We start from the raw sequence: 53,773 nt of genomic DNA, 5'->3' as shown, positions 1-53,773 counted from the left end.
CCCCTGGGACGGCGGCTTCGTCTGGTCCACGGCCCCATCGGGCGAGCCCTGGATCGCCACCGCCGTCCAGGGCGAGGGCTGCGACATCTTCTGGCCCTGTATCGACAGCCCGCACGGCGAGCCGGGCCGGGTCGACCTGCACATCACCATCCCCTCGACCCTGTCGGCGCCGTCCAACGGACGGTTCCTGGGCAAGGTCGACCACGGCGACGGCTGGACCACCTGGAACTGGTCGGCGAAGAGCCCCAACACCTACGCCATCGCCCTGAATGTCGGCCCCTACGAGGAGGTCAGCGGCCAGTACGAAAGCCGGTTCGGCAATACGATCCCGATGAACTACTGGCATCTGAAGTCGGACGCGCCCGACAAGGTCCAGGCCCTGTTCGCCCAGTTTCCAAAGATGCTGGACTTCTTCGAGGCCAATGTCGGCCCCTTCCCCTTCGGCGACGAGAAGATGGGCGTGGTCGAGACCCCGCACCTGGGCATGGAGCACCAGACCATCAACGCCTATGGCAACGGCTACAAGATCGACGGGCGCGGCTATGACTGGCTGCTTCAGCACGAGTTCGCCCATGAATGGTTCGGCAACCAACTGACCAATCAGAACGCCGACGACATGTGGCTGCACGAGGGACTGGGCAGCTATATGCAGCCCCTCTACGCCCGCTGGCTGCTGGGCGACCGCTATATGCAGCGCGAACTGGCCAACCAGCGCGAGGGATTGATCAACAAGTTCCCGGTCGTCTCGGGCACGCCCAAGACCGAGGACGAGGTCTACAAGGGCGACGTCGGCCCGGGGAACGACATCTATTCCAAGGGCTCGCTGATCAGCCACTCGCTGCGGATGCTGATCGGGGACGTCGCCTTCCACCAGGCCCTGACCCGCCTGGTCTATGGAACCGATGATCCCCGGCCCGGCGCCTTCACGCCCCTGTACCGCTCGACGCTGGATTTCCTCCGGATCGTCAACCAGGTGACGGGCCAGGATTACGGCTGGTTCTTCCGCGGCTATCTCTACAACGCCGCCCTGCCGGTGTTGACCCGGACGCAAGACGGCGACGTGCTGCGGCTGGAATGGGCCAGCGGGAACGGCGAAACCTTCCCCATGCCGTTGGACGTCGAGATCGACGGCCGTGTCCAGACGATCGCCATGACCGACGGTCGCGGGCAGATCGCGGCCCCGGCCGGCGCCCACGTCCTGATCGATCCTCAGAACAAGGTGCTGCGCCAGATGGACGTGATCGACGCGCTGCAGGCCTATAAGGCGGAGCAGAAGGCGAAGACGCAGTAGCTCCTCACGCGCAATCTCCGTCATCGCTCCCAATCTCCGTCATCCTCGGGCTTGACCCGAGGATCGGATGATCTGCAGCTCATACAGAAGCGTTAGGCGCAGCCCGCCACTACGCCCGATCCTCGGGTCAAGCCCCGAGGATGACGGATGGGTGTTGGGAAAAACCCTAAGCCGGCGCCACCGTCACCGACTGCCGCACCATCTGGCACCGCTCCTGGGTCGTCAGGAAGGCGATGTCCGCCGCGTCGCGTCCGCAGGCGATCCGCACCAGACCCTCGACCGGCGCCAGCCGCGTCGCATCGACCAGCCACCAGCCGTTATCCAGCCAGACCTCGAAGATGGCGTGGAAGTCGGGCGGATTCAGCTGGTGTGCAAAGGCGCTGACCGCCCGCGCCGGAATGCCCGACGCCCGGCACAGCGTCATGCCCAGGTGGGTGAAGTCGCGGCACACCCCGGCCCGGTCGATGAAGGTGCGCGCCGCCGTGGTCTCGGTGTCCGACACCCCGTGCTCATAGTCCAGGTTCTCGGTGATCCAGTTCAGGATCGCCAGCACCCGCGCCCCGCCCGAGGTGTCGCCGAACTCCCGCGTGACGAACCGGCCGAACTGGTCCGAAGGGCAGTACCGGCTCGGCTGCAGATAGGGCAGGACCTCGGCCGGCAGTTCGCCCCAGTCATGCTGGGACACGCTGGGCGGCAGGCCCTTCAGCACCCCGTTCTCGACCACCGCCTCATAGGTCAGGGTCACTTCGCCCTCGACGTGGCAGCGCAGGGTCCGGGCCCCGAAATCGACGTCCTCGTCCTCATGGAACTCCACCGGCGGATCGAAGGTCAGGGTCTCTTCCAGGATGTCCTGGCCGGGCCAGTGGGCGACCTGGATCTTGTAGATGGCGTCCGTCGGCGGATCGAAACGATAGACGAGCTCGGCGCGGACGCGCAGTTTCATGAAGGGCTGCCAACTGGAAAGGGGAACCGTATCCCAACGCCATGGGACTGCGGCCGTTCCGTGTCCTGACCGTCCAGCGTGCGCATCGGCCCGCTCCTCCTACGGGACCCTGTGGCGGAAGGTCGCGGGGCGGCGTAAGAGGCCCGCCATGTCCGCTCTCGCCGCCCGCGTCTCCCCGCGCGCCTTCGCCCTGATCGTCCTGTTGATCGCCGCCTGCGTCCTGGGCCTGGCGCCCATCCTGGTGCGCCTGACCGAGACCGGTCCGGCGGCGGCGGGCTTCTGGCGGTTCGTCTTCGCCCTGCCCCTGCTGACCCTGCTGGCGTCGCGCGAGCCGGGCGGGATCGCCGCCCCGTCGAAATGGGCGCTGCTGGCCGGCCTGTTCTTCGCCCTGGACCTCAGCTTCTGGCACTACGGCATCGTCATGACCTCGGTCGCCAACGCCACGGTCCTGTGCAACCTGACGCCGGTCGTCGTCACCCTGTTCGGCTGGATCGTGCTGAAGGAGACGCCGCACCGGCTGTTCCTGCTGGCCCTGGCCCTGGCCATGGGCGGGGCCTTCGCCATGGCGGCGGGCGCCGACGGCGGACAGGGGACCAATCCGCCGCTGGGCGACATCTTCTCGCTGTCGGTGGCGGTCTGGTACTCGGGTTATTTCCTGGCGGTGAAGGCGGCGCGCGCCACGGCCGGCGCCATGCGCGTCACCTTCTGGGCCACCCTGCTGGGCGCGCCCCTGCTGCTGATCGTGGCCCTGGTCCTGGGCGAGGACATCATCCCCGCCAGCCTGTCCGGCTGGGCCGCCTGTCTGACCATGGGCGTCATGCACGTCTTCGGCCAGGGCGGCGTCGCCTGGGCCCTGGGCAAGCTGCCGGCCTCAATCACCGCCGTCACCATCCTGATCCAGCCGGTCGTCGCCGGCCTGCTCGGCTGGTGGATCTTCGGCGAGACCCTGACGCCCATACAGGCCCTGGGCGGCGCCCTGGTCCTGGGCGCCATCGTGCTGGCGCAGAGATCCCAGCGAACGAAGCCGACCGAAGGGCTCAAGCCGCGCGAAGCGCGGTAGCCCAAACAAAAACAGGCGCGGAAGCCTTGGCCCCCGCGCCTGTTCTCATGCCTTAATCGGCCGCTCGACTCAGAGGAGCTTGAGGTCGATCGCCGAAGTCTTGCCGCGCTGGTTTTCCAGCTCGTATTCGACCTTGGCGTTCTCATCGAGGCCCTGAAGGCCGGCCTTCTGAACGGCGGTGACGTGAACGAACACGTCAGAGCCGCCGCTGTCGGGCTGGATGAATCCATAGCCCTTGGTGGGGTTGAACCACTTGACCGTACCGGTCGCCATGTCTGCGTCTCCGTAAACGCGCTTTTCCAGGCGGATCCCCCTCAGGGTGACCCGACAGTCCATCTGGACAGCTCGTTCAGGCGAAGGAGCGAGACGCGGGTGTGGACCCCACGCAAAATCCGGACTGTGCTGTTGTTGTCACCCGGCTTTTCCGGTCGGTCAACAGCAAAGCGATTCGCGTCAGGGGCGATTCAACCTTAACGGCACAGGCCCCGCTCAGCCCCGTCGACATGCAGATGGTTCTCGTGGGCGGCGTTGTAGTCGGGCGTCAGCACGGTCGAGAACAGTCGGCACGCCCCGTCGCGCACCGCGTGCAGGAACCGCCCGCCCGGCTCGCCCGCCGGACCCTGGCCGCGCCAGTCCTTCAGCACGCTGACGGTCCGCCCGTCCTCCAGCCGCACCGCCGCCACGTCCAGGGCGTTGGCCCGCGCATGTTCGCTGGGCCGCTCCTGTTCGTCCTGCGAGCCATAGATGCGCCGGCATGAATAGGTTCCGTAGTTCTCGACCCGCGCCGGGGCCGAGCCCAGGATGCTGCGCGCCGCCGGCTGCAACACCTGACGGTCCCAGATGACATAGCGGACGGCCAGCGGGCACTGCATCACCACATCGGCCGGGGCCAGGGGCGTCACCGCCCCGCCGGTGATCCGCACCGCCCCGCGCACGACGCAGAAGCCGCCGTCGTCGCGATCCGCCGCCCGCTCGACCTCGATCCCCGCCTCACGCAGCACCTGCATACAGGCCTCGGTCGCCCCCTGGACCTCTTCCGGGGCCGCCGTCGGGGCGATGTCGAAGTCGGCCACCTTGGCCGCCGTCGCCCGGCCCAGCGGCTGGCTCAGGTCCAGCGGCTTCCACGGCAGGTCCTGCGGCGGCGCATAGGCGTTCAGCAGCGCGAAAGCCGCGCAGGCCAGCAGCCCGACCTCCCACAGCAGATTCCAGAAATCGGCGAAGTCGCGCTTCATGCAGCCCCAGCATGGACCGCCCATGGCCCCGCTGGCAAACGCCGCGAGGGGGCGAAGCGTTCACATCCGAGACGGAGCGCCCCCTTGAAACGACATCTTGATCACGATCCAGATTGCCCCCAGCAACTGAGTGCGTCATCAAAATACGCACCCTGGGTGAATTTTTTGCAACTCAGCGAACACCCTATTTCAAATCGCTCCTGTCCATGCAAAGCGTTGCAAAAGCGGGGGACGCGATGAAAATTCTCTATAAAGTTGTATTTACGATTGTGCTTTCTGCCACACCGGCCATAGCCGTTGCGCAGGACTGGTCTGGATCATCCATCGGATTGGACATCTCGGGCGCAGGCATGGTCCGCAGTAATGTTTCCGGCGTCGTCGTCCCCGGCCGCGCCACGGACTTCACCTATGCGGTAGCTTCACCTAATCGTTTGATCGACGTTGAACGGAGTTCGGACCCGAAAGCAGGCGCCGCCGTCAGCTATTCCCGCCTATGGGATCGCGGCGGCCTTGTGTGGGGACTGGAAGGCGAGATTGGATACGGGGGACGACACGAATTTCAAGTCGGTCCATATGAGGCCGGTGATATCATAGCGAACGGCCCTGGAACCGTAGGTTCCATCACGAAACAACTCGATACTCCAAGCGGCACGCTGAATTTGAACGCTGGCTTTACGCTAAAGGCCAGCGCCGGTTTAAAGATCGGCGACCGTGCGCTTGTATCTCTGTTCGCGGGCCCCACGATTGTACAAGCTGACGTAAAAACGACCCAATATTGGAACTACGACACACTCTATACGTCACTCCCTCCTGGCAGCGTTCATTTTCAATACAAGTATGACAATTTCTCGGAAACTAAATCCTCATCGAATAGCGAAACTTTATTTGGCGGCACAATAGGAATTGAAGGCCGTTATAAGGTCAGTGAACAATTGATGGTACGCGCCCAAAGCAGGGCTATAATTTACTCATCTATTGACATGGCCGTTGATGCAGGCGGCGGCGAAACTCGACTATCGATGGAGCCCAAAATGGTTTCGGGGTCGATTGGCCTTCTTTACCGTTTTTGATTGATGGGTTAGCGTATAGATAGGGTGCGGGGCGACACTGATTGAAGCCTCGTACCCAACACTGACATAGCGACACTCGAAGTGCGCCAAGTATCGCAGGCTGGCGCTGCTCCAAAGAGGGTCGGATTTGAGCGCCCCGCTTGCCCTCGCCCCCGTCCCGTCCCACTCTGATCGAATGGGAAAGAAAACAGACGCCTACGACGCCGAACTCGAACAGTTGCAGCTCGCTGTCGTGAAGACCCAGGCCTGGACCATCGAGCATGGGTTGCGGGTGGTCATCGTGCTGGAGGGGCGCGACACCGCCGGCAAGGACGGGGCCATCAAGCGGCTGACGGAATACATGTCCCCGCGCCAGACCCGCGTCGTCGCCCTGCCCAAGCCCAGCGACCGGGAAACCAGCCAGTGGTATTTCCAGCGCTACGTCCCGCATCTGCCGGCGGCGGGCGAGACCGTCATCTTCAACCGCTCCTGGTACAATCGCGCCGGGGTCGAGCCGGTGATGGGCTATTGCACCCCCGAGCAGTACGCCCAGTTCCTGACCGATGCGCCGCGGTTCGAGCGGATGCTGACCGACGACGGGATCATCCTGATCAAGTTCTGGCTCGACATCTCGCGCAAGGAACAGGCGAAACGGCTGAAGGAACGCCGCGTCGATCCGCTGAAACGGTTCAAGCTGTCGTCGCTGGACGCCGAGGCCGAGGCGCGGTTCGACGCCTATTCCGAGGCCCGCGACCGGATGCTGGACGAGACCGACCGCGCCTTCGCCCCCTGGACCATCATCGCCACCGACGACAAGAAGACCGCCCGGCTGAACCTGATCCGCCACATTCTGAAGATCCTCGACCACTGCGGCGAGGAGATCACGGCCCCGGACCCCGACATCGTCCTCGACGCCGACAAGGCCAAGGGCAGGCTGGCGCGCTGAGCCGCCCCCCTTCTCTTTCGTCATTCCGGGCGCAGCGCCGCGGAGGCCCGGAATGACGAAAAGGGTCTTTGCCCTCATAATGACGCTGGTCCCTCCGTATAGATTTCAACGCCCTGCTGCACGGCTGGGCCTTTCGACCTGACGCCCCTCCCGCGCGTGCTAGTCTCCTGGTCTTGCCGCCGTCGCCGGAGATTTCAGACGATTCAGACAATTTAGACTGTGTTTTTTCCTGAACGCCGCCGTCGCCGATTTCAGACTATTCAGACGATTCAGACTCTCTTTTTTCGTCCCGGCGTCTGAATCCGCCCCGGCAGGTGACGAACCGCCCTTCAGCCCCTACCTACAGCCCATGACCGTTCACGCCGCCCCGCCCCCCATCCTCGACGCCGCCGGCGTCGAGACCGACGAAGCCCTGTCGATCCTGAAGACGGCCCTGGCCGGCGCCGACGACGGCGAGCTGTTCCTGGAACGGTCCGAGAGCGAGAGCCTGGTGTTCGACGACGGCCGGCTGAAGTCCGCCGCCTATGACGCCACCGAGGGCTTCGGCCTGCGGGTCGTGGCGGGCGAGACCGCCGGCTACGCCCACGCCAACGAGATTTCCGCCGCCGCCCTGCGCCGCGCCGCCGACAGCGCGGCCCTGGCCAAGCAAGGCCACGCCGCCCGGGTCGCCGAGGGGCCGCGCGCCACCAATCAGCAGCTCTATGACGCCGTTGATCCCCTGGCCTCGCCCGCCTTCTCGGACAAGATCGCCCTGCTGGCCGAGATCGACGCCTGGGCCCGCGCCCGCGACCCGCGCGTGGTCCAGGTCTCGGCCTCACTGGTGGGCGAGCGCCGGGCCATCGAGATCCTGCGCGCCGACGAACGGGTGGTGCGCGACATCCGCCCCCTGGTCCGGCTGAACGTCTCCATCACCGTCGAACAGAACGGCAAGCGCGAGAGCGCCGGCGCCGGCGCCGGCGGCCGAGCCGGCTTCGAGGCCTGGGTCGCGCCCGAACGCTGGCAGGCCCAGGTGGACGAGGCCCTGCGCCAGGCCCTGGTCAACCTCGACGCCATCGACTGCCCGGCGGGCGAGATGGACGTGGTCCTGGGGGCCGGCTGGCCCGGCGTCCTGCTGCACGAGGCCATCGGCCACGGCTTCGAGGGCGACTTCCACCGCAAGGGCTCGTCGGTCTTCAACGGCATGATGGGCCAGCGCGTCGCCGCCCCCGGCGTCACCGTGGTGGACGACGGCTCCATCGCCGGCCGTCGCGGCTCCCTGTCGGTCGATGACGAGGGCACCCCCACCTCGCGCACCGTCCTGATCGAGGACGGGATCATGGTCGGCCTGATGCACGACCGGCTGTCGGCGCGTCAGCTGGGCGTGGCCGCCACCGGCAACGGCCGGCGCCAGTCCTTCGCCCACATGCCCATGCCGCGCATGACCAACACCTTCATGGAGGGCGGCAAGGACTCCAAGGCCGACATGATCGCCAATACCAAGCGCGGCCTCTACGCCGCCAACTTCTCGGGCGGCCAGGTGGACATCACCAACGGCAAGTTCGTCTTCCAGTGCAACGAGGCTTATCTGATCGAGGACGGGGTCATCACCGCACCCGTCCGCGGCGCCACCCTGATCGGCGACGGCGCCACGGCCCTGACGAAAATCCAGATGATCGGCGACGACTTCGCCTTCGACCCCGGCGTCGGCGTCTGCGGCAAGGCCGGTCAGGGCGTGCCCGTCGGCATCGGCCAGCCTTCGCTGAAGATGGGCGGCCTGACCGTCGGCGGCACGGCGGTCTGAGGAGGGCGGAACCCTAATCGCCGAGCGCGTGTTTCCTCGCCACACTGGAGAGGAAACACCATGCCCACCGAACGCACTGTCGAACACCCTGACGGCCGGGTCGAACGGATCACCGAGAACGATCCCGCCGCAGCCCCCGTCGTCGTCGAGAGCCGTCGCGGCGGCGGCCTGGGCGGCGTCGTCGCCCTGATCATCGGCCTGGCCCTGGTCGGGCTGATCGGCTGGTTCCTGATCAACATGAACCGCAACGACGCCGTCGAGTCGAACGCCATCGCCGGCGCCGCAGACAGCGTCGGCGGCGCGGCTGAGAACATCGGCGACGCCGCCCGCGACGCCGTCCCGGACCGCCAGGCCCCGGCCAACTGAAGACCACAGGCTCTCCGCCCCGCAGGGTGGAGAGCCTGTAACTATTACAGGCCTGTATACTTGCTAAGCCAAGTACAGTTTAATGAACGCTCTGTAATGATGTCGCCGATTTAATCCACCTTTCCGCCTTGTAACTGGAGAATAATGCGGCGGATCGGCACACCTCTCGCCAACAAACCGAGGGGAAGATCGATGACGAAGGCCTTACTTCTGGGCGGTACAGCCCTGCTCTTTACGGCGGGCGCCGCTTTCGCCGGCGACGAACCGCAGGTGGCCCAGGCGCCCGTGCCGACCGGACCGATCAGCCAGGCGCCCCTGGCCGACGCCGCCCAGCGCGGGGTGCTGGTCTTCACGCCCGCCTTCTTTCTCGCTCAACAGCCCAACACCGCACTCGACATGGTCAACCGGGTTCCCGGCTTCGACCTGGACGACGGCACCGGCGCGCGCGGCTTTGAGGGGGCGGTGGGCAATGTCCTGATCGGCAACGCCCGGCCGGCCTCCAAGAACGACACCGGCTCCAACGTGCTCAGCCGCACCCCGGCCCGGCAGGTCGAGCGGATCGAGCTGATCCGGGGCGGCGCGCCCGGCATCGACATGCAGGGGTTCTCGGTGGTGGTGAACGTCATCCTGAAGAAGGAGACCAGCCGCCAGTCGATCCTGACCTGGAACACCACCCAGTTCGAGGGATCGGGTCAGGACCTGTACGGCGGCAGCTACCAGTTCACGGCCCGCAGCGGCGACCGCAGCTGGGGCGTCACCCTGTCCGATGGCGTCAGCATGAGCGATTCCAACGGCCCCGGCCGCCTGATCCGCCGCGACGCCTCGGGCAATGTGCTGCGCGACGAGCTCACCGACACCGACGGCTACGGCGGCGGGAACTCGATCCGCGGGACCTACGCCGGCCCGCTCGCGGGCGGCAAGGTCGATCTGACCGCCCGCTACGGGATCAACGACTGGCAGGGCTACAACACCAGCCGATCCGCCACCGCCTTCCGCGAGAGCCTGGACAGCGAGGACAGCGACAGCGGCGAGTTCGGCGTGACATGGGAACGTCCCCTGAACGAGCATTTCAAGCTGGAAACCCGGCTGATGCACGAGTTCGGCAGCTGGGACGGGGTCTCGACCTACAACGTGCTGAACAACGGCGTGGACGCCCCCGAACAGGTCTTCGCCTATTCCGGCGAAAGGTCAGAGACCATCCTGCGCGCCCTGGTCCGCCACGAGCGCTCGCCGAAGCTGACGATCGAGACCGGCGGCGAGATCGCCTACAACATGCGCCAGGCCGATCAGGCCTATACCGAGGGCGGCGCGCCCATTCCCCTGCCCAGCGCCTCGGTCAAGGTCGAGGAGACGCGCGGCGAGGCCTTCTCCAAGGGAACCTGGCGGCTGCACCCCGACCTGACGCTGGAGGCCGGCCTGCGCCTGGAAGCCTCGACCATCAGCCAGTCCGGCGACGCCGACCAGGAGAAGAGCTTCTTCTTCGCCAAACCCCGCTTCATGGCCACCTGGACGCCGATGCCGAACAACCAGCTGCGCCTCCGCTTCGGACGCGAGCTGGGCCAGCTGGACTTCTCCGACTTCGCCGCCTCGGCCGACCTGGAAGAGGAGAACGTCTATGGCGGCAACGTCGATCTGGAGCCGGAGCAGCGCTGGATCTCGGAACTGACCTACGAACGCCGCTTCTGGGGCGAGGGCGTCGTCTCCATCGGCTATCGCCACGACGAGATCATCGACGCCATCGACCGGATCCCCCTGGCCGGCGGCCTGTCGGCGGTGGGCAATATCGGCGAGGGCACGCTGGACCGGCTGTCGCTGAACGTGACCCTGCCGCTGGACAAGCTGGGCGCGCCGGGCGCCCGCTTCACCTTCAAGAACGACTGGAACAAGACCGCCGTCACCGACCCGACGACGGGCGAAGAACGGCCCATCTCGGGGGTTCGAGCCACCCAGGCCAATATCGGCATCGAGCAGGACATCACGCGCTGGAAACTGCAGTGGGGCGTGAACTGGCTGCCCTATCTGGGCCAGCCCAACTATTCGCCCGACCAGGTCTCCAAATGGCGCGGCACGGACTATTTCGAGATGTTCGCCGAGTACAAGCCGAGCCCGACCCTGGCGATCCGCGCCCAGCTGAACCTGTGGGACGACTTCACGAACAGCCGGACGGTTTTCGCCGACCGCGAGACCCGCGCCGTGGCCTTCATCGAGGACAGCACGGTCGATCCCCGCACCTTCGTCTCGATCCGGGTCCGCAAGACCTTCTGAGGCGAAGGGCCAGCAAAAAGCCCCGGCGGATCGCTCCGCCGGGGCTTTTCCTTGTTTCAGGCGGTCGGGATCAGTGAACCCCGGCCATGCCCTTCTTCAGCAAGGGCGAGATCAGCAGCAGGAAGACGCCGACGCCGACGCCCGTCCAACCGATGGTGCCGAAGATCGACCCATAGGTCTGCAACGCCAGCGCGGGACTGGTGACAACCCCTGCGACCGTGTCGGTCGCCGTCGCCTTGGCGATCAGGCCGGCGACGATGTGGGCGACCGAGCTGGACAGGAACCAGATCCCCATCATCATGCCGACCACGCGCGCCACCGACAGTTTGGTGATCATCGACAGGCCGACCGGCGACAGGCACAGCTCGCCGATCGTGTGGAAGACATAGGTCAGGAACAGGAACAGCAGCGGCACCCGGAAGGCGTCATTAGCCTGGGTTCCCGCCGCCCAGGTCAGGACCAGGAAGCCCAGGCCCACGAAGACCAGGCCGAACGAGAACTTGACCGGTGTCGAGGGCTCAAGGTTCCGCTTCCCAAGCCAGACCCACAGGGCCGCGATGATCGGACCGCCGATGATGATGACGCCCGGATTGAACATCTGGGTGTAGCCGGCGTTGAACCAGTCGGGCATCTGGGTCGACTGGTCGGCGAACAGGGTCAGGGACGACCCGGCCTGTTCGAACAGGGCCCAGAACAGCACCGAGAAGAAGATCAGCAGCTGGGCGACCAGCATGCGGCTCCGTTCGGCGCCCTTCAGGCGGAAGACCGTATAGCCGACCACCGAGGCGAAGATGACGCCGGCGATCCAGGGCAAGCCCGTCTCGATGATCTCGTGGCGTTGCATCAGCAGCCAGGTCGGGATGACGGCGACCAGGCCGGCGATCCAGAAGAAGGGAACAAGGGGCACGCCCAGAATCGAACGTCCCTCGACCGGAACGGGCGGCGCGCCGCGACCCTCAAGCCAGGACTGGCCCAGGACGAAGGTCAGAAGCCCAAACAACATGCCGATGCCGGCCAGACCGAAGCCGTAAGCCCAGCCATAGTTGAAGCCGAGATAGGAACAGGCCGCCGTCGCCAGGAACGAACCCAGGTTGATGCCGACGTAGAAGATGGTGAAACCCCCGTCGCGACGGGGATCGTTCTCTTCATACAGGGCGCCGACGACGGTCGAGATGTTGGCTTTCAGGAAGCCCACGCCGACGATGATCAGGGCCAGGGCCAGGAACAGGACCGGCTCGCCGAGCGCCGTATCGCGCTCGGTTTCCAGCGTATATCCGCCTGTGGCGGTGAAGGCCGGGAAACCGGCCGCAGCGGCAGGAGCGGGCGTGGCGGCGGCGGCGGAGGGTTCGGCGCCGAGGGTGGAAACCCCTTCCGGCGTGATCGATATGGGCACGCGCTGGTCGCCGTTGACGGCGAACATCTGACGGTTCTGATCGCGGCCTTCGACCTGGATCTGATAGGTGGTGTCGCCGATGGTCAGGCTTTCACGACCGCCTGTGCCCTCGAACGCCATGGTGAAGTGGCCCATGACCAGCAGGACAGCGCCGATGATGACGGCTTTGCGCGATCCCAGATATTTGTCCGCGATCATGCCGCCGATGACCGGCATCAGATACACGAGAGCCGCATAGGCGGCGTAGATGCCCTGGGCCTCTGCCGGGCCGAACAGGAAATGCTGCGTCAGATACAGGACCAGCAGGGCCCGCATCCCGTAGAAGGAGAACCGTTCCCACATCTCGGTGAAGAACAGGATCACCAGCCCCCTCGGGTGCCCCAGGAAAGTCTTGCGAGGCGCCAGCGCCCCCCCATCCGTCGCTGTCAACGGCTCACTCCCAACTGCCGCGCCGCAACTGGGCGCGCGAAAGGCGCATACCCAGCACAGCAGGCAAATGCGAACAAGTGTTAAGGCTGTCGCGCCCCCTCCCTTCACTGTCGGACAAAGGCCACTTTGGCGCGGCTTCTGCACTGTGCGCCCTCGAGCAGCAGTCCCGGTTTCATTATGGGAAGGAGCGCCGATGTCCGTGCGACCCATCCGCAGATCCGACTACGAGGCCCTGAACAGGCTGCATCGTCAGGTCGGGTGGCCGGAGCGATCGCAGGCGGGGTGGCGCTGGCTGGAGGACAATCCGGCGCGCCGCGACATCGACGCGCCCTTCGGCTGGGTCGTCGCCGATCGGCGGGACGAACCGGTCGCCATGCTGGGCAATCTGATCCAGAGATTCTGCAAGGACGATGAAAGCCTGTACGCGGCGACGGGCTTTTCCATCATCGTGCCGCCGGAACGCACCGGCGCCAGCCGCTGTCTGATCAAGGCGATCCTGGCTCAGCCCGACCTGTTCGCCTGCTATACGCTGAACGCCAATCCCCGCGCAGCGCCGCTTTATCGGCTGTTCGGCCTCAAGCCGGGGCCGACGGAGACCCACGCCCTGAAACTGTCCTGGATGGTGGATCCGCTGACCTGTCTGAAGGGTCGACTGCTGCGGCGTCTGCTGGGCGGGATTTCGGCGGAGCAGGCCCGACGTCTCGGCGAGCCCCTGATGAACGCACGCCTGTTCCAGCCTCCACGCCTGCAATTGCCGGACGACGTCGTCGTGCTGCGCGATGTCAGGGAAAACTCGCCCTATGCCGACTTCTGGCGTGCGCTGACGGCCGAGGGGCGGCTGCTGGCGGACCGGGGCCCCGAGATCATGGCCTGGCGCCTGTCCGACCCGGACCAGACCTTGCCCCCCATACTGCTGGGGCGGATGCGCGACGGACGACTGGTGGGGACGGCGACGGCGATGATGACCAAGACCAGCCCGATCGAACCGCCGTGCCTCGACATCATCGACCTGACGGCGCTGAAGACGGACCCCGAAGCGATCGAAGTCCTGGCGGGCGTCCTGATCGACAATGCGCGGGCGCTGGGCGCGGCCAAGGTGCGGTTGCCGGTGACCAATCCGGACATCCTGGACCATCTGGGCGCCCTGACGCCCAAGGCGCGGCGTGAAGGGGGCTGGGGGCATTGTCACGCGCGCGTCGATGACCCGGTCCTGGCTGAAACCTGGGCGCCGACGCCGTTCGACGGCGACTACGCCGTCTGCGCCCGCCCCGTGCCTCAACCCCGCGCCCGGCGCGCGCCGGTCCGCGCCTCAGCGGTCCAGGGTCGGTTCTGGAAGGCCTGACCCCGACCGGCCGGCGGGAAAAATTCCGGCTTCAGGGACGCGCCTTCAGCGCGTCGCGAATCTCGACCAGCAGGGATTCGATCGGCGTGGGGGCCGAGGGCGCCGGATCGGGCTTGGCCGCCTCCTGGCGCCGCATGCTGTTGACACCCTTGACCACCAGGAAGACCACGAAGGCGACGATCAGGAACTGGATCACGGTGTTGGCGAAGGCGCCGTACTGAATCGCCACCTTCTCGACCGCCTCGGTCGCCGGGTTCTCGCGTCGCAGCACCCATTCCAGCTCGGAAAAGTCGATGCCGCCGGTCAACAGGCCGATGGGGGGCATGACGACCTGATCGACCAGGCTCTTGACGATGCCGTTGAAGGCCGCGCCGATGATCACCCCGACCGCCAGATCGACGACGTTCCCCTTGACCGCGAACTCGCGGAACTCGGACAGCAGGCTCATTCGCAAATTCTCTTGGCAGTCAGGACGTGGAGATTCAGGCGTCGCCGGACGCGTTCAGACGCTCGCGCAGTTCCTTGCCGCTCTTGAAGAAGGGCACGGCCTTGGCCGGCACCTCGACCGTCTCGCCGGTGCGCGGATTGCGACCCAGGCGCGCCGGACGGGACCGCACCGAAAAGGCGCCGAAGCCGCGCAACTCGACCCGGCCGCCCTCGGACAAGGCCCCGGTCATCTTGCCCAGGATGACATTCACCAGCCGCTCCACCTCCGCATGGGTCAGGTGGGTGTTCTCGGCCGCCAGCTTTTCGATCAGTTCAGACTTGATCATCAGGGCCCCTGCCAGCTCGCGATCGACAGGCCAGCGCTCGCCGACGATCCAGAAGCCGCACACTAACCCTCGCTCGCCGCGTGAAAAAGCCCTTATCCGCCAAGGAGGGGCGGCATTCGCATGATTTATGTCCGGTTCCGCTCATGCCGGTGCGCCAAAAAGAGAAAAGGGCGGCGGGATCGCTCCCGCCGCCCTCATCTTTTTACGCTACCGCGGAGCGCGCGGCGCTCCGCGGCTTGAGCGCCTACTCCTTGGTGCCGGCGTTCTTCAGCGCGGCGCCCAGGATGTCGCCCAGAGAAGCGCCGGAGTCGGACGAGCCGAACTGTTCGATGGCTTCCTGTTCGTCCTTCATTTCCAGCGCCTTGATCGACACCGAGACGCGGCGCGAGGCCTTGTCCACGGCGGTGATCATGGCGTCGACGCGGTCGCCGACGGCGAAGCGTTCCGGACGTTGCTCGTTGCGGTCGCGCGACAGGTCCGACTTGCGCACGAAGGCCGTGACCGGCGCGTCGTCTTCACCGAACTTGACCTCGATGCCGCCGGTCTCGATCGACGAGACGGTGACGGTGATCTGCTGGCCGCGACGATAGGTGTCGCCCTCGCCGATCGGATCGCCGCCGAGCTGCTTGATGCCCAGCGAAACGCGTTCCTTCTCGACGTCGACGTCCAGGACCTTGGCCTTGACCATCTCGCCCTTGCGGTAGCGCTGGATGGCTTCTTCACCCGAGACCGACCAGTCGAGGTCGGACAGGTGCACCATGCCGTCGATGTCGTTGTCCAGGCCGATGAACAGGCCGAACTCGGTGGCGTTCTTGACTTCGCCCTCGACGGTCGAACCGATCGGGTTGTTGGCGACGAAGGCGTCCCACGGATTGTCCTGAGCCTGCTTCAGGCCCAGCGAGATGCGGCGCTTGGAAGCGTCGACGTCCAGGACGACCACGTCCACTTCCTGAGAGGTGGAGACGATCTTGCCCGGATGGACGTTCTTCTTGGTCCAGGACATTTCCGAGACGTGCACCAGACCCTCGACCCCGGCTTCCAGCTCCACGAAGGCGCCGTAGTCGGTGATGTTGGTGATGCGGCCCGTGTACTTGGCGCCGACCGGATACTTGGCTTCCACGCCGTCCCAGGGGTCCGACTGCAGTTGCTTCATGCCCAGCGAGATACGTTGGGTGTCCGGGTTGATCTTGACGATCTGGACCTTGACGGTGTCGCCGACGGCGAGAACCTGCGACGGGTGCGAGACGCGCTTCCACGACATGTCGGTGACGTGCAGCAGGCCGTCGATGCCGCCCAGGTCCACGAACGCGCCGTAGTCGGTGATGTTCTTGACCACGCCTTCGCGGACTTCGCCCTCTTGCAGCTGGCCGACCAGCTCGGTGCGCTGTTCGGCGCGGGCTTCTTCCAGGATGGCGCGACGCGAGACGACGATGTTGCCGCGCGGACGGTCCATCTTCAGGATCTGGAACGGTTGTTCCTTGCCCATCAGCGGGCCGACGTCGCGCACCGGACGGATGTCCACCTGCGAGCCGGGCAGGAAGGCCGAGGCGCCGCCCAGGTCGACGGTGAAGCCGCCCTTGACGCGACCGACGATGGCGCCGTTGACCGGCTGGCCTTCGGCGAACACGACTTCCAGACGGGTCCAGGCTTCCTCGCGGCGGGCCTTGTCACGGCTGATGACGGCTTCGCCCAGGGCGTTCTCGACGCGCTCCAGGTAAACCTCGACGTTGTCGCCGACCTTCGGCAGCTTGGCGTCTTCGCCCTGGCCGAATTCGCGCATCGAGATGCGGCCTTCGGTCTTCAGGCCGACGTCGATGATGACGATGTCTTTTTCGATGCCGACGACGCGGCCGTGAACGACCTGGCCTTCGCCGAAGTCGCGACCCTGAAGCTGTTCGTCGAGCAGCGCCGAGAAGTCGTCGCGCGTGGGATTGAGAGTATCAGACATGAAGCTCTGGTGTTTCCGGTAGGGCTGTGGCGCGCGACCGAACGGCCCCGCGCGAGGTGGATGCCCCTCACACAGCAAAGCGCTGCGCCGAGGCGAGAGGAAAAGATAGGCAGGTCGTCAGGATGCGAGGCCGTTCAGAACGATCAAAACGCCCGCGGAAGCCGAGGATGGACGCGTTGGATTTGCAAGACCGGTCAGAGACCGTGTTTCGCGCGCGCCGCCTCGACGATACGGCGGGCCGCATCGAAGGCCGCCTCTATACCCATGTCGGTGGTATCCAGCAAGACCGCGTCTTCGGCCTGGACCATCGGCGCCGCGCCGCGACCGGCGTCGCGCTCGTCCCGGCGCTGAATGTCGGCCAGCATGTCGTCGAAGCCGATGTCGAAACCCCGCGCCGTCAACTGTTTCCAGCGGCGGTCGGCGCGGACCCGGGGCGTGGCGGTGACGAACAGTTTGGCCGGGGCGTCCGGGGCGATCACCGTGCCGATGTCGCGGCCGTCCAGCACGGCGCCCCCCGCCTGGGCCGCAAAGGCCTGTTGCAGGTCCAGCAGGGCGGCGCGCACGCCGGGATGGCCGGCGACACGGCTGGCCACCTCGCCCGCCTCGCCGGTGGTCAGGCGGGGATCGTCGGACACCTGAGCCGCGTCCAGGCCACGCGCCGCCTCGGTCGCCGCCGCCTCGTCGTCCAGTGAACCGCCGGCCTCCAGAAGTTTGACGCCCACGGCGCGGTACAGCAGGCCGGTGTCCAGATGCGGCAGGCCATAGGTCCGCGCCAGCCGCGCGGCGATGGTGCCCTTGCCCGAGGCGGCGGGGCCGTCGACGGCGATGATCAGCGACATCAGGCGGCGGAGTCCACGCGAACGGGGGCGAGGCGAAGGCCCAGGGCCTGCATCACCTTGAAAATGGTCGAAAGCTCGGGCCGCCCCTCCTCGCTGAGCGCCCGATAGAGGGCCGTGCGCGACAGGTCCGCGTCCCGCGCCATCTGGGTCATGCCCTTGGCCCGGGCGACGACGCCCAGGGCGTTGGTGATGATGCGCGGATCGCCGAGCTCGGCGGCGTCTTCGAACGAGGAGACCAGATACTCTTCCACCGCCTCGGGCGTGTTCAGGTAACGGGCGGGATCGAATTCGATCAGGGGCTCAGTCATTTCGATACTCCTCAGCCAGCCGTTTCGCCTCGACAATGTCGCGGTCCTGGCTCGACTTGTCGCCCCCAGCCAGCAGAATGACCCAGGCGTCGTTCTTCTTCGTCGCATACAGACGATAACCGGGTCCGTAGGCGATCCTCAGTTCGCTGACGCCCTCGCCCACCGGCTTCACATCGCCCCAATGACCGCCGGACAGTCGTTCGAGACGGGTCGTGATCCGAGCGACCGCCCTCTGGTCGCGAAGCCTGAGAAGCCAGCGATCGAAAACCGGCGTGAACGTCAGCCTTACGCCCATACTGTCGTCTATAGGCGACATTTAGTCAAGCGATCCGCCCGCCCAGGCCGTTCATCATCTCGACGAAGCCAGGGAAGCTGGTGGCGATCATGCCGGGTTCGTCGACCGAGACCGGCTGATCGGCGGCCAGGCCCAGGACCAGATGGCTCATGGCGATGCGGTGGTCGTGGGCGGTGTGGACGGTCCCGCCGCCCAGAACTCTGGGGGCGCCCGTGACGATGAAGCCCTCCGGCTCCTCCTCGACCTGGACGCCGCAGGCGCGCAGGCCCTCGACCATCAGCGAGATCCGGTCGCTTTCCTTGACCCGCATTTCGCCCACGCCGCGCATGACGGTGACGCCGTCGGCGAAGGCCGCCGTCGCGGCCAGGATTGGATATTCGTCGATCATCGAGGCGGCGCGCGCTTCCGGCACGACCACGCCCTTCAGGGCCGAATGACGGGCGGTGATGTCGCCGACGTCCTCGCCGCCGGCCTGACGCCGGTTCGATATGGTCAGGTCGGCGCCCATCTCGATCCAGGTGTCGAACAGGCCAGTGCGCAGGGGGTTCAGCATCACCCCCTCGACCGTCACCACCGAGCCCGGCACGATCAGACCCGCCGCCAGGGGGAAGGCGGCCGAGGACGGATCGCCCGGCACGGCGACGAAGGTTCCGGTCAGCGGCTGACCACCCTTCAGCGTGACCGTCCAGCCCTCGCCCATTTCTTCCACGCCGACCTCGGCGCCGAAGGCGCGCAGCATCCGTTCGGTGTGATCGCGACTCTTCTCCGGCTCCGTCACCGAGGTGACGCCCTGGGCGTTCAGGCCAGCCAGAAGTATGGCCGACTTCACCTGGGCCGAGGCCACCGTCTGCACATAGTTGATCGCCGTCAGCGTCCCGCCGGTCAGGGCGACCGGGAGCCGGTCCTCGGCCGCCTGCCAGTCGAACCGGGCGCCCATGTCGGCCAGCGGGCCGGTGACGCGCTTCATCGGCCGCTTCCGCAGCGAGGCGTCGCCGTCGAAGGTGGCCGTCAGCGGATAGCCGGCGGCCGCCCCCATCAGCAGCCGCACGCCGGTGCCGGCGTTGCCGCAATCGATCACCGTCAAAGGCGTTCTGAAGCCGCCCGCCCCCTCGATCCGCCATTTGCCGTCGCCGGTCCGCTGGACCTTGGCGCCGAAGGCTTCGACCGCGCGGGCGGTGGCCAGGACGTCGTCGCCTTCCAGCAAACCCTCGGCCTCGGTGACGCCGGCGGCCATGCCGCCCAGAATCATCGAGCGGTGTGACATCGACTTGTCGCCGGGCGCGCGAACCGTTCCGGCAAGGGCGTCAGAGCGTCTGGAAGTCAGTTGGGACGGCATAATCACCCGCTTCAGGCTGCGTTCGCGAAAGGGCCGCGCGGGCGGCGCGAAAGATGGCTTTTGACAGCGGCTCCTAGGGGTGGCAAGGGACCGCCCCGAATTCAACCCGTTGAAGGTTCCAAACGTGGCCAATCCCGAACTGGGCGCCAAACAGGTTTGCCCGAACTGCCAGGCTAAGTTCTACGACCTGAACCGCCGCCCCGCACACTGCCCCAAATGCGCGACCGACTTCGATCCCGAAGAGGCGCTGAAGCTGCGCAGCCGTCGCGTTCGTCCCGGCTATCCCGCCGACGACGAAGAGACCGAAGATCAGGTCAAGGACAAGAAGGCCGAGTCCGACGAGGACGAGGAAGAAGAGATCCGGGCTCCGGAGATCGACGAGGAAGGCCATGAGCCGATCCTGACGCCCGACGACGATGACGACGACGCCCCCGCTGACGCTTCCGAAGAAGCCGGCATGGGCGCCACCGACGGCGACGACGACCTGGCCGATGACGATGACGACTCCGTGCCGTTCATCGAAGACGACGACGATGACTCCATCGAGGACGAGATCGCCAAGCCGTCGCGCGACGACGACTGATCTTTCTTGTTGCGTCCGCCGCATTTCCCGCTAGGAACTGCGGCGGACGGTCGACTTCAGCTCCCTTTTGGTTTGAAATCGCTGTGTTTTTTCGCTTCCGGAACCGATGCGAAAATAAATGTCGAAACGGGCTTGATCGTAAAAAAGCTCTGACATAGGTTCCGCCGCCTCGCCGGGGGCCATCGCAAGATGAACCGGGCGGACCAGACCGCAAGGTCCGGGGCTTTAGCTCAGTTGGTAGAGCGCTTGCATGGCATGCAAGAGGTCAGCGGTTCGACTCCGCTAAGCTCCACCAGTTTCCAGAAGCCCGGCTGTGAAAACAGCCGGGCTTCGTTGCTTTCTGGAACCTGGGCCGTTCGCCGCGCGCTTGCGCCCTTATGACATCCCCCATCCAGGCCGGCCTCGAATCCCTCGACGACACCCAGATCGTTCGGGTGGCGGGCGCGAGCATCACTGTCGGCGGCCTGGTCAGCGCCCTGGTCATCCTGCTGGTCGCCCTGATCGTCGCGCGGCTGGTGACGCGCGCCCTGCGGCGGGTGCGCGAGCGTTCGGAACGCAGCCGCCAGGCCCTGTACCTGCTGGAGCGGCTGTCGGGTTACGCCGTCATCATCGTCGGGGTCATGTCGGCCCTGTCGGCGGCAGGGCTGAACCTGTCGTCGCTGGCGGTCTTCGCCGGCGCGGTGGGCATCGGCGTCGGTCTGGGCCTGCAGGGGGTGGTCAAGGAGTTCGTGTCCGGCCTGTTCCTGATCTTCGACCGGATGGTGTCGGTCGGGGACTATATCGAGATCGAGGACATCGGCATACGCGGCGCCATCATGGAGATCGGGCCGCGCGCGACGCGGGTGCGGACCAATGACAACGTCAATGTCCTGGTGCCGAACTCGCGCTTCATTGAGCAGCCGGTGACCAACTGGACGCTGAAGGGCGACACCCGGCGCATCCACATCCCCTTCGCCGTCGCCTATGGATCGGACCGGGGCAAGGTGCGCGAGGCGGTTCTGGCCTGCGCCCGGGCCAGCCCCTTCACCCTGCCCGAGACCGAGGCGCGCAAGAGCCAGGTCTGGCTGGTGGGGTTCGGCGACAAGGGGCTGGATTTCGAACTGCTGGTCTGGCCGACACGCGAGGCGGTCAAACGGCCGGCGGCCATGCACGCCGCCTACACCTGGCTGATCGCCGACGCCCTGGACGGCGCCCGGATCGAGGTGCCCTTCCCCCAGACCGACCTGCGGATCCGCAGCGCCTTCGGCCTGGAGGGCGACGACGCCCTGGGCCGGCTCGGCTATGGCCGGGGCGCCCGCCCGGCGACGGCGGCGACCGTCACGCCCCAGGCCCAGCCCTCTGTCTCCGCTTCGGGCGCCAGCAACGACGCCGCCGAGGACCTGATGATGGCCGAAGACGAGGACGGCCCCCTGGAACCGGCGCCAGGCCTGCCGCCGGGACGGACGGGGGGTTAAACCCCAGCCCCGTCACCCTCGGGCTCGTCCCGAGGGTGACGGATTTAATACTGGGCCTTGGCCCTCAGCCGGTAGGCGTGAAGCAACGGCTCGGTATAGCCGTTCGGCTGGGCCGCGCCCTCGAACACCAGGGCCCGGGCGGCCTGGTAGGCCAGGCTGGCGGCGGGATCGGGGGCCATGGGGCGATAGAGCGGGTCCCCGGCGTTCTGGGCGTCGACCTTGGCCGCCATCCGCAGGAAGGCCGCATCCACCTGATCGGGGGTGCAGACGCCGTGCAGCAGCCAGTTGGCGATATGCTGCGAACTGATCCTCAGGGTCGCCCGGTCCTCCATCAGACCGATGTCGTGGATGTCGGGCACCTTGGAACAGCCGACGCCCTGATCGATCCAGCGGACGACATAGCCGAGAATGCCCTGGGCGTTGTTGTCCAGCTCGGCTGCGACCTCGTCCTCGGACCAGTTGATCCCGTTGGTCAGAGGCGGGGTCAGCAAGGCGTCCAGACCCGGCGTCGGGCGGTTCGCCACCTCGGCCTGGACGGCGAAGACGTCCACCGCGTGATAGTGAAGCGCGTGCAGGGTGGCGGCGGTCGGCGACGGTGTCCAGGCGGTGTTGGCGCCGGTCCTGGGGTGGGCGATCTTCTGCTCCAGCATGTCGGCCATCCGGTCGGGCGCGGCCCACATGCCCTTGCCGATCTGGGCCTTGCCCGACAGGCCGCACTTCAGGCCGATGGCGACGTTGCGCGCCTCATAGGCGGTGATCCAGGCGCTGGACTTGATGTCGGCCTTTCGCACCACCGGCCCGGCCTGCATGGCGGTGTGGATCTCGTCGCCGGTGCGGTCCAGGAAGCCGGTGTTGATGAAGACGATCCGGTCCTTCACCGCATGGATGCAGGCCGCCAGATTGGCCGAGGTGCGGCGTTCCTCGTCCATCACCCCGACCTTGATCGTGTGGCGCGGCAGGGCCAGCAGGTCCTCGACCGCGTCGAACAGCCGGTCGGTGAAGCCCGCCTCATCCGGCCCGTGCATCTTCGGCTTGACGATATAGACCGATCCCGTCGCGCTGTTGCCGAAGGCCCCGAGCCCCTTGATATCGTACAGCGCGATCAGGCTGGTGACGACGGCGTCCATGATCCCCTCGGGCGCGTCCGATCCGTCGGTTAAACGGACGGCGGGGTTGGTCATGAGATGGCCGACGTTGCGCACGAACAGCAGGCTGCGGCCCTTCAGGGTCACGTCGCCGCCGTGGGGCGCGGTCCAGCGCCGGTCGGGCTCCAACGCGCGGGTCAGTGTCTCGCCGCCCTTCTTGAAGGTGGCGGCCAAGTCGCCGCGCATCAGGCCCAGCCAGTTGCGATAGGCCTCGGCCTTGTCAGCGGCGTCCACAGCCGCAACCGAGTCTTCCAGATCGACAATGGTGGTCAGGGCGGATTCCAGCACGACGTCGGCCAGCCCCGCCGGATCACCGCGGCCCACTGGATGGGACGGGTCGATCACCAGTTCGATATGCAGGCCGTTGTGCGCCAGCAGGATGGAGGCCGGCGAGGCCGGGTCTCCGGTGAAACCGACGAACTGGGCCGGATCCTGCAGGGCGGGAACCAGGGCGCCGTCGACCACCGACCAGCCGGCGACATCGGCGTGCGTCCCCTCGCCCAGGGGCGCCGCCTCATCCAGAAACGCCTTGGCGCGGGCCACGACCCGGGCGCCGCGCGCCGCGTCATAGCCGCCGCCGGTCGGCAGGTCGCCCAGCGCATCTGTGCCGTAGAGGGCGTCGTACAGGCTGCCCCACCGGGCGTTGGCGGCGTTCAGCAGAAAGCGGGCGTTCAGCACCGGCACGACCAGCTGCGGCCCGGCCATGCGGGCGATCTCGGCGTCTACGCCGCTCGTGCCGATGGAGAAGGGAGCCGGCTCCTCGACCAGATAGCCGATCTCGCGCAGGAAGGTCTGGGACGCGGCGACGTCATAGGGCTGGCCCCTGCGGGCGGCGTGCCAGGCGTCGATCCGGGCCTGAAGATCGTCGCGCCGGGCCAGCAGGGCGCGGTTCTCCGGTGCGAACCGGGCGAAGACCTCCGCCGCGCCGGACCAGAAGTCCGCCGGGTCCAGTCCCAGGCCCGGCAATACGTCCTGTTCGATCAGGGCCGCGAGCTCGGCCGCGACCTTCAATCCGGCGCGATCTTCATAGGACGTCATGGCGGCCTTTCTCCGGCGCGACGCCGGGCCTGTAACAATGCGTGATCACGCTAAGCCGAGCGTGCAGGGCTTCGCAAGGGTCACGTTGCGTCAGGCGCTTCGCTTTTCGTCTAGCGCTTGCGGCACGCGCATGGGGCGTCATGATCCGACCATGAGTCTGTTTCGCACCCTGCGCCTGTACGGCGTCCTGTTTTCCAGCCTGGGTGTGGTGATCCTGGTCGCCCTGCTGATCCCGGCCGGTGAAAGCGCTTTGACCCGGATGGCCTATGGCTGGATCGCGGGGGTCGCAGTCTTTATCGCCGCCACCCTGACCCGTATGGCCCTGGTCCAGGACGCCAACGCCATTCGCAGGCGCGCGGCGGCCCTGGACCAGACCGGCGGCGCCGTGCTGCCTCTCAGCCTGCTGGCGGCGGTGGCCAGTATCGTGGTGGTCGTCGGCGAGGCGGTGCAGGCCGGCGGCTCGCCGATCCTTGGTCTGCTGGCCCTGGGGACCGTGACCCTGTCCTGGACCTTCATCCACCTGATCTTCACCCTGCACTACGCCCACGCCTTCTATCAGCACGGCGACCACGGCAAGGACCGGGGCGGCCTGATCTTCCCCGGCGAAACCGAGCCCGACTATTGGGACTTTCTGCATTTCGCCCTGATCATCGGGGTGGCGTCCCAGACGGCAGACGTCCAGATCGCCGATCGGGGCATCCGTCGGCTGTCGACCGTGCACAGCCTGACCGCCTTTGTTTTCAACACGGTGATCCTGGCCCTGGCGGTGAATCTGGCGGTCGGATTGGTGGGCGTTTCGTAGAATTCCCGGATCGCCCGGTCAGAAAGGCTTAACCGCGTCCGTGAACGGGACCGCAAGCGACTGGGGCGTAAGGCTGTGTGTACGGACGACCTCCCGTCCGGATCGCAAGAAGCGTCTCGCCCATGCTGTTTCTTCTGAACGACGTCGTGTTCGACCTGGACGAGGCCTGTCCGGTCACGCCCGCCGACGCGCGCCGGTTCGAGAAGCTGGGCTTCGACTATGTGCTGGAACTGGGCTGCGAACTGTTCGCCGAGGATCCGCTGCTGCACCGCAACGATCCGGGCCGCGCGCGCCGTCTGGCCTGGCTGATCGCCGAGCGCAGCCCCGAGGTCAACGCCGCCCTGTTCGCCGCGCCGACAGCCGCCTGCAATCCCGACCTGGTCGAGCCGCGCTTCTGCACCCTGCCCGACGTGGTGATGAGGCAGTTGCAGGAAAAGGGCCGCCGGCTGGACGCGATCGCGGCGGATCGCGCCGTGTGGAACCGTCTGGCCGCCTGACCGTCTCCGCTCATCGTCTGAGGCGGATCCCCAGACGCCTGTTTATTCCGTGAAGCGACCGGTCAAACGGCCGCGCCAAATGTCGTCGCGCCTTCAGAACGCCGTGAACAAGGCGTGGACGACGGCCGCGGCGGCGAAGATGAAGCCGAAGCCGATCACCAGTCCGAAAGCGGGGTGCAGCCTGTGCGGGCGCTCGAATTTCGAACGGTCGAGACCGACGGCGCGGTCCTCAGGATGGATAACAGCCATCGTCATTTCCTTTCCCTATGGTCCCGGATCGATCCGGGAGAGAAGCGCCGGGCTCTGACGGCCTGATCGTCTTCTCAGACCCGACAATGACTCCAATAGCCCCTTATGGCGAGGGGTTATTTGATGTGGCGCAAATCGCGCGCAGAGAGCAGAATTCTTCGCGCGACATGCACACGGCTCTTTACGATTCCGCACAACCTTTGCGACAAATCGAAGGTCGGGGGAGACGGGACTAGTCAGTCCCGTTCGGCGGGGACGAGGAGCAGGCCATGAAGATATCCGGACTGGGCGCCGTATTGGCGGTCGCCTTAGCGGCGCTGACTCTGACGGCGACAACGGCGCGTGCGGATTGGCTGAAGGCGGAAAGCGAACGCTTCATCGTCTATAGCGAGGGCAGCGAGCGTTCGCTCAGGGAGTATGTCCAGAAGCTGGAAACCTTCGACCGGGTCATGCGCTATCGGTCAGGCTTTCCGATGAACGAGGCGCCGGCCCGCAAACTGCCCATCTATCTGGTGAACTCCAGGTCCGGTCTGCTGCGAGTGCACCCCTCCACCCCACAGAATGTGGTCGGCACCTATTTCCCGACATCCGAAGACATATTCGCGGTGGCCATCCGCGGCGAGAACGACGAAATCCTGCTCCATGAATACGTCCACCATTTCATGTTGGGCAGCATGCCGGCCGCCTATCCCGGCTGGTTCGTCGAAGGTTTCGCCGAATACTACATGACCGCCGACATCGACGGCGGCAAGATTCAGGTGGGCGGCTATAGCGAAAACCGGGCCTATTGGCTGTTCAACGGCAGTTGGATCCCACTGGAGATGCTGCTGCGGTCGCGGCCGGCGGAGATTACGCGCAGCAGCTATCGCGAAACCTATTATCCGGTCGCCTGGTTGCTGACCCATTGGTTCTTCAGCGATCCCGCGCGTCTTCAGCAGTTGAGCGCCTATCTGACCTCAGTCGGCAACGGCGGCGATCCTGTGGAGGCCATGGAGACCGCAACCGGCATGACCATGGGCGAGTTGCGCACCGCCCTGCGTCGATATCTGAACCAAAGATCGCTGGTCGTGCGGGTCATCACGGGCGACTTCCCGCCTGCGGACATAACCGTAACCCGCCTGCCCCGTTCGGCGAACGACCTGCTGCTGATCAACCAGAGACTGAAAATCGGCGTGGAGGACGAGGATCGGGCCGCCCTGGGGCAGGAGGTGGCGAGCATCGCCGCCCGCCACGGCGACGACCCGCTCGCCTTGCTGGCCGCCGGTCACGCCGGCATGCATTTCGGCGACCGCCCGGCTGGAGAACGCGCTCTGCAACGGCTGATCGAGCTAGAGCCCGACAACGTCGAGGCCTTGCAGTTCCTGGCCCAGGAACGCCTGCGTCGCGCGCGCGACGTCGAGGACGCCGCCGAGAGCATGGCGCTGAAGCGCGAGGCGAGAACCTATCTGGGCCGCGCCTATGCCGCCGCCAACAACGACTATCGGACGCTGATGCTGATCGGCGAGATGCGTAGTGGCGAGCCCGGCTATCCCAATGAGAACGACATGCTGACGCTGGGCCTCGCCTTTGACCGGGCGCCGCAACTGGCCGAGGTCCGCCTGAGCTACGCCGCCGTCTTGATCGAAACCGAAGAAAAGGAAGAGGCGGTCAGGCTGCTTAAACCCCTGGCGAATAATCCGCACGGCGACGGCGCGGCGGACATGGCGGCGCGGATGATCGCCGCGCTCGAGGGCGGGGAGCCATCGCCCACGCTGGAGGAGCCGCTTGACGGCGCGACAGCCTCCCAGCCCGAGTCTCCATCGGAAGACAGCCCTGAATCGCCTCCGGCGCCCGCCAGCGAGTGACTTTCACGCCCGGGCGCGCTAGTCGCGCGCCATGACACTGACACTGCCCGAGGAAGCGGCCAAGTCTTCAAGGACTCTCGCCGCCGAAGCGGCGAGGCGCCGGACCTTCGCCATCATCGCCCACCCGGATGCGGGCAAGACGACCCTGACCGAGCATATCCTGCTGGCCGGCGGCGCCATTCGCGCGGCCGGCGCCGTGCGGGCGCGGGGCGAGAACCGGCGGACCCGGTCCGACTGGATGAAGATCGAGAAGGAGCGCGGGATTTCCGTCAGCGCCTCGGTCATGACGTTCGAGCACGACGGCAAGATGTTCAACCTGCTCGACACGCCGGGGCACGAGGACTTCTCCGAAGACACCTATCGCACCCTGACCGCCGCCGACTGCGCCATCATGGTGCTGGACGCCGCCAAGGGGATCGAGCCGCAGACGCTGAAGCTGTTCGAGGTCTGCCGCCTGCGCGACATCCCGATCATCACCTTCATCAACAAGCTGGACCGCGAGGCCCAGGATCCGATGACCCTGCTGGACGACATCGCGTCCCGGCTGCAACTGGACCCGGCGCCCATCTGGTGGCCGGCCGAGAGCGGCAATCGTCTGCGCGGCATGGTCGAGGTCGGGACCGGCCGGTTCCAGCCCTATACCCGCAAGATCGCCGGTTCGGCCGAGGATCCCGAACACCCCGCAGCCCTGCCCCTGGACCAGGCGGCCCAGTATTTCGAGGCGGGCGAGCAGGACGCCCTGGCCGAGGCCGTCGAACTGGTCGAGGGCGGCTATCCGGCCTTTGACCGTCAGGCCTTCCTGGAGGGCCATATGACCCCGGTCCTGTGGGGTTCGGCCCTGCGCCACTTCGGCATCGACGAACTGCTGAAGGCCATCGGCGACTGGGCCCCGGCGCCCAAGGTGATGAAGGCCAGGAAGGAATCCCCGCCCGAGACCCGCAACGCCCCCGCCCCCGTCGATACGGTGGTCGAGCCCGGCGCCGACGAGGTCACCGGCTTCGTCTTCAAGGTCCAGGCCAATATGGACCCCAACCACCGCGACCGGATCGCCATGTTCCGCATGGCCTCGGGCGCCTTCAAGCGCGGCATGAAGCTGAAGGTCCAGAACACCGGCAAGTCCCTGTCGGTCAATGCCCCGATCATGTTCTTCGCCAGTGACCGCGAACTGGCCGACGACGCCTTCGCCGGCGACGTGATCGGGATCCCGAACCACGGCGTGCTGCGCGTCGGCGACAGCCTGTCGGAAAGCGGGGTGGTCCGGTTCGCCGGCCTGCCGAACTTCGCGCCGGAAATCCTGCAACGGGTGCGGGTCAAGGACCCGCTGAAGGCCAAACACCTGAAGAAGGCGCTGGAGGGCCTGGCCGAAGAGGGCGTGACCCAGCTGTTCCGCCCGGAGATCGGGGCCGACTTCATCGTCGGCGCCGTGGGCCAGCTGCAGTTCGAGGTCATGGCCGACCGCCTGGGCGAGGAATACGGCCTGGACGTCCTCTTCGAGCCGTCCCCCTACGCCGAGGCGCGCTGGGTCACTCCAGCTTCGGGGGGAACCGACGCGGACATCGAGGACTTCAGCGGCAAATACCGCCCCCAGATGGCCCGCGACATCGACCAGGCCCCGGTCTTCCTGGCCAAGTCCAGCTGGGAGACCGGCTATGTCGGCGAACGCTTTCCCAAGGTGGCCTTCACCAAGACCAAGGAGCGGGGTTAACCCCGCGCCATCGCGTCTTCGATGATCTTGGTCGCCTTGTCCGGACCCAGGCCATAGGCGACGGCGGTGCGGAACTTGCCGTCCGGGCCCATCAGATAGACGGTCAGCGAGTGGTTCATCGTGTAACCCTCGCCCTCGCCGACCTTCTCGTAATAGGCGCGATAGGCCTTGGCCGCCTGGGCGACCTGTTCCGGCGTGCCCGTCAGGCCGATGGTCCCCCTGGGGAAGCCGTCTGAGGACAGATAGTCCTTCAGCTGCCGGGGCGTGTCGCGTTCGGGGTCGATGCTGACGAAGACGATCTGGAGGTCGTCGGCCTTGTCGCCCAGCCGCTGCTGCACCGCCGCCAGTTCGGCCAGGGTGGTGGGGCAGAATTCGGGGCAGTAGGTGAAGCCGAAGAAGACCAGGCTCCATTTGCCGTTCAGCATCGTCTGATCGACGGGCGCCCCGTCCTGGTTCACCAGCTGGAAGTCGCCGCCGACCAGGGGCTGGCCAGTGGAGGAGACCTCGCCAGCCGCCGGGCCACGGCCTGACACCACCACCACGGTGACGATGGCCAGGGCGGCGGCGATGGCGATACAGGCGCCTGCGAACAGCAGGATGGAACGACGCGGCATGACGACCTCTGACGAAAACCTCAGACCCGGTCTATAGAAGGCCCGTGACCTCGACAGAAGACCGCATCGCGCCGCATGCGCCCCCGGCCCCTTCAGAGGGGAGTCTGTCCGGCGCTTCCTTGGCCGACGCCGGCCTGTCCGAAGCGGGTTGGCGCGAGGCGCCGCGGCGGGGGCGCGGCTTTTCGCTGCGGACCCTGATCGTCCTGCGCTGGCTGACGATCCTGGGCCAGAGCGTGGCCATATTGACGGCGTCGCAGGGCCTGCACTTCCCCCTGCCCTTGTGGCCCTGCCTGATCGTCATCGCCGTCAGCGCGGCGGTCAATGTCGGGGCCATGGCGCGGGTGCGGCGGCTGGAGGCCAGCCTGCCGGACGGGCGAACCACGGCCGTCCATCTGGGGTTCGACATCTTCCAGCTGGGCCTGCTGCTGGGCCTGACCGGCGGGCTGGAGAACCCCTTCTGCCTGCTGCTGGTGGCGCCGGTGACGATCGCCGCGGCGGCCCTGCCCGCCCGCCAGGCCCTTTTGCTGGGCCTGCTGGCCCTGATCGCGGTCGGGGTGCTGTTCTTCTGGTCCGAGCCCCTGCCCTGGCGCGCCCACGAGAACTTCCACCTGCCCCTGCTCTATCGGCTCGGCATGGCCATGGCCCTGGTGACCGGGGTGGTGTTCACCGCCGGCTACGCCTGGCGGGTGGCGGCCGACGCCGAGAAGCTGGAACTGGCCCTGGCCACGACCCAGGACGTGCTGCAGCGCGAGCAGAGGCTGGCGGCCCTGGGCGGGCTGGCGGCGGCGGCGGCTCACGAACTGGGCACGCCGCTGGCGACCATCCAGGTGGTGGCCAAGGAGCTTCAGCGCGCCTCGGCCCCTGACAGCGACGCGGCCGAGGACGCCGCCCTGATCCTGCAACAGGCCGAGCGGTGCCGGGGCATACTGACCCAGCTGTCGCAACAGCCCGAGGGCGACGACGCCCTGTACGCCGATGTGGCGCTGAAGGCCCTGCTGGAAGAGGTGGTGGAGCCGCACCGGGGGTTCGATCTGAACTTCGAGGTTCTGGTCAAGACCCCGCCCGGCCAGCCCGCCCCGCGCGTGCGCCGGATGCCCGAGGTGGTCCACGGCCTGTCGACCCTGGTCGAGAACGCCGCCGATTTCGCCGCCTCCACCGTGCGGGTCCAGGCCCTGGTCGACGCCGGCTGGATCGAGATCGCCATCCTGGACGACGGCCCCGGCTTCGCCGGCGACATCCTGCCCCGGCTGGGCGAGCCCTATGTGACCAGCCGCCCCCAGGGCAAGGCGCGCCTGGCCCTGGCCGCCCAGATCGCCGCCGCCACGTCCCGGCGGCGCAACACCGGGGCCGAGACGCCCATCGCCCCCAGCCAGGGCGGCATGGGTCTGGGCTTCTTCATCGCCCGCACCCTGCTGGAGCGGACCGGGGGCGTGGTCAGCGTCGGCCAGGGTCTGCCGCGGCCCGAAGTCCCCTCCGACGCCCGCAGCCCTGCGCGCGGCGCCCGCGTGGCGGTGCGGTGGGCGCGCCCGGCCCTGGAGGTGGCGGCCTGAAAGGGTCCAGTCCCGCCCAACCTGCGTATTGGGTCGAAGAGTCGCAGGGTTGAACCTTGGCCTTGACCCCGACCCGCCCCGCCCCGACTTGAACCGGCAGGAGAGACCCATGCCCGAGATAGACGCCCGTATCGCCGCCCTGCCCGACAAGTCCCTGCTGCTGCTGGACGACGACCAGGCCCTGCGCACCCGAATGGGGCGGGCGCTGGAGGCGCGCGGCTTCGAGGTGACGACCGCCGAGTCCGTCGCCGAGGCCACCCGGTTGCTGCGCGACAAGGCCCCGGCCTTCGCCGTGCTGGACATGCGGCTGGAGGACGGCAACGGCCTGAAGGTCGTCGAGGCGGTGCGCGACCGGCGCGCAGACGCCCGTATCGTCATGCTGACCGGATACGGCGCCATCGCCACGGCCGTGGCCGCAGTCAAGGCCGGGGCCGTCGACTATCTGTCCAAGCCCGCCGACGCCGACGACGTGGTCAAGGCCCTGCTGGCCACGGCCGACGAGGCGCCCGAGCCGCCGGACAATCCGATGAGCGCCGACCGGGTGCGCTGGGAACATATCCAGCGCGTCTATGAACTGTGCGACCACAATGTCTCGGAGACCGCGCGTCGCCTGGGCATGCACCGCCGCACCCTGCAACGCATCCTGGCCAAGCGCGCCCCGCGCTGAACCGGGCGGCCGCCCCGCCCCCGACCTGAGCTGATCCACGGGTGGCCGCAAAATTGCGTCACGCCGGACCAGCTTCTCGCTTTGGGACGGATCAGGCATGGCCGTGCAACACACCGATTTCGCCCTGCATCTGGCCGAGGTCCGCCCCGGCCTGTGGAACTGGCGCGTGCTGGGCGATGACGGCGAAGCGGCCGTGACCGGCGACACGACCACGAAAGAGACCGCCTACCAACAGGGCGAACTGTTCCGCCGCTACCTGTGCCGTTTCAGTGCGGAACGCGGCGCCGCTGGCCGTTCGGCCAGGCTGCGCTCGGCGCCTCGGCGCTGATCCTCAAGACGCGGGCGGGCGCCTGAAGCGGGTTGGGGGGATCGAACCCCGACATTCAGCCTGATATCGGGCGACATCGACCGTCCGCCTCAAAATCGGCGTTTCAGGGTCAGTTGAACCGTGCGTCCCAGCGGATCCTGATCATCCCGTCCATAGCCGGGCGCAGGGCGTCCGTCACCCAGGCGCGCCTTGGGGCGGGCGTCGAACAGGTTGGCGATCTCCAGCTCCACTTGAAGACCGACGCCGCGCCGCGTCCCCTCATCCCGACCGGCGATGGCGCGCTCGAACTTGCGCGTCAGCTTGAGATTGACGGCGCTGAACGGCGCAATGCGCAGATCGTCCGGGCCGTCGCGTCCGAACTCCCGCCTGAAGCGATATCCGTCCCGCCAGCGGGCGCCGATGTTGACGCCCCATCGCCCTCGCCGCGCATCGATCGACAGGCCCAGAGACTGACGCGACACGCCCCCCCCGTCGCCGGCCAGCCGGTCCAGCTCCGGCAAGGCCTCATGGATCGTCGTCCGGTTCGTCAATCGCCAGCTGTGGTTCAGCGTCACGCGCAGCACGCCCCGCCGTGCGCCCTCGCCCCCCAGCGGCACGTTGGCCGTCAGACTGCTGCTCAGGCTTTCGCTCAGCGCCGAGCGGATGTTGAGGGGCCGCTGGTCGATGCTGACCAGCCGGCCCGAGGCGTCCCGCTGGAACCGCTCCGGAAAGGCCGCCTCCAACTGGGGCGTCGGCGCCGGCAGGGCGCCGATGTCGTCCACCGCCTCCGCCCGTTCGAAATTCACGCCGCCCTGCAGCGCCAGGGCGGTGAAGGGACCGGCCGCCGCCGACAGCATCAGGTGGTCGGAGCGGGGCGGGCGAAGGCCGGGATCGCCGCCCAGGATCGGCAGCACCTCGACCGACTCCCCTCTGACGAAATCAAACACCACGACGGGTTCGCCATAATACTCGGGCTCGAAGCGCTGGAGGTCGGGGACGGTGCGCCGGGCGCTGGAAAGGCTGGCGTTGAACCTCAAGGCAGACATCGGCGTCCACGACAGGGCGGCGTTCAGCCCCTCGCCCCGGCCGGAATCGCTCTCGCTCAGGTCGGCGCCCAGGGTCATCAGCAGATCGCCCCACAGGCCGTCGTCCCCGTCGCCCGATCGCCGCGCCAGGGGCATCGACACCCCGCCGTTCAGGCCGAGCGTTCGCCCGGTCGAGGTTTGGTCCCCCTGCGGACGTTCGACGACCGAGCGGGCGCGCGACGCCTGCCCCGACAGGTTGACGTTCACCGGGCCGGCGGGCAGGTCGAGCAGGGGACGGCCCAGCGCCAGGTTGGCCGAGATCGACTGCTGTTCGGACTGGGACGGCGAAAGGCCCGACTGCTCGCCCCGCGACCACAGGCTGCTCAGCATGACCTGGGTCGACCAGCCGGCCAGTGCGCCGTTCAGCCCGCCCGTCAGGCTGAGGCCCTGATGGCTTCGCCGGCTCTCGGCCGCCTCCCCGTCGCGCACCGAGACAGTCCGGCTCTCCTGAGCCCGCGCGTTGGCTCTCAGACTGGCGGACCAGTCGCCGAACGCCCCGGTCTGGACCAGGTCGGCGGCGTAGTTTTCGGAGGCCGGCCGCAGGGTGGCCGCATCGCCCCCCGGCGCCGGATCCCGCGTCAGGTCGCGCTCGCCCGCGCGCAGGGCCGTCGTCCGGTCCGCCTTCAGGCCCAACTGGCGCGTGCGGGTCTCGATGATGGAGGACCGCCGCAGGTCCAGCGCGGCGCGCGACGTCCCGCCGGCGGTGGGGCGGTTCAGTTCGGCCCGGCCGTCGCGGCTGGCGAAACGGCGCTGCAGCACGATGTTGACCACCCGACGCGCGGGATCGCCCGCGCCGTACAGGCCCGCCGCCTCGGGCGGCAGCACCTCGATCCGCACCAGGGCGTCGGGCGGAAAGCCGGAGAAGACGCCGGGGTCGGCCATGCGCCGGCCGTTGACGACGATCATCGGCGCCTCGCCCAGAGCGTAGTCTTCGCTGAGACGCCGGATCGCCTCGCCGATGTCATAGGCGCCCAGGGCGTCGATCTGGGCCCCGTCCAGCTCCCGCTCGGGGGCGACCAGGGCGCGTCCTCGCTGGGCCAGAACCTCGACATCGTCCAGCACGACGGGCGGGATCGCGTCCGGGGCCGCCGACTGCGGCGCAAGCCCGGCGGCCGAAAAGGTCAGGAGAACGAACGCCAGACCAGCCACGTCGAGGTCCTCTTCTGCGCCGCCCGGGGTTCCCGTGCGTTGTCCGAATCGGACGCCGTCAGGGCCAAGCCTCATCAGTTGGAGAGGGAGAAGCAAGGCGCGACGAGGGACGCGCGCCTTGCTTCAAGTCGGACGTCAGCCTTTTAGGGCAGGGTGACGATGTTGACCGCTGCGCCGTTGGAGTCACGGGTCAGGGTCAGGCTGCCGGAGGCGCGGCAGATGGCGGGGCTGCCGAAATACGCACCGTCGAAGGTGGCGGTGTTGCCGGCATAGGCCATCTTATAGTTCGTGGCGTTGCACGGACCGCCACGGGTACCAACTTTGAACTGATCCAGGTTGATCTGGTTGGCGGCCGAGGCCGTCACCTTGATCGGGAATTCCAGCGAATCGCCGCAGGCGAGATTGCCGCCGTCGCCGGGGGCCTGAACGCCATCGTAGTCGTCAAAGACGATGCTTTTGCCGTCTGCGGCCACCGTACCGTAGATGCTGACGTTGCAGGTCGTTTGGATGACGCCCGGATAAGAAACGTTCTGGATCAGTTGGCCGCTGGCGGTGACGGCCTGACCGGCCTGGTTGAAACCCAGGGTCTGGGCCGAAGCGGCCGAGGCGCCGGCCATCAGGGCCAGGGAGGCGACGGCGGCCGCAGCCGCCTTGTACAGATGTGTCATGGTCGAAGTCCTTTTCTAGGGTTGATAGAAAACGCACTTTCCATTTGGAGCTCCATCGCCGTTTGGCGACAAATCAACCTTAGATTTAGATTGCGACAATCAGGCTTCATCTTGATGAAATCGAATAGACTACATTCAATACATAAAATTGGACACGACGAGGCGCCGGACTGCTGAGAAGTCCGACGCCAAAATCAATTCACAGTGAAGCTTTTCCTCAGAACGATTTCTTGACCGATACTCCTATGATCCGCGGGTCGAGGGTGAAGACGTTGGTGGCGTTGCCCAGGTCGTCGGGCCCGGTGAAGCCGTCGGTGATGGGGGTGTCGTCAAGGACGTTCTTCACATAGGCCTGGACCACCAGGTCGGAGGTCCGGTTGGTCAGGGTCATCGACAGGTTGGCGTTTCCCCAACCCTCCAGCCGGTCGTACGGCCGCAGATTATAGACCCGCATCCAGCTGTCCGCCTGGCGGTAGTAGTCGCCTCGCAGCATCAGGTCCCAGCCGGCCGGCAGCTCGATCCGGTACTGGGCGCCGATGTTGAAGGTCCAGCGTGGGGCGTTGGGCAGTTCATTGCCCGACAGGTCGGCCGAGAAGCCCCGCCCGCCGTTAGGGGCGTCGAACGGATTGTAGGACAGCGGCTCCAGAGCCTGCCATGCATCGGTCCAGCCGTCGGCGTAGTTGTACTGCGATCCCGACCCGGGCACCCAGCTATTGATCAACTGGCGGTCCGGGCAGAGCGTCCGGAGAGAAAGACTCCCCAGCAGGTTCGGGAACGTCGTACCGACCTCATCATTCCGGTTGATGAGGCGACCGACGACGTCCGCCGGGACGATGCAGGTCGAAGGGCTGCCCGGCCAGGGTTTGATGACCACCCAGTCGGGATTGCCCTGGGTGCGGTTCATGACATCGACGGATTCCTCGCCGTCGCCGATGCGCGTTCTCAGCAGTCCCACGGTGGCGTCGAGGCGAAAGTTCCGGGTCGGCGCCCAGGCGGTCTCGAACTCCGCGCCCCAGATGTGGGCGTCGAAATTCTCGTTGTGGATCGCCCGCTCGATCAGCTGGGCGACCTGATAGTCCCGGTAGTCGTAGAAGAAGCCGGTGGCGTTGAACACCAGCCTGCCGCCCGCGAGGCTGTTCTTCGTGCCGATCTCATAGGCATTGACGAACTCGGGATCGTATCGGGACGGCAGGCTGGGCACATTGACCAGATTGGGATTGTAGTCCCGGTCGCGCGGATTGCCGCCGCCGCCCTTGTAGCCCCGCGAGAAGGAGGCATAGATCAGGGTGTCGTTGGTGAACGACAGGTCCGGCTTCCAGTCGATGGCCGCCCGACCGGTCCATTCGCCCCAGTGCATCTCCTCATCCGGATAGCGGGGATAGCCACGCCCAACTAGGCCGGTGGCATCGGGTTTGTAGACGTGGGGCGTCGACGCCAGCAACTGCGTCGGCACGGGGGTGATGGTCTTGGTGTCGTCGGTGAAGCGCAGGCCCAGGGTCAGCCGCAGGTCGTCACGCACGCTCCAGTAGCCTTCGCCGAACACGGCCCAGGACTCGGTCTGGCTGATGCTGGTGCTGCGGATGTAGTTGTGGCCGTCTCCGCCCTGACCGTTGATGATGTCGTTCAGGGGCGTGTTGTCGATATAGGCGCAGGTATGAGGATCCAGCGTCCCTGCGTCGACGCCCGCCTGGCCCTGGGGCGTAAGATTGCAGTACCGGTCGAAGTTTCCTGAGCTGACGGGTGTGATTCCGTTCTGCTGGACCGCCATCATGGAAAAGATGTTCGAGAAGATCCAGTAGTTTTCTTCCGTCTTGTACCTCAACCAGTTGGCGCCGAGGTTGAAGTTGAACGGCCCATCCCAGTCGGACTGCAAGCGGAATTCCTGCGACCATTGGGTGCTTTCGGCCTGGCTCAGGTCCAGGGCCATGAAACGGTCGGTGGCGCCCAGTTGCGGATCCAGGAAGACGCCGCCGGAGGGGATCCCGCAGTCGGGCAGCGGCCCGCAGATACCCTGACCGGTCCAGGCCATGGAGTAGACCGTCCCCACCTCGGCCGAGGATTCGCCGATCCACGGCGCCCAGGTCGGGGCGACCGTCCGGGGCAGGCCATGAACCAGGCCCGGGGTCTCATACCGGTACATCTGGCCCGTGGCGTAGGTGCGGAAAAAGTCCTGGAAGCCAGAGTAGGAATCCTCCATGTACAGCGTCTGGGAATGCAGGGTTAGGCCCGGCGTCAGGTCCCATTCCAGATTGAGCTGGAAGATGTCGTTCTCGGCCTGGAACTTCGGATCGTATCCCGTCGAGATGGTGCGCAGGTCAGGTGACTGACGATTGCCCTCGACGCCGAACGGGTCGACATACAGCGGCAACAGATAGGTCCCGTCCCAACCGTTGGATGCAGAGCTGGCATATCCCCTCGGCGGGCGGCCGCCGCCGGTCCAGACCGGGTTCACGAACACGCCGGTGAAGCTGATGATGGCGGCGGTCAGCGGGAAGCCGCGACCGTCCGGCACGCCAAAAGCCTTGTCATCATAAAGCGATGACGGCGTGCAGCCGGCGGTCAGGGTCGTGCTGCTCCAGTAGGAGAAGATTGGCGTAGTTTGGGCCGTGCCGTCCGGAGCCGTCCAGGCCAGGCTCTCCGGCGTTTCCCCACGCGTGCACAGCATCTTGCCGGTGCGGGCGCGGTCATCATCCTCGCGGAACCGCTCCCACAGGAAGTTGGCGCGGAAGTTCTCGGTCGGTTCCCACAGCACGCCCACGCGCGTCGACCACAGGTCGCGGCCGTTGACGTTCTGGTCGGTGACGGTGTTGTAATCGAAGCCGTCTCGCTGGGTCACGGCGAAGGCGCCGCGGACCGCCAGGGTGTCGCCCACCGGAATGTTGATCATGCCCCTGGCGCGACGGCTGTCGTGGTTGCCGACCTCCCACTGGGCGTCCATCGAGAACTGCTCCAGTTCGGGCAGGTTGGGGAGCAGATTCACGACCCCGGCGGTGGCGTTGCGGCCGTACAGGGTGCCCTGCGGCCCGCGCAGCACCTCGAGCCGCTGGACGTCGAAATACTCCTGCTCGAACAGGCGGTTTCTGAGCAGGGCGGTGTTGTTGAACGACACGGCCACGCCCGGATCGGCGGTGGTGGCCAGCACCTTGGCCCCGATGCCGCGGATGGAGAAATTATAGCCGGTGAAATTGTCCTTGGAGAAGTTGACGTTGGGCACCACGCGCAGCAGTTCGGCCCCGCCCTCGATCTTGCGCTCGTCCAGCTGTTCGGCCGAGAAGGCCGAGACCGCCACCGGCACGTCGATGATCCGCTCTTCCATCCGCCGCGCCGTGACGACGATGTCCTCCAGCGCCGCGACGTCGGGGCGCGCCTGTTGCGGCGCCGACAGGGCGGCGGGCGCGGTCGTCTGACGCCGCCGCACCGGCTCGTCGGCGGCCGGCGCGATCACATAGGCCCCGTTCACATCGCGCCGCCAGCCCAGTCCGGTGCCGCGCAGCAAGGTGGTCAAGGCCTGTTCGACGGTGCCGGCGCCGGAGACGGCGGCGCTGCGGCGGCCGTTCAGCCGCACGCCGGCGGCGATGACCACGGCGTCGGTCTGTTCCGACAGCGCCTGGACAGCCGCGCCGAGCGGCTGGGCCGGAATGGTGATGGCGCGACCCTGTGCGGACGCGCCCGACGCCGCCTGCGCCGCAGCGGGCGTCGTCGCCAGACCCGCCGCAAGCACGGCGGCGGTCGAAGCCAGGAACAAGCCCTTCAGGCTCGAACAATGAGATTTCATGAAGTCCCCCGTGTGAAATCCCGCGTTGGAACGCGGGGCGGGCGCTTCCCTTTGGGCGCGCCTCACCTACACAGGACAGCGGACCAAGACCGGCGTTTCAGGCCGGCGCAAGATTTCACAAAAACTTCGCCTTACGCCCCCCGCTTGCGGCCGATGACCATGCGTCCGGCGGCGTCGCGTCTCACGCTCAGACCCTTGCCTTGCGCCAGGGCGGTCAGGGCGATCTCCATCTGGTCGAAGCGGAAGGCCACTGTGACCGGCAGGTCGGCCAGACTGGGATCCTCCAGGACCACGCCAGCCGGATGATAGCGGTTCAGGCTTTCCACCACCTGCCCCAGGGGCGCGTCGCGGAAGGCCGCGCGCTGGTCGCGCCAGCGCCCCGCGCTCGCCGGGTCGAAGGTCTGGACGGCGAGCGATCCGTCGGGGCGCACGGTGGCGGCCTCTCCCGGCGTCAGGATGGCGACGCTTTCGGCCGACGCGGCCCTGACCCGTCCTCGGGACACCGCGACATGGGCGCCCCGGCTGCCGCGATTCACCTCAAAGGCCGTGCCGATGACGGTGACGGTCAGATCACCGGCCGCGACCGTGAACGGACGCTGGGGCGCCGCCGCGACGTCGAAGAAGGCGTCGCCTTCCAGAAGTTCGACCTTGCGCCTGTCGTCTTCCATTCGGACGCGCAGGATCGATCGACCGCCCAGGGTCACGCGGCTGCCGTCGGAGAGGACGATGCGGCGGATTTCCGCCGGGCCAGTCGCGGTTTCCACGGTTCTGACCCAAAGCGCCGCCATGACCTGGCGATGCAGATCAGGTCCGATCATGACGGCGCCGAGCATGGCCGCGGCGACGGCCGCCGGCGCGCCCCAGCGTTTCCAGCGCCCTGAACGGGTCTCGCGACGGGGCAGCCGCCGTCGATCCGGCGTCGCCACGGGTTCCGCCGGCAAGACGGCCGCGTTCAGGGCCTCGGACCAGTCCAGATCCGCCCAAAGCCCGCGGGCTTCAGCGAAGGCGTCGGCATGCGCCGGCTGGGCCTCCAGCCACGTCGTCAGCGCCCGCCGCCGTTCGGCCGGCAGAGGCGCGCCGCTGTTCAACTCCGACAGCCAGTCGAAGGCGGCGTCCATCACCTCATCGGGCGCCTCATCGGGGAAGACGGGCGCGGTCAACGCACGCTCCTGTCCAGTTCGGCGGTCATGCGCGCCTTGAGTGTGGAGAGGGCGCGCGAAATCCGGCGGCTGATGTCCGCCTGAGACCGACCGGTCCGCTTCGAAATCTCATCGTAGGTCATGCCTTCAATCCGGCTCATAACAAGCAGGCTGCGCTCCTCTTCGGGCAGGTCAAGGATCGCCTGATTCAATCGCCTGTGCCTTTCCCTCTCCAGAAGGACACTTTCGGGGGTTCGTTCTTCCAGGATCGGAAGCAGGGGCGCCTGCGTCTCCTGATCGAGCGTGCGTTGCGCCACGGCCGCGTGGCGCATCTGGTTCAGGACCAGGTTTCGCGCCATGACCAACAGGAAGGCGCGAGGATTGCCGACCGAGCGGCGGTCCGGCAAGCCGCCGAAGCGCAGGAAGGCGGTCTGGATCGCGTCCTCCAGCCCGTCGTGATCGACGCCGAAACGCCGGCGCAAGGCCTTCAGCAGATCAGCATGATATCTGCGGTGCAGGCTGTCCATCATGCTACGCCACTCGGTGTGATCCGATCTGAAGGCTAGTCCTCGTCGAGCCGAACCCGAGCGCCGCCTTCGATAGGGACGAAGCATGAAGGTTGGATGACGCCCTGCTTCAGCGACCGCCCGGGCGCCCTCGAGAGGCGATCCCTCAGAAGCGCGTCCATCTCCGCCGAACAGAATCGGAACGCGTTGCGTCCGCAGGGCGGACGAAGCGGGGAATTCTTCGCAAAACCACTGGCGCGCTCGCGGATGAGCCGATCGGCGAGCGCTGACAAGGTATTGAAAACTGGAGCGGGCGATGGGAATCGAACCCACGACATTCAGCTTGGGAAGCTGACGTTCTACCTCTGAACTACGCCCGCGCGACGTCTTCCTTAGACGGAGGTCTGGCGCGGCTCAAGGCGGCGGGGCAAGGTCTTGTCGGGGAGGATGGGAAATGCGGCGAGGAAACGACGGCGGCGGCCTGGGCGGCCTCGGCTTCGGCTGTCTTGCAGCCACGATATTGGCGGGCGTGGCGGCGGCGGCGCTGTGGGTGATCTTCGCCTGGGGCGTCAATCAGGCCTGAGCGCCGCCGCCCTTGACAACTATTCGACGCTTTCGACGGCGACGCCGCGCGATTTCAGGATCGACTGGACGCTGTCGTCGCCGGTCAGGTGGGCGGCGCCCACAGCGATGAAGGCGGTGCCGGAGCCCTGAAGCTGGGTCTGGATCTGGTCGGCCCAGTCGGTGTTCCGGTCGACCAGCAGCGCCTTGTACAGTTCCGGGGCGTCGGTCTTCATCTCCTCGACGACGATCTTGTCCAGGGCTTTAACGTCGCCCTTGGCCCAGGCCTCGACCATGGAATCGAGCCGGACCACCGCCTGATCATAGTCCTTCAACGTCTCGCGCAGGAGCTCCAGCTGGACGTCGTCAGGCAGGGTGGCCAGCATGCCGATCTGTTCCTCGATCGTTTCCAGACCATGCACGGGCTTGCCCGCCGCGATGGCGCGCGCCTTCAAGGCCTGCTCGACGCCGGACTGGGGATCATAGCCGGCCTTCAGCAGGGGGGCGACCGACAGTGTCAGACCGACCAGCCAGGGCTTCATCGGCTCCATCTGTGCGGCGGTGAGACCGATGGTCTGGGCGGCGACGTCCAGCTGGGCCACTTCCTCGGCCGTCAGACGGCTGGACAGCGGGGTCTGGGGCGACATGCCGTATTGCTGCACCAGGGGGATGACGGCCGCCTGGTCGTCGGGATTGCTGATTTCGAACCAGATGTCCGAGGCGCTTTCGAAGGCGGCCTGGACGCGTGGGCTGTTCCAGCCGGTGGTCGGGCGCAGCACATGGACCGTGCCGAACAGATACAGGGTCGAGTCCGCATCCTTGACCACCCACAGGGCCGGTCCCTGGCCCTGAATGGCGGGCGCCGCGGCGGCGGCTGGAGCCGGGGCGGCCTGGGTCTGGGGCTGGGCCAGGGCCTGGGCCGGAGCGCCGGCGATGGCGAAGACCAGGGCCAGGCCGGCGGCGACGCCGACGACGCCCTGGGTGAGGGTGGAAACGGAAGACTTGAGGCGTTTGGAAAGGGTCATGGTTGTTTCCTCGGTTGAAAAGATGTGGAAATGTTGGGGTTTAGGCGAGCCCACGACGGGCGGACACGACGGCGGAGACGAACAGGTAGAGGGTCATCAGGACGGCGTAGGCGTCCCAGGCGGTGAGCGGCGGCAGCAGGCTGAGCCGCTCGGCTGCCGCCCACAGGAACAGCAGCCCCTGTCCCAGGAAGAAGGTCGCGGTGGCGGCCTCCAGGGTGGTGCGGCGCAGCAGTTCATCGACGCCGCGCCACATCCTGATGTTCAGCACCGTATGAAGGGCGAACAGCAGAATGATCAGGCCCATCGCCAGGCCGCCGGCCAGTCCCGCCAGAGCGAAGGCCAGGGGCAGCAGCAGGATGAAGCCGGAGAAGCCAAGGACCGCCGCCTGGAAGCGGGCCTGACCGACCTCCTCGGGCGAGGCGGGTTCTTCCAGATGATACATCCGGGCCAGACGACGCGGGTCCAGACTGATGACCATGACCGCACCGGCGCCGATAATCAGGGCGATGCCGGTCAAGGCCGCCAGGGCGTCTGACCATCGCAGGTTCAGGCCGTCCAGGGCGTCCGGCCCAATCAGCTGGGGCAGGACCGTTCGGCCGAAGACATAGCCGACGGCCCCCATGACCGCGCCGAAGCCGAAGCCGACCAGCAGACGACGCGGCAGGCGAGCGTTTTTGGGGGATGAAGCGGTCATCCGTTGTTCTCCTCTTCCGAGAAAATGGACTCGATCGGTTGATCGAAGATGCGGGCGATCTTGAAGGCCAGCGGCAGGGACGGGTCGTAGCGACCGGTCTCCAGCGCATTGACGGTCTGTCGCGAGACGCCCAGCAGTTCGGCGAGATGGGCCTGAGACCAGTCGCGTTCGGCCCGCAGCACCTTGAGACGGTTGTTCATGGTTCAGCCCTCACCGGCGCGCCAGCCACCACCAGCCCCAGACCACGGCGTAACCGATCAGCATCAGCGCCATCATGCCCAGGGCGCCGGTCGCGGCGTAGGCGGCGGGGTCGGTCCGACCGTCGAAGGGAGAAGCGATCACAAACCGCTCAGCCGGCGGCGCGGTGGCCAGGATGACGAAGACGCCGCCCACGGCCAAGCCGATGGACCCGCCGTAATACCAGGCCGCCTTGTGCGCCTCGCGCGCGGCCTCGTCGATGCGAACCATCCAGGCGAAACCGAGCCAGAGCGCCAAGGCCATCATCAGCACCGCCATGACGCCGATGACCGCCAGCAAGGCTGTGTCCTCCTCGACCAAGCCGCGGTTTGAGGCGAAGACGAAGACGACCGCCGAGATGACAACGATCACCATGACCGCCAGCACGCCGGCCAGCGACAGGGCGATGAGTTTCCAGAGGCCTTTGGCCATGACAATGCTCCTTGTCCTTATGACAAGGATGCTTGTCTCACGAGGCTTGGCGCGCTGTCAAGCACCCTTGTCAAAGAGACAAGCTCAGTTGTCTGTCGGCGCCGTCAACTCCGGCCGGGTGATGGTGCGCGGCTGGGTTTCGACCTGAGCAAGCGCAGGAATTTCCTTGCCCTCGTGATCCACCTGCAGATCCTCGAAACGGCGGGCCGAGACCATGACCTGGCTCTCCAGCGAGCCGACGAACTGGTTGTACTTGCCGACCGCCTGATCCAGCGCCCGCCCCACCGCCGAGGCGTGGCCGCCCATGACCGACAGCCGTTTGTAGAGTTCGCGCCCCAGGGCGGCGACCTTGTCGGCGTTGGCCGCCTGTTCCTCGGCCCGCCAGCCGTAGGCGACGGCCTTGCACAGGGCGAACAGGGTCGAAGGGGTGGCGATCACGACCCGCGACTCCATCGCGTCGGACAACAGGTCCGGCGCATGGTCCAGGGCGGAGGCCAGGAAGCTGTCGCCCGGCACGAACAGAACGACGAAATCGGGGCTTGGCTTGAACTGGTCCTGATAGGCCTTGGACGACAGCTGGCGCACATGGGTCTTCAGGCTGGCGGCGATGCGCAGGCCGACCGAACGGGCGCGCGCCTCCTCGTCGCCCTCCTCGTCGTCAAAGGCCAGGGGGACCTTGGCGTCGATCACGAACAGACCGCCGCCGGGCAGCCGCACCAGGAAGTCGGGGCGGTTCTGCCGCCCCTCGTCATCGGCGCTGGAGGTCTGTTCGGTGAAGTCGAACCGGCCGGCCATGCCGGCGGCCTCCAGCACGTTGCGGCAGGTCTGTTCGCCCCAGCGACCGCGCCGGCCGGTGTTGCCGCGCAGGGCCTCGGTCAGTTTGCGGGCCTCGTCCCGCGTCGCCGACGAGGCGGCCATCAACTGGGTCAGCTGTTCCTTGAGACCGCCAGTCTCCTCGGCCCGGGTCTTTTCCAGCGCCGCCACATGTTCCTGAAACTTCGTCAGGGTGTCGGCCACCGGCTTCAGCTGGGCCGCCATCCGCTCGCGCGCCAGCTGGTCCTGGGCGCGGAAGGTCTCGGTCGCGCGACTGACCATCTGGTCCGCCACCACCTGGGCCGACTGGGCCGCCTGGGCCTTCAGCAGTTCGCCCATGGTGACCCGGCTCTCCTCGACCAGATCAATGCGCGCCAGGGCCGCCGACAGCGCCCCCTGTGCTTTTTGCCACCCCATGAAGGCCCACAGGAAACCGCCCCCCAAGGCGGCGGCGAGGACGGCGAGGATCAGCGCGAGCATGTTCATGCTCCGTTCCTAGCGGGAGTCGCCTTCCCGGAAAAGCCGCCAGCGGCGTCTTTACGCCGGCCTTCGCGCCCGCATGGCTTGAACAATGGTGCCGTCGTCCAGCCAGTCCAGCTCGCCGCCCACCGGCACGCCGCGCGCCAGGGAGGTGACCTGGACGTCGGAGCTCGAGATGCGTTCGGCGACATAATGGGCGGTGGTCTGGCCGTCGACGGTGGCGGGCAGGGCCAGGACGACCTCGCGCACCGCGCCGCCCCCCTCGTTCTGGTGTCTGACCCGGCCGACCAGTTCGGCGATGCGCAGATGTTCGGGGCCGACCCCGTCGAGGGCCGACAGCAGGCCGCCCAGCACATGATATTTGCCGCGGAAGGCGCCGGACCGCTCCATGGCCCACAGGGCGCCGGCCTCCTCGACCACGCAGATCAGGCCGTTGTCGCGCGATCCGTCCGAACAGATGGCGCAGGGGTCGCGCGTGTCGGGCGCGCCGCAGACCGAGCAGGACACCACCTTCTCGGCCGTCTCGGCCAGCGACGCCGCCAGCGGCACAAGCAATTGCTCGCGCCGCTTCAGCAGGGCCAGGGCCGCGCGCCGGGCCGAGCGCGGGCCGAGCCCTGGCAGTTTGGCGAGAAGGGAGATGAGCCGCTCGATCTCCGGCCCGGCGGAAGCGGCCATCAGAACAGTTTCGGCATTCCGGGAATATTCATCCCGGCCATCGGGCCTGCGGCCTCGCGCATCAGGGCGTTGTTGACCTCGTCCAGCTTGCGCTTGGCGTCGGCGTGGGCCGCCACGATCAGGTCCGCCAGGATCTCGCCCTCGCCGGACGACAGCAGGCTGTCGTCGATCTTGATCGCGGTGATCTCGCCGGCGCCCTTCAGGGCCACGGTCACAAGGCCGCCGCCCGAGGAGCCCTCGGCGGAGGTTTCGGCCATCTTCGCCTGGGCGTCCTGCAGCTTTTGCTGCATCGCCTGGGCCTGCTGCATCAGTTGGGTAAGGTCTTTCATGCCCCCTAGATAAGACGAAGCCGGCCGGTGCGACAGGGGTGTTTCGCCCGGATGACGTGCGTCCCCTTGGAAACGATGGATTGCCTGATTTGCACTTGAAACAGTTGCTGAAGCGACTAAATCAGCACCTGCACTTGTTGCTTTTCATGATCAGGACGCCTTCCCATGGCCTATGATGCCGCCACCCAACGCGACGCCCCGCTGTCGGACGCCGCCCTGTCGCAACTCTTCACCGAGGCGCGCACCCGCAACGCCTGGAGCGACCGCCCGGTCGCGCCGGAACTGCTGCACAAACTGTACGACCTGACCAAGTTCGGCCCCACGGCCGTCAACGCCAGCCCCGCCCGGTTCGTCTTCGTCACCTCGCCCGAGGCCAAGGCGCGCCTGATCCCGCTGATGAGCGAGGGCAATCGCGCCAAGACGCAGCAGGCGCCGGTGAACCTGATCATCGCCCAGGACATCGACTTCCACGAGCATCTGGACGCCCTGTTCCCGCACGCGCCGGGGGCCAAGGCCTGGTTCGCCGATGAGGCCGGACGTCGCGAGAGCGCCTTCCGCAACGCCTCGCTTCAGGGCGGATATCTGACCATCGCCGCCCGGGCCCTGGGCCTGGACGTCGGCCCCATGTCCGGCTTCGACGCCGCCGCCGTGAAGGCGGAATTCTTCCCCGACAGCAATGTCGAGCCGAACTACATCCTCAACCTCGGCTACGGCACGGAAGAGAACCTTTTCCCGCGCTCGCCGCGCCTGTCGTTCGAGCAGGCGGCGAAGATTCTCTGACCACCCGCGATCAGGGCCCAAAAAGACGACGGGGCGGCCTGCAAAGGCCGCCCCGCTTCAATTCCGACCATGCGAGGTCGATCTCAGGTGTTCGGCGGCGCTGCGCTGGTCGCAGCGGGCGGAGCCGCCGGGGTCTGCTGTGTCGTGGGGGCAGCGCCGACAGCCGGGGTTTCGCCGGTCGCCTCGGTCGCAGGCGCGCCCTCGGCAGGCGCCGCTTCTCCTTCGGCCGGGGCCGTCGCGCCGGGCTGACGGGCCGGATCGGGCGCCGGAATGGCGAAGCCGCCCGAGCCCTGGTTCCGCAGCCAGGCGATCAGATTGATCCGCGTCTGCGTATCGCGAATGCCGGCGAAGGACATCTTGGTGCCCGGCACATAGCGAGCCGGAGCGGTGATGAAGCTGTTCAGTTCGTCATAGCCCCAGGTCGGCGCCTCGGCCTTGTGCTTGGCCATGGCGTCCGAATAGGCGAAGCCCGCCCGGTGCATGACCGGGCCGCCGACCACGCCAAACAGGTTCGGGCCGATGCCGTCGGCCCCGCCCTGCGCCGCATTGTGGCAGGCCTGGCAGCGCGCGAACGCGGCCTCGCCGGCGGCCAGATCGGCGGCCGGCAGGACCGTGCCCCAATCCGGCGGCAGCTCGGCCTGTTCAGCGCCGGCGGCCTCATCGGGCGCATCGACGAAATACCCCATCTTTTCCGGCGGCGCGGAATGATAGATCAGGCCCGACGCCTGTTGCACGACCAGGATGACGAACGCCGTCCCCAGGGCCGCACCGAATATCTTGTTCCATTTCAGATCGCCGCTCATGCGCGTCGTCTCATCCCGTCCCTAAGGTTTCCCACCTCCGCCGTCTTACGCAGCGAAGCCTTCCTTGCCTGATCAGGTCTTACACGGTAGCGCGGGGTTCGCAACCGGCGCGAACGCTCCAACAGCGGCGGCTGATCCAGGCAGGCTCCGAGTAGACTCATGAATCCGTTGATATTGATACCCGCTCGCATGGCGGCGACCCGTCTGCCGAACAAGCCTCTGGCCGATATCGGCGGCAAACCCATGATCGTGCGGGCCTATCAGCAGGCCGAGGCCTCGGGCCTGCCGGTCGCGGTCGCCGCGGGCGATCCCGAGATCGTCGCAGCTATCGAGGCCATCGGCGGCCGCGCCATTCTAACCGATCCCGACCTGCCCTCGGGCTCGGACCGCATCCGCGCCGCCGTCGACGCCATCGACCCGGAAGGCGATTTCGACGCCGTGATCAACGTCCAGGGCGACATGCCCTTCGCCGACCCGGGCCTGGCCACGGCCTGCGCCGCCATTCTGCACGGCGAGCCGAGCTGCGACATCGCCACCCTGGTCGCAATCGAGGCCGATCTGTCGGACCGGACCAATCCCGACGTGGTCAAGGCGATCCTGGCCCTGGGCGAGAACGAGCGCCAGGGCCGCGCCCTCTATTTCACCCGCTCGACCCTGTATGGCGACGCCCCCATCTGGCGTCACATCGGCGTCTACGGCTATCGCCGCGCAGCCCTGAACCGCTTCTGCGCCGCGCCCCCGTCGCCGCTGGAGAAGCGCGAGAAGCTGGAACAGCTGCGGGCGCTGGAGATGGGCATGCAGATCTGGGCCGCCGTCATCGACGAAGCCCCCCTGTCCGTCGACAATCCGGCGGACCTGGAGGCGGCGCGAGCGCTGGCCTGACGAATCTCCCTCCCCTGATCGCTGCGCGATCGCCCCCCATGAAGGGGAGGGAGATCAGGCCTCCTCCGCCCAGGCCTTGATCAGGCTGTGAGCGATGGCGAAGGGCGGCGGGGCCTGGATGGTCGGATGCTCGCCGGCGATCACCGCCCGCGCCTCGGCCCGCGTCAGCCAGGCCACCGATTCCAGCTCGGTCTGATCCGGCCGGGCCTGGTCGTCCGACACCTCGGCGATCAGGCCGATCATCAGTTGCGACGGGAAGGGCCAGGGCTGGCTGGAGTGGTAGGCCGTGGCGACCACGGTCAGGCCGGCCTCCTCCTTCACCTCGCGGGCGCAGGCCTCCTCGATGGATTCGCCGGGCTCCAGGAAGCCGGCCAGGGCCGACATCCGCCCGACAGGCCAGGCCGCCTGGCGGCCCAGCAGACAGATCGGCTCAGGCCCGCCCTTGTAGACCGGCAGCATGATGGTGACCGGGTCCACGCGCGGGAAATGTTCGGTCCCGCAGGCCGGGCAACGTCGTTTCCACCCGCCCGATGTCGTCTCGCTCAGCGTGCCGCAGTTGGCGCAGAAACCATGTTTGCGCCGCCAGTCGAACAGGCTCTTGGCCCCGCCCGCCATGGCCGCGTCCTGCGCCGGCAGCATGGCCGCCGCGCCGCGCATCTCGTGGAAGGCGCCCAATCCCCTCACCGGCCCTTCGGCCGGATCGATCGAGCCTTCGAACTCGATGGCGAACACCGGCGCCCCGGCCCACAGACCCAGGAAGACATCGCGGTCCGGAACCATGTCGCGCGCGTGTTTCAGCGACAGCCAGGCCAGGCGCGGCCCCCCGGCCGTCTCCTCGACCAGCGGCCGCCCCTCCCACAGCACCATCGACTGGGCTTCGGGATTGGCCTCCTGCTCGGCCAGCCATTCGGAATCGTTGCGCAGGTCGCCGGCCCGATCCAGGGGATTGCCGGCGAAGATGTTCTGATGAGCCATGCGGCCTTGTAACCCTTGATTCCGTTCGCCGCACCCGTCATATCCCCTCTCGGAGATCGCGCGGGCGAAGGCTTCGCCAACCTGGTCAGGGCCGGAAGGCAGCAGCCACAACGAATTCCCCTTCGGGTCGCGCGGTCTCTACTTCATTCTTTTTTGCGCTATCGCGTCACGACGCGGCGGCTCGCTACCCGAGCGCTATTGCGCCTCGTCTCCGTAGCTAGCTGTGACCAGCTCTGTTGAGGCAATGCGATTGTAGAAAAGCACAACTTCTGCGAACGTCGCCTTATGAAACCCGTATGGCTTCTGGGACTGTTGTCGTTGTGCGCATGCGGATCGGCGCCCGCAGAACAGCGCCAGCAGTTGACCGAGTTCAAGCCGTACCGAACGATGGGATGTTACGAGAACGCCCTTCAGACAAACGGCGCCCAGATCGATATCAACCCCGACGGCACAGTCGAGATTTCGACATGGACGGGACAACAGGCGTCACAAACGCCTTCGAATGAGATCGGTCGCCGCCTCTACGAGTTCGGGCTCGACCTTAAAAATCCGATCTACGTCGAGCCGGAAGCGTCCAATAGGTACATGGACGTCGTTGGAATCGTTAAAGACTTGAAAGGGCGAGGATACAGGCACGTCCGACTGGTGGACCTGCCTGCGTGATCACGCGCTCACGCTGCGTTTTCGATCCGGGATATTCCGGCTTTTTCGGTGAACGCCCGCTTCGCTGCAGACCTGACCCGCTGTAAGACTTCGCCCATGACGGACAGCGACACGAATCTCGACGGCCCGCCCTGGGAAGAGGACGAGGTCCTCGCGCGCGACGAAAACACCGACGACATGTTCGGTGCGCCCGCCTCCACGCCCGAGCCCGTCGCACCGCCCCCAGCCGTGACCGCCCCCGCGCCCCCCTCCGACCAGGCCCACGCCGGCGTCGAGGCCCATGCCGACGACGGGTCCGCCTATCAGGTGCTGGCGCGCAAATACCGGCCGCGCACCTTCGAGGACCTGATCGGGCAGGAGGCGATGGTCCGCACCCTGACCAACGCCTTCTCGACCGGCCGGATCGCCCACGCCTTCATGCTGACCGGGGTCCGCGGCGTCGGCAAGACGACCACCGCCCGTCTGCTGGCCCGCGCCCTGAACAACGAGACGGAGACCATCGACCGGCCGTCCCTGACCCTGACCGCCCACGGCCGGCACGACGCCGCCATCATGGCCGGCCAGCATATGGACGTGATGGAGATGGACGCCGCCTCCCACACCGGCGTCAACGACATCCGCGACATCCTGGAGAGCGTCCGGTATGCGCCGGTCGAGGCCCGCTACAAGGTCTATGTGCTGGATGAGGTCCACATGCTGTCGACGCAGGCGTTCAACGCCCTGCTGAAGACGCTGGAGGAGCCGCCGCCCCACGCCAAATTCATCTTCGCCACCACCGAGATCCGCAAGGTGCCGGTGACGATCCTAAGCCGCTGCCAGAGATTCGACCTGCGTCGGGTCGAGCCCGAGATCCTGATCGGCCACCTGGGCCGGATCGCCGAGCGCGAAGGCATGAAGATCGAACAGGACGCCCTGGCCCTGATCTCGCGCGCGGCCGAAGGCTCGGTGCGCGACGGCCTGTCCCTGCTGGACCAGGCCCTGGTCCAGGCCGAGCGCGGCGAGATGGTCAAGACCGAGACGGTCCGCGACATGCTGGGCCTGGCCGACCGCAGCCAGACCATCGCCCTGTTCGAATCCGTCATGGCCGGCCGCACGCCCGAGGCCCTGGAGAATTTCCGCACCCTGTACGGCTTCGGCGCCGATCCGGTGCAGGTGACCAACGACCTCCTGGAACACTGCCACGCCGCCTCGGTGGCCAAGATGCTGGGTCCGAACGCGACCCGACTGCCCAATGACCAGGCGCAGAAGCTGGCCGCTCTGGGCGCCGCCATTCCGGCCGCAACCCTGTCGCGCACCTGGCAGATGCTGCTGAAGGCGCTGGACGAGGTGCGCCGCGCGCCCAATCCGGCCGATGCGGTCGAGATGGCCATTGTCCGCCTGGCCTACGCCGCCGACCTGCCGGGACCCGAGGAGGCGCTGAAACGACTTCAGTCCGGCGAACCGTTCGGCGGCGGTTCCGCGCCACGTGGCGGCGGCGGGGGCGGCGGAGGCGGAGGGACATCGGCCCAGCTGGCCGCGCGTCCGGTCATGGCCCCGGCCCTGCCCGACCCGCAGACCTTCGAGCAGGTGGTCGCCCTGATCGGCGAGAAACGCGAAGTCGGTCTGCAGATGGACGTCGAGCGGTTCGTCAAGCCGGTCTCGTTCAAGCCCGGCGCCATCGTCTATGAAAGCGTCGAGGGCGCGCCGGTCGAACTGGCGCGGCGCCTGGCCGGGCGGCTGCGGGAATGGACCGGCCGCACCTGGCTGATCGCCGCCAACGGCCAGGGCGGCGGCGAGACCCTGATCGAGCGTCAGAAGAAGGAGCGGGCCGCCGAGCGCGAGAAGGTCGAGGCCGACCCCTTCATCAAGGCGGTGCTTCTGGCCTTCCCCGGCGCCAAGCTGGGCGAGATCAAGACCATCGCCCCCGCCGTCGTCACGCCGGAAATCCCCGACGCGCCCGAGGACGACGACGAGGACTGACGGCCTATCCCTCGAGCGAGACCACAGGCCCTGCTTCCACCGGGGTCGTTCGACGTCCGCCACGGCGGCGCTTCAGCCAGGACCGGATCCGCGACTGGATCCGGTCGTCGATCGCGAAATGGAAGGCGAAGGCGAAGGCGACCGCCGCCAGCACGCCGCCGCCCCAGAGCGCCCACTGCACGGGCGCCGACAGGGCGAAGCGGGCCGCAGCCGCATTGACCACCCCGAACCAGGCGATGCGGACGATCTCATTCGAGATGAACATCGAGAAGGAGACCATGGCGGCGGTCTCCACCCATTTCGACGGACGACGCACCGGCACGGCGCCGGCGGCCAGAATGATCAGTGAGATCATCGCCAGGGAGATCAGGGCGTTCTTGCCGAAGGCCTGAGCGAGCGCCAGGCCGAGGAAGGCGGCGACGCCGACCCAGCCGGCCAGACGGGGGTCGATCCAGATCTTCTGGGCGAACCAGGCCAGGCTCATGCCCAGAAAGAACAGCGGCAGGGCGCGCATGAAGCCGTAGCCCATCGGCATCTGATAGACCGGATAGCCCAGCAGGCTCCAGCACAGCTGGTTGGCGGTCAGATAGGCGGCGACGCCCAGGGCCAGCGCGCCCCAGGGCCCAAGGCGCGTCAACCCGCGCAGGATCCAGGGAAAGCACAGATAGCAGCCGATCAGGGCCGAGATCGACCAGGTCGGGGCGTTCCAGCCCAGGCCGCCGGGCACGCCATAGGACTGCAACAGCAGCAACTGGGCCGGCAGCTGGTCCCAGCGGAACCATTCCGGATTGCGCGGCGCCGCCCCCGCCGCCGCACCGAGCAACACCAGGGCGACCAGCGACAGCCCCATGATCAGATGAGCGGGGACCACGCGAAGGACCCGCTTCAGCACGAAGTCGCCCGCCGACATCCGGCCCTGGCCCACTGCGGCCCCATAGACCCGCATCAGCACATAGCCGGAATCGATCAGGAAGAAGTTGGTCAGCAGGAAGCCGCCACGCGAGAACACCGGATGCACGGCCTCGGCCAGAGGAACCGGCCCGGCTCCCTGGAAGTGATGCAGGATGATCAGGAAGGCCACAATGAAACGCAGCGCGTCCAGCCAGCCGCCACGGGCGATCGGGGTTGTCTCGTTTCGGGTCGAAATCAGGCTCCAGGGCACGGCGAACGCCTCCTATGACCCCGATCTCGCAAGAGCCGGGCCGTAGAGGGACCTCTAGCCGCGCACGAGGCGCAGGAACTCCTCGCGGGTGCGGGGATCGTCGCGGACCACGCCGATCAGGTGGCTGGTCGACAGACTGGCGCCGGGGGCGTTGACGCCGCGCAAGGTCATGCAGCTGTGCTCGGCCTCGATGACCACGCCCACGCCCTGGGGCTTCAGGACGGTCTGGATGGCCTCGGCGATCTCGGCCGTCATCTTCTCCTGGATCTGCAGGCGTCGGGCGAAGCCGCGCACCACGCGCGCCAGTTTGGAAATGCCGACCACGCGGTCGGTCGGCAGATAGGCGACATGGGCCTTGCCCACGACCGGCAGCATATGGTGCTCGCAGAAGCTGACGAACCGGATGTCCTTCAGCACGACCAGCTGGTCGTAACCGCCCGTCTCCTCGAAGGTCTTCTCCAGATAGGACAGGGGGTCGACCTCGTAGCCCGAAAACAGCTCGCGATAGCTGCGCGCCACCCGCGCCGGGGTTTCCAGCAAGCCCTCGCGGTCGGGATCGTCGCCCGCCCATTCGATCAGGGTGCGGACGGCGGCCTCGGCGTCGGCCTGGGTCAGTCGGGAGGCGGTCGGGGGCGCATCAGTCATTGCGGGCCTATTAGCGAAGCAGAGCCGAGAAAGAAAATCCTTCTTCCCGTCCATTACGCTGCGGCGACCGATTTGGACCCCCGGGGACCTGGAAACGTGGTCTGAGTATCCGAGCCGCCTGACCGGCCGGCGGCCGTCAGGCCGCGCGATCGACGTCGGGGAAGGACGCCAGAGAGACGGTGTCGGTGCTGGACAGCAGTCGAGGCAGGTCGATCAGGACGACGAAGCCGTCCTCGCGCCGCACCACGCCCGAGATATAGTCCGAGCGCCACTTGATCCCGATGTC

Annotated in this window: 52 protein-coding genes, 2 tRNA genes and 1 other RNA gene (1 of these 55 cut by a window edge); 24 read left to right on the top strand and 31 right to left on the bottom strand. The window is 67.2% G+C overall.

All coding sequences use genetic code 11. The annotated features are described in order from the left end of the window. Nucleotides 1–1,291, top strand: the 3' portion of a protein-coding gene (locus AC07NC_RS15500; protein ID WP_494570058.1) for a M1 family metallopeptidase. Its footprint begins 440 nt before the window's first position; only the last 1,291 of its 1,731 coding nucleotides appear in the window; its start codon lies beyond the left edge, outside the window; it ends in the stop codon at nucleotides 1,289–1,291. A gap of 166 nt (nucleotides 1,292–1,457) precedes the next feature. Here AC07NC_RS15500 and AC07NC_RS15495 read toward each other — a convergent pair whose 3' ends face one another. Beyond that, complete coding sequence (locus AC07NC_RS15495; RefSeq protein ID WP_494570057.1) at nucleotides 1,458–2,234, bottom strand: transglutaminase-like domain-containing protein; 777 nt, start codon at nucleotides 2,232–2,234, stop codon at nucleotides 1,458–1,460. Nucleotides 2,235–2,382: 148 nt separating this feature from the next. Here AC07NC_RS15495 and AC07NC_RS15490 point away from each other — a divergent pair, with 148 nt between their 5' ends. Beyond that, nucleotides 2,383–3,294, top strand: a complete 912-nt coding sequence (locus AC07NC_RS15490; RefSeq protein ID WP_444585073.1) for a DMT family transporter — start codon at nucleotides 2,383–2,385, stop codon at nucleotides 3,292–3,294. A 69-nt stretch (nucleotides 3,295–3,363) separates the two neighbouring features. On the opposite strand, the gene AC07NC_RS15485 is transcribed toward AC07NC_RS15490, so the two are convergent. Then, nucleotides 3,364–3,567 (bottom strand): cold-shock protein, encoded by a 204-nt coding sequence (locus tag AC07NC_RS15485; RefSeq protein WP_008264090.1) that lies wholly within the window; start codon nucleotides 3,565–3,567, stop codon nucleotides 3,364–3,366. 197 nt (nucleotides 3,568–3,764) lie between these two features. Then, nucleotides 3,765–4,526 (bottom strand): extensin-like domain-containing protein, encoded by a 762-nt coding sequence (locus tag AC07NC_RS15480; protein ID WP_494570056.1) that lies wholly within the window; start codon nucleotides 4,524–4,526, stop codon nucleotides 3,765–3,767. A 236-nt stretch (nucleotides 4,527–4,762) separates the two neighbouring features. Between AC07NC_RS15480 and AC07NC_RS15475 the strand changes: the two genes are divergently transcribed. From AC07NC_RS15475 to AC07NC_RS15455, 5 genes are all read left to right on the top strand, one after another. After that, nucleotides 4,763–5,596 carry a hypothetical protein gene (locus AC07NC_RS15475; RefSeq protein WP_494570055.1) on the top strand — a complete coding sequence of 278 codons (834 nt, stop codon included), beginning with the start codon at nucleotides 4,763–4,765 and terminating at the stop codon, nucleotides 5,594–5,596. Nucleotides 5,597–5,771: 175 nt separating this feature from the next. Further along, on the top strand, nucleotides 5,772–6,521 hold the full coding sequence (ppk2, locus tag AC07NC_RS15470) for a polyphosphate kinase 2 (protein WP_494570054.1): 750 nt from the start codon (nucleotides 5,772–5,774) through the stop codon (nucleotides 6,519–6,521). A 349-nt stretch (nucleotides 6,522–6,870) separates the two neighbouring features. Further along, nucleotides 6,871–8,301, top strand: a complete 1,431-nt coding sequence (tldD, locus tag AC07NC_RS15465) for a metalloprotease TldD (protein WP_444585070.1) — start codon at nucleotides 6,871–6,873, stop codon at nucleotides 8,299–8,301. A gap of 60 nt (nucleotides 8,302–8,361) precedes the next feature. Beyond that, nucleotides 8,362–8,667, top strand: coding sequence for a hypothetical protein (locus AC07NC_RS15460; protein WP_492071576.1), 306 nt, complete (start codon nucleotides 8,362–8,364; stop codon nucleotides 8,665–8,667). 192 nt (nucleotides 8,668–8,859) lie between these two features. Beyond that, a complete protein-coding gene (locus AC07NC_RS15455; protein WP_494570053.1) occupies nucleotides 8,860–10,932 on the top strand; it encodes a TonB-dependent receptor plug domain-containing protein in 2,073 nt (690 codons plus the stop codon). Nucleotides 10,933–11,002: 70 nt separating this feature from the next. Here AC07NC_RS15455 and AC07NC_RS15450 read toward each other — a convergent pair whose 3' ends face one another. Beyond that, entirely contained in the window at nucleotides 11,003–12,688 is a 1,686-nt protein-coding gene (locus AC07NC_RS15450) for a peptide MFS transporter (RefSeq protein ID WP_494570052.1), read from the bottom strand. Between the two features lie 259 nt (nucleotides 12,689–12,947). Here AC07NC_RS15450 and AC07NC_RS15445 point away from each other — a divergent pair, with 259 nt between their 5' ends. Further along, entirely contained in the window at nucleotides 12,948–14,096 is a 1,149-nt protein-coding gene (locus tag AC07NC_RS15445) for a GNAT family protein (RefSeq protein WP_494570051.1), read from the top strand. Between the two features lie 31 nt (nucleotides 14,097–14,127). On the opposite strand, the gene mscL is transcribed toward AC07NC_RS15445, so the two are convergent. From mscL to aroA, 7 genes are all read right to left on the bottom strand, one after another. Further along, complete coding sequence (gene mscL / locus AC07NC_RS15440) at nucleotides 14,128–14,544, bottom strand: large-conductance mechanosensitive channel protein MscL (protein ID WP_008263083.1); 417 nt, start codon at nucleotides 14,542–14,544, stop codon at nucleotides 14,128–14,130. A 34-nt stretch (nucleotides 14,545–14,578) separates the two neighbouring features. Further along, on the bottom strand, nucleotides 14,579–14,869 hold the full coding sequence (locus tag AC07NC_RS15435) for an integration host factor subunit beta (RefSeq protein ID WP_035307045.1): 291 nt from the start codon (nucleotides 14,867–14,869) through the stop codon (nucleotides 14,579–14,581). Nucleotides 14,870–15,113: 244 nt separating this feature from the next. Beyond that, entirely contained in the window at nucleotides 15,114–16,817 is a 1,704-nt protein-coding gene (gene rpsA / locus AC07NC_RS15430) for a 30S ribosomal protein S1 (RefSeq protein WP_426026486.1), read from the bottom strand. 194 nt (nucleotides 16,818–17,011) lie between these two features. Then, on the bottom strand, nucleotides 17,012–17,656 hold the full coding sequence (gene cmk / locus AC07NC_RS15425; RefSeq protein WP_492071582.1) for a (d)CMP kinase: 645 nt from the start codon (nucleotides 17,654–17,656) through the stop codon (nucleotides 17,012–17,014). Further along, on the bottom strand, nucleotides 17,656–17,964 hold the full coding sequence (locus AC07NC_RS15420; protein ID WP_008262856.1) for an addiction module antidote protein: 309 nt from the start codon (nucleotides 17,962–17,964) through the stop codon (nucleotides 17,656–17,658). The genes cmk and AC07NC_RS15420 overlap by 1 nt, the downstream gene beginning before the upstream one ends. After that, nucleotides 17,957–18,280, bottom strand: coding sequence for a type II toxin-antitoxin system RelE/ParE family toxin (locus AC07NC_RS15415; protein ID WP_494570050.1), 324 nt, complete (start codon nucleotides 18,278–18,280; stop codon nucleotides 17,957–17,959). Before AC07NC_RS15415 ends, AC07NC_RS15420 begins: the two co-directional genes overlap by 8 nt. 4 nt (nucleotides 18,281–18,284) lie before the next feature. Continuing rightward, nucleotides 18,285–19,595 (bottom strand): 3-phosphoshikimate 1-carboxyvinyltransferase, encoded by a 1,311-nt coding sequence (gene aroA, locus AC07NC_RS15410; RefSeq protein ID WP_494570049.1) that lies wholly within the window; start codon nucleotides 19,593–19,595, stop codon nucleotides 18,285–18,287. A gap of 124 nt (nucleotides 19,596–19,719) precedes the next feature. Between aroA and AC07NC_RS15405 the strand changes: the two genes are divergently transcribed. The 3 genes from AC07NC_RS15405 to AC07NC_RS15395 all read left to right on the top strand — a co-directional run bounded on the left by AC07NC_RS15405 (nucleotide 19,720) and on the right by AC07NC_RS15395 (nucleotide 21,632). Then, nucleotides 19,720–20,178 carry a TIGR02300 family protein gene (locus AC07NC_RS15405; RefSeq protein WP_008261678.1) on the top strand — a complete coding sequence of 153 codons (459 nt, stop codon included), beginning with the start codon at nucleotides 19,720–19,722 and terminating at the stop codon, nucleotides 20,176–20,178. A gap of 219 nt (nucleotides 20,179–20,397) precedes the next feature. Continuing rightward, nucleotides 20,398–20,473: transfer RNA gene (locus AC07NC_RS15400), tRNA-Ala, on the top strand. Nucleotides 20,474–20,555: 82 nt separating this feature from the next. Continuing rightward, on the top strand, nucleotides 20,556–21,632 hold the full coding sequence (locus tag AC07NC_RS15395) for a mechanosensitive ion channel family protein (protein ID WP_494570048.1): 1,077 nt from the start codon (nucleotides 20,556–20,558) through the stop codon (nucleotides 21,630–21,632). Nucleotides 21,633–21,676: 44 nt separating this feature from the next. Here AC07NC_RS15395 and AC07NC_RS15390 read toward each other — a convergent pair whose 3' ends face one another. After that, nucleotides 21,677–23,815, bottom strand: a complete 2,139-nt coding sequence (locus AC07NC_RS15390) for a malate synthase G (protein WP_494570047.1) — start codon at nucleotides 23,813–23,815, stop codon at nucleotides 21,677–21,679. A gap of 151 nt (nucleotides 23,816–23,966) precedes the next feature. Here AC07NC_RS15390 and AC07NC_RS15385 point away from each other — a divergent pair, with 151 nt between their 5' ends. Together AC07NC_RS15385 and AC07NC_RS15380 are read left to right on the top strand one after the other, a co-directional pair. Then, nucleotides 23,967–24,617 carry a DUF1345 domain-containing protein gene (locus AC07NC_RS15385; RefSeq protein WP_154725798.1) on the top strand — a complete coding sequence of 217 codons (651 nt, stop codon included), beginning with the start codon at nucleotides 23,967–23,969 and terminating at the stop codon, nucleotides 24,615–24,617. A gap of 122 nt (nucleotides 24,618–24,739) precedes the next feature. Next, on the top strand, nucleotides 24,740–25,114 hold the full coding sequence (locus tag AC07NC_RS15380) for a hypothetical protein (protein WP_008262635.1): 375 nt from the start codon (nucleotides 24,740–24,742) through the stop codon (nucleotides 25,112–25,114). Between the two features lie 93 nt (nucleotides 25,115–25,207). Here the strand turns inward: AC07NC_RS15380 and AC07NC_RS15375 are convergent, their stop codons facing one another. Further along, nucleotides 25,208–25,363, bottom strand: a complete 156-nt coding sequence (locus tag AC07NC_RS15375; RefSeq protein WP_164952699.1) for a hypothetical protein — start codon at nucleotides 25,361–25,363, stop codon at nucleotides 25,208–25,210. 269 nt (nucleotides 25,364–25,632) lie between these two features. On the opposite strand from AC07NC_RS15375, the gene AC07NC_RS15370 reads away from it, so the two are divergent. Both AC07NC_RS15370 and AC07NC_RS15365 read left to right on the top strand, forming a co-directional pair. Continuing rightward, complete coding sequence (locus AC07NC_RS15370; protein WP_494570046.1) at nucleotides 25,633–27,207, top strand: tetratricopeptide repeat protein; 1,575 nt, start codon at nucleotides 25,633–25,635, stop codon at nucleotides 27,205–27,207. Nucleotides 27,208–27,238: 31 nt separating this feature from the next. Beyond that, entirely contained in the window at nucleotides 27,239–28,912 is a 1,674-nt protein-coding gene (locus AC07NC_RS15365) for a peptide chain release factor 3 (RefSeq protein WP_494570045.1), read from the top strand. On the opposite strand, the gene AC07NC_RS15360 is transcribed toward AC07NC_RS15365, so the two are convergent. After that, nucleotides 28,909–29,526, bottom strand: a complete 618-nt coding sequence (locus tag AC07NC_RS15360) for an SCO family protein (protein ID WP_494570044.1) — start codon at nucleotides 29,524–29,526, stop codon at nucleotides 28,909–28,911. The genes AC07NC_RS15365 and AC07NC_RS15360 overlap by 4 nt on opposite strands. Nucleotides 29,527–29,570: 44 nt before the next feature. Here AC07NC_RS15360 and AC07NC_RS15355 point away from each other — a divergent pair, with 44 nt between their 5' ends. The 3 genes from AC07NC_RS15355 to AC07NC_RS15345 all read left to right on the top strand — a co-directional run bounded on the left by AC07NC_RS15355 (nucleotide 29,571) and on the right by AC07NC_RS15345 (nucleotide 32,071). After that, nucleotides 29,571–31,076, top strand: coding sequence for an ActS/PrrB/RegB family redox-sensitive histidine kinase (locus AC07NC_RS15355; protein ID WP_494570043.1), 1,506 nt, complete (start codon nucleotides 29,571–29,573; stop codon nucleotides 31,074–31,076). Nucleotides 31,077–31,185: 109 nt separating this feature from the next. Then, on the top strand, nucleotides 31,186–31,743 hold the full coding sequence (locus AC07NC_RS15350; protein WP_035307519.1) for an ActR/PrrA/RegA family redox response regulator transcription factor: 558 nt from the start codon (nucleotides 31,186–31,188) through the stop codon (nucleotides 31,741–31,743). Between the two features lie 97 nt (nucleotides 31,744–31,840). Continuing rightward, complete coding sequence (locus AC07NC_RS15345) at nucleotides 31,841–32,071, top strand: hypothetical protein (RefSeq protein ID WP_494570042.1); 231 nt, start codon at nucleotides 31,841–31,843, stop codon at nucleotides 32,069–32,071. Nucleotides 32,072–32,160: 89 nt separating this feature from the next. Here the strand turns inward: AC07NC_RS15345 and AC07NC_RS15340 are convergent, their stop codons facing one another. The 6 genes from AC07NC_RS15340 to AC07NC_RS15315 all read right to left on the bottom strand — a co-directional run bounded on the left by AC07NC_RS15340 (nucleotide 32,161) and on the right by AC07NC_RS15315 (nucleotide 40,752). Next, the gene (locus tag AC07NC_RS15340; protein ID WP_494570041.1) at nucleotides 32,161–34,284 is read right to left on the bottom strand and encodes a TonB-dependent receptor; all 2,124 of its coding nucleotides are present in this window, start codon (nucleotides 34,282–34,284) and stop codon (nucleotides 32,161–32,163) included. 143 nt (nucleotides 34,285–34,427) lie between these two features. After that, on the bottom strand, nucleotides 34,428–34,952 hold the full coding sequence (locus AC07NC_RS15335) for a PraA/PraB family alkane oxidation protein activator (protein ID WP_008262642.1): 525 nt from the start codon (nucleotides 34,950–34,952) through the stop codon (nucleotides 34,428–34,430). 217 nt (nucleotides 34,953–35,169) lie between these two features. Further along, nucleotides 35,170–38,727, bottom strand: coding sequence for a TonB-dependent receptor (locus AC07NC_RS15330; protein WP_494570040.1), 3,558 nt, complete (start codon nucleotides 38,725–38,727; stop codon nucleotides 35,170–35,172). A gap of 131 nt (nucleotides 38,728–38,858) precedes the next feature. Next, nucleotides 38,859–39,887 carry a FecR family protein gene (locus AC07NC_RS15325; RefSeq protein WP_494570039.1) on the bottom strand — a complete coding sequence of 343 codons (1,029 nt, stop codon included), beginning with the start codon at nucleotides 39,885–39,887 and terminating at the stop codon, nucleotides 38,859–38,861. Next, the gene (locus AC07NC_RS15320) at nucleotides 39,884–40,396 is read right to left on the bottom strand and encodes an RNA polymerase sigma factor (RefSeq protein WP_494570038.1); all 513 of its coding nucleotides are present in this window, start codon (nucleotides 40,394–40,396) and stop codon (nucleotides 39,884–39,886) included. Before AC07NC_RS15320 ends, AC07NC_RS15325 begins: the two co-directional genes overlap by 4 nt. A gap of 281 nt (nucleotides 40,397–40,677) precedes the next feature. Beyond that, a tRNA-Gly gene (locus AC07NC_RS15315) sits at nucleotides 40,678–40,752 on the bottom strand. Nucleotides 40,753–40,826: 74 nt separating this feature from the next. Here AC07NC_RS15315 and AC07NC_RS15310 point away from each other — a divergent pair. Continuing rightward, entirely contained in the window at nucleotides 40,827–40,955 is a 129-nt protein-coding gene (locus AC07NC_RS15310; protein WP_008259175.1) for a hypothetical protein, read from the top strand. A 19-nt stretch (nucleotides 40,956–40,974) separates the two neighbouring features. On the opposite strand, the gene AC07NC_RS15305 is transcribed toward AC07NC_RS15310, so the two are convergent. From AC07NC_RS15305 to AC07NC_RS15275, 7 genes are all read right to left on the bottom strand, one after another. Continuing rightward, nucleotides 40,975–41,958 carry a TraB/GumN family protein gene (locus AC07NC_RS15305; protein WP_494570037.1) on the bottom strand — a complete coding sequence of 328 codons (984 nt, stop codon included), beginning with the start codon at nucleotides 41,956–41,958 and terminating at the stop codon, nucleotides 40,975–40,977. A gap of 40 nt (nucleotides 41,959–41,998) precedes the next feature. Continuing rightward, nucleotides 41,999–42,652, bottom strand: a complete 654-nt coding sequence (locus tag AC07NC_RS15300; RefSeq protein WP_494570036.1) for a hypothetical protein — start codon at nucleotides 42,650–42,652, stop codon at nucleotides 41,999–42,001. Beyond that, the gene (locus AC07NC_RS15295) at nucleotides 42,649–42,852 is read right to left on the bottom strand and encodes a helix-turn-helix transcriptional regulator (protein ID WP_008259774.1); all 204 of its coding nucleotides are present in this window, start codon (nucleotides 42,850–42,852) and stop codon (nucleotides 42,649–42,651) included. The genes AC07NC_RS15300 and AC07NC_RS15295 overlap by 4 nt, the downstream gene beginning before the upstream one ends. 10 nt (nucleotides 42,853–42,862) lie before the next feature. Then, nucleotides 42,863–43,321, bottom strand: coding sequence for a hypothetical protein (locus AC07NC_RS15290; RefSeq protein WP_494570035.1), 459 nt, complete (start codon nucleotides 43,319–43,321; stop codon nucleotides 42,863–42,865). A gap of 84 nt (nucleotides 43,322–43,405) precedes the next feature. Continuing rightward, nucleotides 43,406–44,620: a DNA recombination protein RmuC gene (locus tag AC07NC_RS15285; protein ID WP_494570034.1), complete on the bottom strand. Its 1,215-nt coding sequence runs from the start codon at nucleotides 44,618–44,620 to the stop codon at nucleotides 43,406–43,408. Nucleotides 44,621–44,671: 51 nt separating this feature from the next. Then, nucleotides 44,672–45,289 carry a recombination mediator RecR gene (gene recR / locus AC07NC_RS15280; protein ID WP_494570033.1) on the bottom strand — a complete coding sequence of 206 codons (618 nt, stop codon included), beginning with the start codon at nucleotides 45,287–45,289 and terminating at the stop codon, nucleotides 44,672–44,674. Then, entirely contained in the window at nucleotides 45,289–45,618 is a 330-nt protein-coding gene (locus AC07NC_RS15275; RefSeq protein ID WP_494570032.1) for a YbaB/EbfC family nucleoid-associated protein, read from the bottom strand. Before AC07NC_RS15275 ends, recR begins: the two co-directional genes overlap by 1 nt. Before the next feature lie 165 nt (nucleotides 45,619–45,783). Here AC07NC_RS15275 and AC07NC_RS15270 point away from each other — a divergent pair, with 165 nt between their 5' ends. Then, nucleotides 45,784–46,398, top strand: a complete 615-nt coding sequence (locus AC07NC_RS15270) for a malonic semialdehyde reductase (RefSeq protein ID WP_494570031.1) — start codon at nucleotides 45,784–45,786, stop codon at nucleotides 46,396–46,398. An 83-nt stretch (nucleotides 46,399–46,481) separates the two neighbouring features. Here AC07NC_RS15270 and AC07NC_RS15265 read toward each other — a convergent pair whose 3' ends face one another. Further along, the gene (locus AC07NC_RS15265; RefSeq protein WP_008260941.1) at nucleotides 46,482–47,201 is read right to left on the bottom strand and encodes a c-type cytochrome; all 720 of its coding nucleotides are present in this window, start codon (nucleotides 47,199–47,201) and stop codon (nucleotides 46,482–46,484) included. 159 nt (nucleotides 47,202–47,360) lie between these two features. Here AC07NC_RS15265 and AC07NC_RS15260 point away from each other — a divergent pair, with 159 nt between their 5' ends. Continuing rightward, nucleotides 47,361–48,083: a 3-deoxy-manno-octulosonate cytidylyltransferase gene (locus AC07NC_RS15260; RefSeq protein WP_083793394.1), complete on the top strand. Its 723-nt coding sequence runs from the start codon at nucleotides 47,361–47,363 to the stop codon at nucleotides 48,081–48,083. 54 nt (nucleotides 48,084–48,137) lie between these two features. On the opposite strand, the gene nudC is transcribed toward AC07NC_RS15260, so the two are convergent. After that, nucleotides 48,138–49,058, bottom strand: a complete 921-nt coding sequence (gene nudC / locus AC07NC_RS15255) for an NAD(+) diphosphatase (RefSeq protein ID WP_494570030.1) — start codon at nucleotides 49,056–49,058, stop codon at nucleotides 48,138–48,140. 49 nt (nucleotides 49,059–49,107) lie between these two features. Between nudC and ffs the strand changes: the two genes are divergently transcribed. The 3 genes from ffs to AC07NC_RS15240 all read left to right on the top strand — a co-directional run bounded on the left by ffs (nucleotide 49,108) and on the right by AC07NC_RS15240 (nucleotide 51,680). Then, an RNA gene (gene ffs / locus AC07NC_RS15250) (signal recognition particle sRNA small type) lies at nucleotides 49,108–49,203 on the top strand. A gap of 215 nt (nucleotides 49,204–49,418) precedes the next feature. After that, on the top strand, nucleotides 49,419–49,721 hold the full coding sequence (locus AC07NC_RS15245; protein ID WP_494570029.1) for a hypothetical protein: 303 nt from the start codon (nucleotides 49,419–49,421) through the stop codon (nucleotides 49,719–49,721). Nucleotides 49,722–49,817: 96 nt separating this feature from the next. After that, nucleotides 49,818–51,680, top strand: coding sequence for a DNA polymerase III subunit gamma/tau (locus AC07NC_RS15240; protein ID WP_494570028.1), 1,863 nt, complete (start codon nucleotides 49,818–49,820; stop codon nucleotides 51,678–51,680). Nucleotides 51,681–51,684: 4 nt separating this feature from the next. Here the strand turns inward: AC07NC_RS15240 and AC07NC_RS15235 are convergent, their stop codons facing one another. Continuing rightward, nucleotides 51,685–52,842 carry an acyltransferase family protein gene (locus tag AC07NC_RS15235; protein WP_494570027.1) on the bottom strand — a complete coding sequence of 386 codons (1,158 nt, stop codon included), beginning with the start codon at nucleotides 52,840–52,842 and terminating at the stop codon, nucleotides 51,685–51,687. A 54-nt stretch (nucleotides 52,843–52,896) separates the two neighbouring features. After that, nucleotides 52,897–53,487, bottom strand: a complete 591-nt coding sequence (gene folE, locus AC07NC_RS15230) for a GTP cyclohydrolase I FolE (RefSeq protein ID WP_008264053.1) — start codon at nucleotides 53,485–53,487, stop codon at nucleotides 52,897–52,899. Between the last annotated feature and the right edge of the window lie 286 nt (nucleotides 53,488–53,773).

Source organism: Brevundimonas sp. GW821-FHT10A07 (assembly GCF_059415785.1).
The sequence above is the reverse complement of the archived record's forward strand: the minus strand, read 5'-3'. Positions and strand labels throughout refer to the sequence as shown.

What these genes read in the sequence shown, in the direction of transcription:
- AC07NC_RS15495 (WP_494570057.1), bottom strand. Translation starts at nt 2,234, where the DNA reads ATGAAACTGCGCGTCCGCGCCGAGCTCGTCTATCGTTTCGATCCGCCG.
- AC07NC_RS15490 (WP_444585073.1), top strand. Translation starts at nt 2,383, where the DNA reads ATGTCCGCTCTCGCCGCCCGCGTCTCCCCGCGCGCCTTCGCCCTGATC.
- AC07NC_RS15485 (WP_008264090.1), bottom strand. Translation starts at nt 3,567, where the DNA reads ATGGCGACCGGTACGGTCAAGTGGTTCAACCCCACCAAGGGCTATGGA.
- AC07NC_RS15480 (WP_494570056.1), bottom strand. Translation starts at nt 4,526, where the DNA reads ATGAAGCGCGACTTCGCCGATTTCTGGAATCTGCTGTGGGAGGTCGGG.
- AC07NC_RS15475 (WP_494570055.1), top strand. Translation starts at nt 4,763, where the DNA reads ATGAAAATTCTCTATAAAGTTGTATTTACGATTGTGCTTTCTGCCACA.
- ppk2 (WP_494570054.1), top strand. Translation starts at nt 5,772, where the DNA reads ATGGGAAAGAAAACAGACGCCTACGACGCCGAACTCGAACAGTTGCAG.
- tldD (WP_444585070.1), top strand. Translation starts at nt 6,871, where the DNA reads ATGACCGTTCACGCCGCCCCGCCCCCCATCCTCGACGCCGCCGGCGTC.
- AC07NC_RS15460 (WP_492071576.1), top strand. Translation starts at nt 8,362, where the DNA reads ATGCCCACCGAACGCACTGTCGAACACCCTGACGGCCGGGTCGAACGG.
- AC07NC_RS15455 (WP_494570053.1), top strand. Translation starts at nt 8,860, where the DNA reads ATGACGAAGGCCTTACTTCTGGGCGGTACAGCCCTGCTCTTTACGGCG.
- AC07NC_RS15445 (WP_494570051.1), top strand. Translation starts at nt 12,948, where the DNA reads ATGTCCGTGCGACCCATCCGCAGATCCGACTACGAGGCCCTGAACAGG.
- mscL (WP_008263083.1), bottom strand. Translation starts at nt 14,544, where the DNA reads ATGAGCCTGCTGTCCGAGTTCCGCGAGTTCGCGGTCAAGGGGAACGTC.
- AC07NC_RS15435 (WP_035307045.1), bottom strand. Translation starts at nt 14,869, where the DNA reads ATGATCAAGTCTGAACTGATCGAAAAGCTGGCGGCCGAGAACACCCAC.
- rpsA (WP_426026486.1), bottom strand. Translation starts at nt 16,817, where the DNA reads ATGTCTGATACTCTCAATCCCACGCGCGACGACTTCTCGGCGCTGCTC.
- cmk (WP_492071582.1), bottom strand. Translation starts at nt 17,656, where the DNA reads ATGTCGCTGATCATCGCCGTCGACGGCCCCGCCGCCTCGGGCAAGGGC.
- AC07NC_RS15420 (WP_008262856.1), bottom strand. Translation starts at nt 17,964, where the DNA reads ATGACTGAGCCCCTGATCGAATTCGATCCCGCCCGTTACCTGAACACG.
- AC07NC_RS15415 (WP_494570050.1), bottom strand. Translation starts at nt 18,280, where the DNA reads ATGTCGCCTATAGACGACAGTATGGGCGTAAGGCTGACGTTCACGCCG.
- aroA (WP_494570049.1), bottom strand. Translation starts at nt 19,595, where the DNA reads ATGCCGTCCCAACTGACTTCCAGACGCTCTGACGCCCTTGCCGGAACG.
- AC07NC_RS15395 (WP_494570048.1), top strand. Translation starts at nt 20,556, where the DNA reads ATGACATCCCCCATCCAGGCCGGCCTCGAATCCCTCGACGACACCCAG.
- AC07NC_RS15390 (WP_494570047.1), bottom strand. Translation starts at nt 23,815, where the DNA reads ATGACGTCCTATGAAGATCGCGCCGGATTGAAGGTCGCGGCCGAGCTC.
- AC07NC_RS15385 (WP_154725798.1), top strand. Translation starts at nt 23,967, where the DNA reads ATGAGTCTGTTTCGCACCCTGCGCCTGTACGGCGTCCTGTTTTCCAGC.
- AC07NC_RS15380 (WP_008262635.1), top strand. Translation starts at nt 24,740, where the DNA reads ATGCTGTTTCTTCTGAACGACGTCGTGTTCGACCTGGACGAGGCCTGT.
- AC07NC_RS15375 (WP_164952699.1), bottom strand. Translation starts at nt 25,363, where the DNA reads ATGGCTGTTATCCATCCTGAGGACCGCGCCGTCGGTCTCGACCGTTCG.
- AC07NC_RS15370 (WP_494570046.1), top strand. Translation starts at nt 25,633, where the DNA reads ATGAAGATATCCGGACTGGGCGCCGTATTGGCGGTCGCCTTAGCGGCG.
- AC07NC_RS15365 (WP_494570045.1), top strand. Translation starts at nt 27,239, where the DNA reads ATGACACTGACACTGCCCGAGGAAGCGGCCAAGTCTTCAAGGACTCTC.
- AC07NC_RS15360 (WP_494570044.1), bottom strand. Translation starts at nt 29,526, where the DNA reads ATGCCGCGTCGTTCCATCCTGCTGTTCGCAGGCGCCTGTATCGCCATC.
- AC07NC_RS15350 (WP_035307519.1), top strand. Translation starts at nt 31,186, where the DNA reads ATGCCCGAGATAGACGCCCGTATCGCCGCCCTGCCCGACAAGTCCCTG.
- AC07NC_RS15345 (WP_494570042.1), top strand. Translation starts at nt 31,841, where the DNA reads ATGGCCGTGCAACACACCGATTTCGCCCTGCATCTGGCCGAGGTCCGC.
- AC07NC_RS15335 (WP_008262642.1), bottom strand. Translation starts at nt 34,952, where the DNA reads ATGACACATCTGTACAAGGCGGCTGCGGCCGCCGTCGCCTCCCTGGCC.
- AC07NC_RS15330 (WP_494570040.1), bottom strand. Translation starts at nt 38,727, where the DNA reads ATGAAATCTCATTGTTCGAGCCTGAAGGGCTTGTTCCTGGCTTCGACC.
- AC07NC_RS15320 (WP_494570038.1), bottom strand. Translation starts at nt 40,396, where the DNA reads ATGATGGACAGCCTGCACCGCAGATATCATGCTGATCTGCTGAAGGCC.
- AC07NC_RS15310 (WP_008259175.1), top strand. Translation starts at nt 40,827, where the DNA reads ATGCGGCGAGGAAACGACGGCGGCGGCCTGGGCGGCCTCGGCTTCGGC.
- AC07NC_RS15305 (WP_494570037.1), bottom strand. Translation starts at nt 41,958, where the DNA reads ATGACCCTTTCCAAACGCCTCAAGTCTTCCGTTTCCACCCTCACCCAG.
- AC07NC_RS15300 (WP_494570036.1), bottom strand. Translation starts at nt 42,652, where the DNA reads ATGACCGCTTCATCCCCCAAAAACGCTCGCCTGCCGCGTCGTCTGCTG.
- AC07NC_RS15295 (WP_008259774.1), bottom strand. Translation starts at nt 42,852, where the DNA reads ATGAACAACCGTCTCAAGGTGCTGCGGGCCGAACGCGACTGGTCTCAG.
- AC07NC_RS15290 (WP_494570035.1), bottom strand. Translation starts at nt 43,321, where the DNA reads ATGGCCAAAGGCCTCTGGAAACTCATCGCCCTGTCGCTGGCCGGCGTG.
- AC07NC_RS15285 (WP_494570034.1), bottom strand. Translation starts at nt 44,620, where the DNA reads ATGAACATGCTCGCGCTGATCCTCGCCGTCCTCGCCGCCGCCTTGGGG.
- recR (WP_494570033.1), bottom strand. Translation starts at nt 45,289, where the DNA reads ATGGCCGCTTCCGCCGGGCCGGAGATCGAGCGGCTCATCTCCCTTCTC.
- AC07NC_RS15275 (WP_494570032.1), bottom strand. Translation starts at nt 45,618, where the DNA reads ATGAAAGACCTTACCCAACTGATGCAGCAGGCCCAGGCGATGCAGCAA.
- AC07NC_RS15270 (WP_494570031.1), top strand. Translation starts at nt 45,784, where the DNA reads ATGGCCTATGATGCCGCCACCCAACGCGACGCCCCGCTGTCGGACGCC.
- AC07NC_RS15265 (WP_008260941.1), bottom strand. Translation starts at nt 47,201, where the DNA reads ATGAGCGGCGATCTGAAATGGAACAAGATATTCGGTGCGGCCCTGGGG.
- AC07NC_RS15260 (WP_083793394.1), top strand. Translation starts at nt 47,361, where the DNA reads ATGAATCCGTTGATATTGATACCCGCTCGCATGGCGGCGACCCGTCTG.
- nudC (WP_494570030.1), bottom strand. Translation starts at nt 49,058, where the DNA reads ATGGCTCATCAGAACATCTTCGCCGGCAATCCCCTGGATCGGGCCGGC.
- AC07NC_RS15240 (WP_494570028.1), top strand. Translation starts at nt 49,818, where the DNA reads ATGACGGACAGCGACACGAATCTCGACGGCCCGCCCTGGGAAGAGGAC.
- folE (WP_008264053.1), bottom strand. Translation starts at nt 53,487, where the DNA reads ATGACTGATGCGCCCCCGACCGCCTCCCGACTGACCCAGGCCGACGCC.